This window comes from Cellulomonas citrea (genome assembly GCF_009829685.1).
GTDB lineage: Bacteria > Actinomycetota > Actinomycetes > Actinomycetales > Cellulomonadaceae > Cellulomonas > Cellulomonas citrea.
In genome coordinates, this window is the sequence record NZ_VWSD01000009.1 from 1 (window position 1) to 40689 (window position 40689).

33 protein-coding genes and 1 tRNA gene are annotated in these 40689 nt (G+C 73.0%); 8 read left to right on the top strand and 26 right to left on the bottom strand.

What is annotated here, in order from left to right; translation table 11 throughout:
* The 4 genes from F2B26_RS02320 to F2B26_RS02335 all read right to left on the bottom strand — a co-directional run.
* Nucleotides 1-1234: glycosyltransferase family 4 protein (locus F2B26_RS02320; RefSeq protein ID WP_159806008.1), on the bottom strand; the 1234-nt coding region annotated here is incomplete at its 3' end.
* 64 nt (nt 1235-1298) lie between these two features.
* Entirely contained in the window at nt 1299-2228 is a 930-nt protein-coding gene (locus tag F2B26_RS02325; RefSeq protein ID WP_159806010.1) for a glycosyltransferase family 2 protein, read from the bottom strand.
* Nucleotides 2225-2770 (bottom strand): acyltransferase, encoded by a 546-nt coding sequence (locus F2B26_RS17620; RefSeq protein WP_328698643.1) that lies wholly within the window; start codon nt 2768-2770, stop codon nt 2225-2227. The genes F2B26_RS02325 and F2B26_RS17620 overlap by 4 nt, the downstream gene beginning before the upstream one ends.
* A 154-nt stretch (nt 2771-2924) precedes the next feature.
* On the bottom strand, nt 2925-4079 hold the full coding sequence (locus tag F2B26_RS02335) for a glycosyltransferase family 4 protein (protein WP_159806012.1): 1155 nt from the start codon (nt 4077-4079) through the stop codon (nt 2925-2927).
* A gap of 99 nt (nt 4080-4178) precedes the next feature.
* Here F2B26_RS02335 and F2B26_RS02340 point away from each other — a divergent pair, with 99 nt between their 5' ends.
* A complete protein-coding gene (locus tag F2B26_RS02340) occupies nt 4179-4916 on the top strand; it encodes a polysaccharide deacetylase family protein (protein WP_159806014.1) in 738 nt (245 codons plus the stop codon).
* A gap of 52 nt (nt 4917-4968) precedes the next feature.
* On the opposite strand, the gene F2B26_RS02345 is transcribed toward F2B26_RS02340, so the two are convergent.
* The 3 genes from F2B26_RS02345 to F2B26_RS02355 form a co-directional block, all read right to left on the bottom strand.
* Entirely contained in the window at nt 4969-6669 is a 1701-nt protein-coding gene (locus F2B26_RS02345) for a right-handed parallel beta-helix repeat-containing protein (RefSeq protein ID WP_159806016.1), read from the bottom strand.
* 224 nt (nt 6670-6893) lie between these two features.
* Nucleotides 6894-8423, bottom strand: a complete 1530-nt coding sequence (locus tag F2B26_RS02350; RefSeq protein WP_159806018.1) for a DUF4082 domain-containing protein — start codon at nt 8421-8423, stop codon at nt 6894-6896.
* 140 nt (nt 8424-8563) lie between these two features.
* Nucleotides 8564-9220: a hypothetical protein gene (locus tag F2B26_RS02355; protein WP_159806020.1), complete on the bottom strand. Its 657-nt coding sequence runs from the start codon at nt 9218-9220 to the stop codon at nt 8564-8566.
* A gap of 105 nt (nt 9221-9325) precedes the next feature.
* Here F2B26_RS02355 and F2B26_RS02360 point away from each other — a divergent pair, with 105 nt between their 5' ends.
* Genes F2B26_RS02360 through F2B26_RS02375 form a run of 4 tightly spaced genes read left to right on the top strand, consistent with a single transcriptional unit; the run spans nt 9326 to nt 14152 of the window.
* The gene (locus tag F2B26_RS02360) at nt 9326-10219 is read left to right on the top strand and encodes a Wzz/FepE/Etk N-terminal domain-containing protein (RefSeq protein WP_159806022.1); all 894 of its coding nucleotides are present in this window, start codon (nt 9326-9328) and stop codon (nt 10217-10219) included.
* Nucleotides 10216-11607 carry an O-antigen ligase family protein gene (locus tag F2B26_RS02365; protein WP_159806024.1) on the top strand — a complete coding sequence of 464 codons (1392 nt, stop codon included), beginning with the start codon at nt 10216-10218 and terminating at the stop codon, nt 11605-11607. The genes F2B26_RS02360 and F2B26_RS02365 overlap by 4 nt, the downstream gene beginning before the upstream one ends.
* A complete protein-coding gene (locus F2B26_RS02370; RefSeq protein WP_159806026.1) occupies nt 11604-12779 on the top strand; it encodes a glycosyltransferase in 1176 nt (391 codons plus the stop codon). The genes F2B26_RS02365 and F2B26_RS02370 overlap by 4 nt, the downstream gene beginning before the upstream one ends.
* The gene (locus F2B26_RS02375) at nt 12776-14152 is read left to right on the top strand and encodes a glycosyltransferase (protein ID WP_159806028.1); all 1377 of its coding nucleotides are present in this window, start codon (nt 12776-12778) and stop codon (nt 14150-14152) included. The genes F2B26_RS02370 and F2B26_RS02375 overlap by 4 nt, the downstream gene beginning before the upstream one ends.
* Here the strand turns inward: F2B26_RS02375 and F2B26_RS02380 are convergent.
* The 8 genes from F2B26_RS02380 to F2B26_RS02415 form a co-directional block, all read right to left on the bottom strand.
* Nucleotides 14141-15757, bottom strand: coding sequence for an oligosaccharide flippase family protein (locus F2B26_RS02380; RefSeq protein WP_328698644.1), 1617 nt, complete (start codon nt 15755-15757; stop codon nt 14141-14143). The two genes, F2B26_RS02375 and F2B26_RS02380, sit on opposite strands and share 12 nt — an antisense overlap.
* The gene (locus F2B26_RS02385; RefSeq protein ID WP_328698645.1) at nt 15727-16782 is read right to left on the bottom strand and encodes a glycosyltransferase family 2 protein; all 1056 of its coding nucleotides are present in this window, start codon (nt 16780-16782) and stop codon (nt 15727-15729) included. Before F2B26_RS02385 ends, F2B26_RS02380 begins: the two co-directional genes overlap by 31 nt.
* Nucleotides 16783-16798: 16 nt before the next feature.
* Complete coding sequence (locus F2B26_RS02390; protein WP_201292573.1) at nt 16799-17905, bottom strand: DegT/DnrJ/EryC1/StrS family aminotransferase; 1107 nt, start codon at nt 17903-17905, stop codon at nt 16799-16801.
* A 47-nt stretch (nt 17906-17952) separates the two neighbouring features.
* On the bottom strand, nt 17953-18597 hold the full coding sequence (locus F2B26_RS02395; protein ID WP_159806034.1) for a NeuD/PglB/VioB family sugar acetyltransferase: 645 nt from the start codon (nt 18595-18597) through the stop codon (nt 17953-17955).
* A gap of 1 nt (nt 18598) precedes the next feature.
* Nucleotides 18599-19732, bottom strand: coding sequence for a DegT/DnrJ/EryC1/StrS family aminotransferase (locus F2B26_RS02400; protein WP_159806036.1), 1134 nt, complete (start codon nt 19730-19732; stop codon nt 18599-18601).
* Nucleotides 19729-20778 (bottom strand): dTDP-glucose 4,6-dehydratase, encoded by a 1050-nt coding sequence (locus F2B26_RS02405; protein WP_159806038.1) that lies wholly within the window; start codon nt 20776-20778, stop codon nt 19729-19731. Before F2B26_RS02405 ends, F2B26_RS02400 begins: the two co-directional genes overlap by 4 nt.
* Nucleotides 20775-21821, bottom strand: a complete 1047-nt coding sequence (locus F2B26_RS02410) for a Gfo/Idh/MocA family protein (RefSeq protein WP_159806040.1) — start codon at nt 21819-21821, stop codon at nt 20775-20777. The genes F2B26_RS02405 and F2B26_RS02410 overlap by 4 nt, the downstream gene beginning before the upstream one ends.
* A gap of 122 nt (nt 21822-21943) precedes the next feature.
* Nucleotides 21944-26653, bottom strand: coding sequence for a DUF4082 domain-containing protein (locus F2B26_RS02415; RefSeq protein ID WP_159806042.1), 4710 nt, complete (start codon nt 26651-26653; stop codon nt 21944-21946).
* A gap of 202 nt (nt 26654-26855) precedes the next feature.
* Between F2B26_RS02415 and F2B26_RS02420 the strand changes: the two genes are divergently transcribed.
* Nucleotides 26856-27455: an acyltransferase gene (locus F2B26_RS02420; RefSeq protein WP_159806044.1), complete on the top strand. Its 600-nt coding sequence runs from the start codon at nt 26856-26858 to the stop codon at nt 27453-27455.
* A 26-nt stretch (nt 27456-27481) separates the two neighbouring features.
* On the opposite strand, the gene F2B26_RS02425 is transcribed toward F2B26_RS02420, so the two are convergent.
* The 6 genes from F2B26_RS02425 to F2B26_RS02450 all read right to left on the bottom strand — a co-directional run bounded on the left by F2B26_RS02425 (nt 27482) and on the right by F2B26_RS02450 (nt 33365).
* Entirely contained in the window at nt 27482-29089 is a 1608-nt protein-coding gene (locus tag F2B26_RS02425; RefSeq protein ID WP_159806046.1) for a sugar transferase, read from the bottom strand.
* A 106-nt stretch (nt 29090-29195) separates the two neighbouring features.
* The gene (pth, locus tag F2B26_RS02430) at nt 29196-29813 is read right to left on the bottom strand and encodes an aminoacyl-tRNA hydrolase (RefSeq protein WP_159806048.1); all 618 of its coding nucleotides are present in this window, start codon (nt 29811-29813) and stop codon (nt 29196-29198) included.
* A gap of 67 nt (nt 29814-29880) precedes the next feature.
* Nucleotides 29881-30480, bottom strand: coding sequence for a 50S ribosomal protein L25/general stress protein Ctc (locus F2B26_RS02435; protein ID WP_159806050.1), 600 nt, complete (start codon nt 30478-30480; stop codon nt 29881-29883).
* Between the two features lie 237 nt (nt 30481-30717).
* Entirely contained in the window at nt 30718-31701 is a 984-nt protein-coding gene (locus F2B26_RS02440) for a ribose-phosphate diphosphokinase (RefSeq protein ID WP_159806052.1), read from the bottom strand.
* Complete coding sequence (gene glmU / locus F2B26_RS02445) at nt 31698-33182, bottom strand: bifunctional UDP-N-acetylglucosamine diphosphorylase/glucosamine-1-phosphate N-acetyltransferase GlmU (RefSeq protein WP_159806069.1); 1485 nt, start codon at nt 33180-33182, stop codon at nt 31698-31700. The genes F2B26_RS02440 and glmU overlap by 4 nt, the downstream gene beginning before the upstream one ends.
* A 111-nt stretch (nt 33183-33293) precedes the next feature.
* Nucleotides 33294-33365, bottom strand: a tRNA-Gln gene (locus tag F2B26_RS02450).
* A 98-nt stretch (nt 33366-33463) separates the two neighbouring features.
* Here F2B26_RS02450 and F2B26_RS02455 point away from each other — a divergent pair.
* Both F2B26_RS02455 and F2B26_RS02460 read left to right on the top strand, forming a co-directional pair.
* Complete coding sequence (locus F2B26_RS02455; RefSeq protein ID WP_159806053.1) at nt 33464-34078, top strand: TetR/AcrR family transcriptional regulator; 615 nt, start codon at nt 33464-33466, stop codon at nt 34076-34078.
* A gap of 29 nt (nt 34079-34107) precedes the next feature.
* On the top strand, nt 34108-34611 hold the full coding sequence (locus tag F2B26_RS02460) for a MarR family winged helix-turn-helix transcriptional regulator (RefSeq protein WP_159806055.1): 504 nt from the start codon (nt 34108-34110) through the stop codon (nt 34609-34611).
* Between the two features lie 64 nt (nt 34612-34675).
* Here the strand turns inward: F2B26_RS02460 and F2B26_RS02465 are convergent, their stop codons facing one another.
* The 5 genes from F2B26_RS02465 to F2B26_RS02485 form a co-directional block, all read right to left on the bottom strand.
* Nucleotides 34676-36445, bottom strand: a complete 1770-nt coding sequence (locus F2B26_RS02465) for an ABC-F family ATP-binding cassette domain-containing protein (RefSeq protein ID WP_159806057.1) — start codon at nt 36443-36445, stop codon at nt 34676-34678.
* Between the two features lie 40 nt (nt 36446-36485).
* Nucleotides 36486-37586: an ABC transporter permease gene (locus tag F2B26_RS02470; RefSeq protein ID WP_159806059.1), complete on the bottom strand. Its 1101-nt coding sequence runs from the start codon at nt 37584-37586 to the stop codon at nt 36486-36488.
* Nucleotides 37583-38512 (bottom strand): ABC transporter ATP-binding protein, encoded by a 930-nt coding sequence (locus tag F2B26_RS02475; RefSeq protein ID WP_159806061.1) that lies wholly within the window; start codon nt 38510-38512, stop codon nt 37583-37585. Before F2B26_RS02475 ends, F2B26_RS02470 begins: the two co-directional genes overlap by 4 nt.
* Before the next feature lie 77 nt (nt 38513-38589).
* Nucleotides 38590-39237, bottom strand: a complete 648-nt coding sequence (locus tag F2B26_RS02480; RefSeq protein WP_159806063.1) for a response regulator — start codon at nt 39235-39237, stop codon at nt 38590-38592.
* Nucleotides 39234-40689: sensor histidine kinase (locus F2B26_RS02485; protein ID WP_328698646.1), on the bottom strand; the 1456-nt coding region annotated here is incomplete at its 5' end. The genes F2B26_RS02485 and F2B26_RS02480, both read right to left, overlap by 4 nt.

Genomic DNA, 40689 nt, shown 5'->3' on the forward strand with positions numbered 1-40689 from the left:
GCGCGACCGGGGCCGCGGGGGTCGGGCGGGACGCCGGGCGCCGGGTCAGCTCGTCGTACACCCCGACGTAGACCCGGGCCTGCGCGCGCCAGTCGAGCTCCTCGGCCACCCGCCGCCGGGCGGCCAGCGAGCGACGCACCCGCTCGTCGGTGTCGTCGAGCAGGCGCTCCACCTCGTCCGCCATCGCCGCCACGTCACCCGACGGCACGTAGGCGCACGTGTCACCGCCCGAGACACGCGTCTCGACGAGGTCGAACGAGACGGCCGGCACGGCGTAGGCCATGTACTCCATCGTCTTGTTCATCGTCGACAGGTCGTTGAGCGGGGTCTTGCGGTCCGGGCACAGCCCGACCGAGGCGGCGCTCAGGTAGTCGGCGATGCGGTCCGGCCCGACCCGTCCGGTGAACTCCACGACATCGTCCAGACCCAGCCGGGTGCACTGGGCGCGCAGCTCGTCCAGGCAGTCGCCGAACCCGAGCAGGGCCGCGCGCACATCGGTCCGGCCGCGCACCTGCACCAGCTCGCGCACCACCTCGAGCACGACGTGCACGTCGTCCTGCGGTCCCATGATGCCCAGGTAGACCAGGAGGTGGTGTCCGCCCGTGTGGTCGGCGGCCGGCTGGACGGGCCGCATCCGGGCGGTGTCCGGTCCGGAGCGCACGACGGCGGCGTGCTGCGGCGGGACGTGCCCGCGCTCGAGCGCGATGCGCCGGTACGAGGTGTTCGTGGAGATCACCCGGTCGGCCGCGGCGAAGGTGCGGCGCTCCAGCCAGAGCAGACCGGAGTACTGGGCGCGGGCCGAGGCACCGGACGGCGCACCGAACCGGGACAGGAACAGCTCGGGGTTGAGGTCGTGGTGGTCGAACACGAACCGGGTGCGGGCCACGACCCGCCACAGCAGGGCGAGCAGCCAGTAGGTGTCCGGTGGGTTGCACGCCTGGATCACGTCGAAGCCCCGGGACCGGCGCACCCGCACGGACAGCGCGGCCGTGCGCAGCCACGAGTACACGAACTCCAGCGCATACCCCGCCAGACCGGTGGCCTGCGGGGCGGGCGCGTACCGGAAGATCTCGACGTCGTCGAGCACCTCGTGGTCGGCGTCGTCCGGTCCGCGCGGGCAGATGACGCTCACCGCGTAGCCCGCGGCGGTGAGCGCCTGGCACTCGAGCCAGACCCGCCGGTCGAGGGGCACCGACAGGTTCTGCACGATGATGAGGATGCGGGGGGCCCTCATCGCAGACCACCTGCCTGCTCGCGAACCGCCTGGTGCCGCCGCCGCACCACGCCCTGCCTCGTCGTCATCGGTCCTCCTTTGTCGGCCATCCACGCAGCCACGTCCAGTCGGCCGCGAGCGGCCCCCAGGGCTCGGTGCGACCGCGCAGCCGCTCCGCACCGGCCCGGACCACCACCCCGGCCGCGAGCAGCAGCAGACCCGCGCGCGCACGCACCGGACCCCAGGTCAGCCGCGCCAGGCTCGCCTTCCCGGTCATGAGGAGCCGGAGCTTGTGCGCCCGTCGCGGTGAGGAGGCCCCGTTCGCGTGCACGGCGACCGCGTCGGGCGTGATCCGCGGGGCGTACCCCCGACGCCGGGCCCGCAGGCTCAGATCGGCGTCCTCGCCGTACATGAAGTAGCGCTCGTCGAAGCCGCCGAGCTCCTCCCAGACCGGGCGGGGCACCGCCAGCAGGCAGCCCGTGACGATGTCGACCTCGCGCGGGGTGTCCCGCTGCCAGCCGCCCAACGACTCCGGGTCGAAGAGCCGGCTGCGCCGGAACAGTGCCGTGAGCCCCGTCGCGGCGCAGAACCAGCTCCACAGCGTCGGCCGTCCCCAGCAGGACGACGGGTCGAGCGAACCGTCCGGGCGAAGGGTCCTGCCGCCGACAAGGCCGGCCCGCGGGTGCTCCCGCAGGGCGCCCAGCAACGCGTCCACACAACCCGGCTGGACCACGGCGTCCGGGTTGAGCAGCACGACCACCGGCGCCGCCCCCTGGGCCACACCCCGGTTGACCGCACGGCCGAACCCCAGGTTGGTACCCGCCCGGTCCACGTCCACCCGCGAGGACCAGGCGTCGAGCACCCGCTGGGTCTCCTCCTGCGAGCCGTTGTCGACCACCACCACCCGGGTGGGCACCGCGGCCGGGGCCTCGTCGAGCAGCGCGCGCAGGCACCGGTCCAACCAGGCGGCACCGTTGTAGGAGACGATGACGACATCCACGTCGGGACCGCTCATGCGGGCGGGTCCTCGACCGGCCGGCCGTCGCGCCAGGCGACCACCCGGGCCGGTGCACCGACCGCGATGCACCCGGCCGGCAGCGACCGGGTGACGACCGAGCCGGCCCCGACGACGGCGCCGTCACCGATGGTCACACCGGCGACGACGGTCACCCGCGCACCGAGCCACACATCGGCCCCGATGCTCACGTCCTGCTCGATGCGCGGCTGGTCCATGATCGGCGTGCCCGGCCTCGTCGCGTAGTTGCTCGCGGTGATGAAGACCTCGGGCCCGAGCAGCGCGTTGTCCCCGAGGCTGATGCGCCCGGTCGCGTCGCCGGCCCACAGGCAGCAGCGCTCACCGACGTGCACGTCGCGGCCCAGCACGATCCGCGACCCGTTGCGCAGGCTCGCGGTGGGCGACATGCGCAGGCCCGGGCCCGCGGTGATCTCGCGACGCGGCAGCGCATGGCTGTAGACGTGGAACCGGGCGACCTTGACCAGGTGCAGCAGCGACGAGGGGCGCAGCAGGTCGAGAACCCCGGCCCGCGGGGCGCTCACCGTCCCCACCGAGGTGTCGCGCCGGTGGCCCGGAGCAGGACGAGCCCACGTCGTCGCAGCATGGTCGCCCCTTCCCCGCCGATGTGGTGCCCGCTCACGTCAGCCTCGCACGGTAGTGGCGCGGGCGACGGCGCGGCGAGCGCTGCGCCCAACATCACCCGCGCCGCGCGCGCACCTCGTCGGCGACGTCGACCACCTGGGTCGCGGCCCGGTGCCAGGTGTAGTGGCGACGGCGACGGTCGACGGCCTGGGCGCACGCCTCGTAGAGGCCGTCGTCCTGCAGCGCGCGGACGATCTCGTCGGCCAGGTCGACCGGGTCCTGCGAGCGCACCAGCCGTCCGCCGTCCGCACCGAGGATCTCCGGCATCGCGCAGGCGTCGCGCGCCACGCACGGCAGCCCGCGCAGCAGGGCCTCGACGAACGCGATGCCGAACCCCTCCATGAGCGAGGGCATGACGAACAGGTCGTGGCTGTCCATGAGCCGTCCGACCTGGTCGAACGGGACCCGGCCGAGGAACTCGACACCGTCCGGTGGCGCCGACCGCAGCGGCCAGGTCGAGGGTCCCGCCACGGTGAGCGTGACCGGCACGTCCCCGTGCGCCCGCAGGTGCTCGAAGGCCGCGACCACCTGCGGACCGGCCTTGGTGTCGAAGTCCCGTCCGACGAACAGCAGCCGCCGGACCGGCCCCTGGCGCCGCACCGGGACCGGCGCGTCGAGCGCGACGGGCACGTTGACCCCCGGGTTGACGACGCGCACCCGCTCGGCGCCCACCCCGTGGGCGACGAGGCTGTCGGCGAGCCAGCGGCTCATCGGCAGCAGCATCGCGGCGTGCTCGTAGACCTGGTCCTGCCGTCGGCGCAGGGCGTCGATCCGGTGACGGCCCAGAGCGCGGAAGTGCGGGACCCCGCCGGGTCCGTACAGGTCGAGCAGGAGCGCATAGCTGAGGTCCTGCAGCACGGCGAACGGGACGTCGGTCACGCCCAGGTCCTGGATCTGGAGCAGCACGTCGATGTCGGCGCGGTCGGCGGCGCGGCGCAGCCGGCGGGCCACCACGGCACGGGTGGTCGGGGCGTGCCGCCAGGGTGAGGTCCAGCCGGCGGCGGTCCGCCGGACGGACGCCAGCCGCGCCACCTGACGCTCGAGGTCGGACAGCCCGACCTCGACGTCCTGCACCTGGGCGACCTCGTCGAGCGCCAGGCGCAGGTTCCACGGGGTGCCCGACCAGCTCGTCTGGCGCGGGTCGGTCCAGTGGCAGGCGAACCCGAGCCGTGCGTGGCCCTCGGTCGTCGACGTCACGGTCGCGGTCACGATCCCTTCTCAGGCCCGGCCCGGACGGGGCGCCCGCGCGGGCTGGAGGCTTCGGGCAGGATAGGGCGCGCCACCGACCGACGGAAGGGACACCGCGCCGTGCGAGACCTGCCCGGCCCGCTCACGCTGCTCGGACCTGGGGCTCGACGACGGGCCCGACGCGTCGCGGACCTCGTGCTGGCCCCGGTCTCGTCCGTCGCGGGCGGGCACGACCTCAGCCAGGTCGCGGTCACCTTCGACGACGGGCCCGAACCGTCGGTGACCCCGCCGCTGCTCGAGCTGCTCGCCCGGCACGAGGTCCGGTGCACCTTCTTCCTCCTGGTGAAGCAGGCCGAGCAGCACCCCGACCTCGTGCGGGCCGTGGTCGAGGCGGGGCACGAGATCGCCCTGCACGGCCTCGACCACCGTCCGCTGCCGCCGATGGGGCACCGTGGGGCCTACCGCTACCTGCGCGAGGCCAAGGCCCGGCTGGAGGCCGTGGCGCAGGTCCCGGTGCACTGGTACCGCCCGCCCTACGGCAAGCAGTCGGTGAGGTCCTGGGCTGCCGCGCGCAGGGCCGGTCTGGACGTGGTCGTCTGGTCGGCCGATGCGGCCGACTGGGAGGACCTCGACGTGGCGGCGGTCGTCGAGCTGGCGCACGTGCGACTCGCCGGAGGCGGTGTGCTGCTGCTGCACGAGCGTCTCGAGCCGGGCCCGGCGGGCGAGCCGGTCGAGTCGCACCTGGACCGGGTCGAGATGGTCGAGCGCGTGCTCACGGACCTGGGCGGCCGGGGGCTGCGGCCGGTCACCGTGGGCGACCTCGCCCGCCGGGCGCGTCGGACCGCCTGGTTCCGCTGAACGCACGGGTGGGCGCGGTGACCTGAGGTCACCGCGCCCACCCGTGCTGCTGCTAGTAGCTGATCGCGGCGCCGCTCGTCGCCACGTTGCCCGACCAGGTCACGGGCACGTTCACCCGGGCCGAGCCGTACGACGAGTCACCGAACGTGTTGTCCCGCACCGTGATGTTCTGCACGATGTACTGGCCGTTGTTCCCGTCCACCACGAAGACGGTGAAGTTGCCGCCGGACAGGTAGTTCTTCTCGACCAGGACCGGTCCCACCGTGCTCGGCCCCAGGTCAGGGGCGAGGAACAGGGCGGAGTTCGTGCTCGCGCTGTTGGCCAGGTCGATCCGGTTGTGCCGCACGACGAGGTTGGTGACGCCGGACTGCATCTGCCCGCCGTCGGAGTGGGCACCGGCGGCCGGGGTCAGGTCGTGGATCCAGCTGTCCTGCAGGGTCGTGTTCGAACCGAGCTTGACCCCGTCACCCGTGGTCCCGTGGATGTTGACCCGCAGCGCGGTCCAGTTGGAGTACCCGATGCCGTTCTCGAAGCCGTAGATCTCGCTGTCCTGGACCGTCACGGAGCCCGAGACGACCCGCACGCCGTCACCTGAGCCCGAGCCGTGGATCCGCGAGTTCCTGATGACGACACCGGAGGCGTTGATCGTCACCGCACCGGAGATGTCGAGGCCGTCGATCACCTGGTTGGGCGTCGTCACCGTGAGCGGGCCGGAGGCCTTGAGCGAGGTCCCTGCGGGAACCCCGGTCGTCGAGGCGTCGGGGAAACCGGTGCTCGAGGTCGGGGTCGGGGTCGGCGTGGCCGTCGGGGTCGGCGTCGGGGTCGGGGTGACCGTCGGGGTCGGCGTCGGGGTCGGGGTGACCGTCGGCGTCGGGGTCGGGGTGACCGTCGGCGTCGGGGTCGGGGTGACCGTCGGCGTCGGCGTCGGCGTCGGCGTGGCCGTCGGCGTCGGGGTCGGGGTCGGCGTGGCCGTCGGCGTCGGGGTCGGGGTCGGCGTCGGGGCCGGCGTCGTGCCGGTGGGCCGCAGCGCGATCGCCACGTAGCTCCAGCGTGTCGGCTTCGGCGCGTTGGTCCCGATCAGGGTCGAGGTTCCCGCCGATGCCGGGGCCGACTGGAACCAGTAGGTGTCACCCGCCGGCACCAGGTACTGGGCCTGCAGGGTCTGACCGGACAGAACCGTCCGACCAGCCGCGGCCGACCAGTCGTTGCCGACACCCAGGACGATGTCGCCCGGCGCCGTGACCGTCGACACCCCGGCCGCTGCCGTCACCGTGGACGACGTGCCCGAGGACGAGGCCAGAGCCGCGTTGGTGACGGCGTAGAGCGTGCTCGAGCTGTAGTACCCGCCGAGCTTCAACGACGCCACCGGGGCGCACAGCGGCAGGGCGGACTTCGCGCTCGCGGTCCAGACCTCGGCCGTACCGCCGACCTTGTTGGCCCGCTTGGTCAGCGTCCACTTGAGGTTGCAGCCGCTCACCGAGGCGACGCTCTGGCTCCCACCAGCGGGCCCGTCCGCCGCAACAGCGAGCGCGAGGACAGCCGCCCCGGAGGTCGAGACCGTCGAGATCGGCACCGTCCGCGACGGCGCGCGCGAGACCGCCGACGCCGAGGTCACGGTCGTTCCCGTCGCGGCTGCCGCGCTCTGCGCCTGCGCCACCGGGATCGCTGCGAGCCCCACCGCGGCACCCACCATCGCGGCTGCCAGTCGAGGCACCCGCTGGATCCGTACCTTGTCGCTTCGCATGGCGTTCACGTCCTCTCGGTCATCGTCGAGAGTCAGATCGACGCGACCGAGGCCCTGCCATGATGGGACCTGGAGCAGTGTCACCCAGTTGGGTGAGCAAGCGCCCGGGCGCCCAGACGAGGTCGCCCCGAACAGGGACGACGCGATCCGCGACTGTCCACAGTCTCAGGGGTGCCCGGTGGCGACGGGTCGCCGGGGGTCGGCGGTGCCGACCCGAGGCGCAGTCGTGCAGGTCAGTCGCTGACCGGTGCCCCGGAGGCGTCGACGTTCCCCGAGAACGTCACCGGGACGGTGATCCGCACCGGTCCGTAGCGCGACTCGTCGCCGAAGCGGTTGTTGGTGATCGAGATGTTGCCCACGAGGTACCGACCGTCCGCACCGTCGACGCAGAAGAGCGCGTAGCCACCGCCGTCGAGCCAGTTGCCGTTGACGGAGACCGGGCCCGGGCTGCTCGGGCCGAGATCCGGGGCGAGGAAGATCGCCGAGTTGGCACCGGACCCGACGTCGATCGTGTTGCCGGTGACCACGAGGTTCGTCACACCGTTCTGCATCTGCGCACCGTCGGCGTGCGCACCCGGGGCCGGGTCGAGATCGTGGATCCAGCTCGCGTCCAGGGTCACGTCGCTGCCGAGCTTCACCCCGTCCCCGGTCACCCCGTGGATGTCGACCCGGTGCGCGGTCCAGCTGTTGCCGGCGATCGCGTTCTCGAACCCGGAGATCTCGGAGTCGGTGATCGTCACCGACCCCCAAACGACCTGGACCCCGTAGAAGCCGTCACCCGAGATCCGGGAGTTGCGGATCGTCACGCCCGGCGCGCTGATGACGACGGTGCCGCTGATGTCGAGCCCGTCGAGCACCGCCCCGGGCGTGCTCACCGTCATCCCGTCGGACGGGGTGAGCTGGGTGCCGGCGGGGACCCCGGTGTTGCCCGGCCCAGGCTTCGGGTTCGTCGGGGCAGGGACTGCAGGCGCCGGTGCCGGTGCGGTGGTCGGCCGGGCGGGCTTGCGGGTCGCTGTCGCGGTGGGGGTCGGCGCGGCGGTGGGCGTCGGGGTCGACGTCACCGCGGAGGTCGGCGTCGGCGTGGGGGTCGGCGTCGCCGTGGAGCGGGCGGTCGCCGACGAGGTCGAGGTCGCGCTCCCCGCGGCACCCGGGCAGAAGACCACGTCGACCCAGTACTGGTGGTGGGGCGCTCCCTGGTGCGGGAAGCGCCGTCCGTCGCCGACGGTCGTGACCGCCGCATCGTCGTTGTCGACCTGCAGGTCGGGCGTGACCGGACGGCCGACGAAGTCCGAGGTGGCCACGTACCGGCCGTCGGGCGAGGTGTAGGCGACGACGTAGGTCGCGCCCGCCGCCACCGCGACGGGACGGTCCAAGGACGCCGTCTGCCAGCCGCTCGCGGTCTCGTCCTCGAAGCTCACGCTGGCGAGCAGGGTCCCGTCCTCGGACCACAACGTGCCCTCGTGCGCAGCGCGGTCAGCGGTCTGCTTCCAGTAGCGCACCCCGACCACGGCGCCCGAGGTGCTCGGCACGAACCGGGTGCCCACGGTGAGCGGCGCGCCCGCGTCGACGACCGTCGTGCGCACCGGGGCCCCGTGGCCCCACATCGTCACACCGGCGTCCGAGGGCGTCGCGGTGAGCACCGTCGCACCGGAGACGAGCACGACGACGGCCACGGCCAGGGCGGCCCATCTGAGGGTGAAGGGCCCCTTGCCCGCGTACCTGGGGATGAGGTGCATGCGTCGTGCCGGACGGTGCTGGGCCATGTGCTGGTCCTCCTGACGGCGACCGGGGAAGCCACCCGGGCCTGCAGGGCGGCCATGGATGCGCGTGGCATCCGTGGTCGTTTATCGTTCCGTGACATTTGTATCATCCGAACGGAGCAACGTCGAGGCTCGGCCACGCCTCAGAGCGGCACGCCGATCCGCCGACGCCACCCGGTGAGCGCCGTCAGCGCCCCGGCCCCGACGGCACCCCCGAGCGCGGTCACCGCACCGAGGAGGCGGACCCGGCTGCCCTTCTGGGTCTCGTAGACCGGGAGCGAGGGGCTCAGGCTGATCCGCAGGCGCTGGTTGGCCTGGACCCCCCAGTCGTCCTCGAGACGGGTGATGTTCCGGCTGAGGTAGTCCAGCCCCGCCGACATCTGCTGGGCCGCCTCGACCTGGGTCCGCCCCACCGACTGCACGTCCAGTGCCGTGTCGTTGAACTCGTGCACCCACTGGCTCCCCTGGTCGGGCTGCCTGATCTGGTACCCGGCCAGCACCCCCTGGCTCGCCAGGGTGACGCCAGGGTCCGCCGTCGCCCACTCCGGGAACCCCGACACGGTCCTCGTGATGACACCGGCCGAGGCGAGCAGCGAGCTGGTCGACTCCACCAGCGCGTTCGGCGAGGCACCGAGCGGAGGCAGCAGAACCACCCGCACCCGGCCCACGACGAGCCGCTCCTGCCCGTGCAGCAGCACCAGCCCGGAGCCCGCGGTCAGGGCCGCGACCAGCACGAAGACGTGCCACGGCCGCACCAGCAGCAGGAGCCGGCGGCGGCGTTCACCGGATCGACCCGTCATTTCACCTGGATCTCCACGTCGGACCTGAGACCTACGAGCCTATGCTGAACGGGGCGCAGGGCGCCCGCCGGGTCCCGAGCTCGGCCGAGACACAGGAGCGCCCCGATGGATCTGCGGTACCTCCTCGCCCAGCTGCGACGTCGCGCCTGGGTGACGGCACTGTGCCTCGTCGCGACCGCCGCTGCGGCATACCTCGTGCAGGCCAGCATCCCCGCCCGCTACCAGGTCCAGGCCTCGCTCGTCCTCGTGCCGCCGAGCCTCACCCAGGACCCGGGCTCCAACCCGTTCCTGTCGATCGGCGGGCTCAACCCGGCGGCCGACGTGCTCGTGCGCGCCCTCAACTACTCCTCGTTCCACGAGCAGGTCGCCCCCGGTGGCGGGACCCGGACCTACGACGTGGCCCGCGACACCGACGCCTCGGGGCCGCTCCTGGTGGTCACGGCCAGCGACGTCACGGCGGCCGGGGCGAACGACGTGCTGGACACGGTCGTGGCCCAGGCGCCGGTCTCGATGAAGCAGCTCCAGGTCGACATCGGGGTCTCCAACGCCGCGATGATCGACGTGCTCGAGATCGCACGGGAGACCGAGCCCACCGTCGACACCAAGAGCCAGCAGCGGGCGCTGCTCCTCGTCGTGGGCGGCGGCCTCGGCGCCACCTTGCTCGGCGTCGGCCTGCTGGACCGCTGGTTGCTCAGCCGCACGCCACGCCGCCGCACGCCGGGCCGCTCCGCCGGCACGGGGTCCACGCCGGTCCCGGGCGCGGGGCCGGGCCCACGCCCCGAGCCGAGCCGCCCGAAGGGCACGGCCTCGGCACCCGCCGACCCCCGGTCCAAGCGGCGGCGGGTCCCGCCCCGCCCCGGCGGCTCGTCGGACGAGACGCCGGTGGGTGGCGTGGCCCAGCTCGAGGAGCTCATCAGCCAGCCGTCCTACGGCCCCGTCGTGCCACCGGCGGACGACTCCGACGCGACCCCCTTCCGGGGGGTGAAGGGCACGCAATGACCGGCCGGATCGCGTCCGACCTGCCGTCCGAGTCTCGCTCACAAGCTGCCCTCCTGCTCAGGGCGTGGGCCCTGCTCCTGCTCGTCCTGCCCGCCAAGCTCGTCGTGGGCGCCCTGGGCGCGGTCGGCAGCCCGGCGCAGATCCTCGGCATGCTCGCCGCGGTCGCCTGGTTCGTCACGGTCATGACCGTCCGGGCCGTCGAGCGCTCGGCGGCCGACCCGATCCGGTGGGCGTACCTCGCCTTCGCCGTCGCGTGCCTGGTCTCCTACCTCATGGCCGTGAGCAGGCCGATCGAGTCGATCGAGCTGTCCGCGGCCGATCGCGGCATGCTGCTCGTCATGTCCTGGGGCGGGGTGCTCCTCACGGCGTCGGACCTGCTGCGGACCCGGCGCGGCCTCACCCAGGTGCTGCGCACGATCTGCCTCGGCGGCGCCGTCGCGGCGGCGGTGGGCCTCGTGCAGTACTTCACCGGGGACCCGCTCGTCACCCGGCTGTCCATCCCGGGCCTGTCGATCAACGGGTCCTACAGCACGATCTACAGCCGCAACGGGTTCGAGCGGGTCGCAGGCACCTCCACCCACCCCATCGAGTTCGGCGTCCTCATGGCCATGGTGCTGCCGATCGCGCTGCACCTGGCGTTCCACGACACGGCGCGGTCGCGGGTCCGGCGCTGGACGCCCGTCGTGCTGCTGTCCGCCGCCGTGCCGATCGCCATGTCGCGGTCGGCACTCATCGGGCTCGGGCTGGTCCTGCTGCTCATCATGCCGACGTGGACGCGGTCGCGGCGGCGCGCCGGGTACGTCGCACTGATCGCCGGCATCGGTGCGGTCTATGTGACGGTCCCCGGCCTGATCGGCACCATGACCAGGCTGTTCACCGGGATCTCCGGTGACACGAGCGCCCAGTCCCGGGTCAACTCCTACGACATCGCACTGCACTTCGCCGGTCTCAGCCCGCTGTTCGGACGCGGCTTCGGCACCTTCCTGCCGCGGTACCGCATCCTCGACAACCAGTACCTCGGGATGCTCGTCGAGATCGGCGCCGTGGGGCTCTGCTCGTTCGTCGTGCTGCTCGTCACCGGTGTCGTCGTGACCCGGCGGGTCTTCCGCATGGTCCCGTCGGGCAGCCCCGACCGGAGCCTGGCGATGAGCCTGCTGGCCACCGTCGTCGCCGCGGCGGCGGCCTGCGCGACGTTCGACGCGTTCGGGTTCCCGCAGGTGGGCGGGCTCCTGTTCGCCGCGCTCGGGCTGCTCGGCGCGCTCGCCCGGATGATCGACGAGGAGAACCGTCCGCCGTGGATCCAGGCGGCGAACGAGCCCGATGCGGTCACCGCGCCGATCCGGATGGTGATCGCCGGCGCCCGGCGCCCCGGCCTGGGACGCCGATGAGCGCGCGACGACGTGACGGCGGCCTCGTCGTGCTCGCCTCCGGGGTGTCCTGGGACGACGCGGCCATGTCGGAGAAGCACATGGCCCAGGCGCTGAGCACCCGCACGCACGTGCTGTTCGTCGACCCACCGCTGTCGGTGCTCACGCCCCTGCGCAAACCGCACCTGCGCGACGCCGTCCGGCACCCCGGTCTGCGTGAGGTCGCGCCCGGGCTGAGCCGGGTCACACCGCTGGCCCCGCCCGGGGTCACCCGGCCAGGGCTGCGCCGACTGGCCCTCGCCGTGACACGCACCACCATCCGACGAGCCGTCCGCCGGCTCGGGCTGACCCCGTCCGCCCTGGTCGTGGCGTCGCTGGACGACGTGTTCGGCGCACTGCCGACAGCGCCGCACGTGCTGTGGGCGACCGACGACTGGGTGGCCGGCGCCGAGCTCATGGGCCTCGACCGGACCGTCGTCGAGCAGGACGAACGGCATCAGCTGGCGCGGTGCGACGTGGTCGCGGCCGTGTCGCCCGTGCTGGCCCGACGGCTGCAGGCGCACGGGGTGCCGACCCACGTGCTGCCGAACGGTGTCGACGCGCCGCTCCTGGCCACCTGCGACCAGGTGCCGGCCGCGCAGGACGTCCGGCTGCCACCCCCGGTCGCGACCTTCATCGGGCATGTCTCGGCCCGGATCGACCTGCAGGCGCTGCTCGCGGTGGCGCGGACCGGGGCCTCGCTGCTGCTGGTCGGCCCCCAGCCCGTCGTCTCCTCGCTCGAGGGCCTCGACGAGCTGCTCGCCCACGAGAACGTGCAGTGGACCGGTCCGCGCGCCGCGCACGAGCTGCCGGGCTACCTGCGGCTCACCACCGTCGGGCTCACCCCCTACGTGGACACGGCGTTCAACCGCGCGAGCCACCCGCTCAAGACCCTCGAGTACCTGGCGGCCGGCCGACCCGCGGTCGTCACCGACCTGCCGGCCGCGCGGACGATCCCCCCGGACCTCGTCGCCCTGTGCACGACGCCCACCGAGTTCGCCGACGCGACCCTCGCTGCGCTGCACCGACCTGCCGACCCGGCGGCGGCGGACCGTCGCCGCGCCTACGCGGCCGAACACTCCTGGCAGGTGCGGGCCGACCAGCTGCTGACCGTCATCGACGCGACCGCTCCGAGCCCCGGTGGTGGGCGGTGAGCGCCGCGGCGGCCCGGTTCGCGGCCGCGGCGTACCGGGGGGTGGTCGCGGCCGTCGACCTGCTGCCCGCCGGCTGGCGGTACGGCTACGTCACCCCGGTCGCCGCACGCGTCCTGGGCGGCGACCAACCCGCCGGGTTCCGCCCGGTGACCCCGGCCCCGGCCCCGGCCACGGCCACGCCCGCGTCCGGCCCCGAGCGGCCGGTTCCGGCTCCCCGGCTGCACGTCGGGCTCGTCACCGGCCGCCTCGACGTCGGCGGGGTCGAGGCGGTGGTCGCGATGCTCACCGAACGGCTGCCCCACGAGGCGGTCCGCTGCACGGTCGTCTGCACCCAGCTCGGCCGGACGGCGGCCACCCTGCGGACGTCCGGGGCCCAGGTCGAGGTGGTCACCACCGCTGAGCGGGCTGCCGCGACGTTCCAAGCGATCGGGGCGGACGTGCTCCAGCTGCACAATGCGCCGCCGTTCCTCGTCGCAGCCGCCCGGCGCAGCGGCCTGCCGCTCGTCCCGGTGGTGCACAACACCGAGGTCTACAACACGGGCGAGGACTGGCGCGCCGCCGCCGAGCTGCTCGACCACTCCCCCCAGGCGGTCGCGGTGAGCGCCGCGGTGCGTGACTACTACCGTGCGCACCTGCCGTGCGAGACCGCCACCGCCTGGTCCGTCGTGCCGAACGCGGCTCCCGTCGGGTCCGTGCGCACCTCGGCGGACCGGGACCAGGCGCGTGAGCTGCTCGGCAGGTTCTTGGGCGTCGAGCTCGCCACCGAGACGGTCCTGGTCTGCCCCGCCCGCTACGACGCGCAGAAGAACCTGCCGGGCACGGTCGCGGCGTTCCACTCCCTCGCCGCCACCCCGGGTCGGCACCGGCTGCGCCTCGTCATCGCGGGCGAGGTGACCGACTGGGTCGAGCACCGCCGTGCCGATGCGGTCCGCCGTGCCGGGCCGATGCGGGACCGGGTGCACCTGCTCGGCAACAGCGACACCTCGATGCTGCTGGCGGCCGCGGACGGTCTGCTGCTCGACTCCTTCTTCGAGGGCTGGCCGGTGGTGGGCTCCGAGGCGGTGACCGTCGGCCTGCCGCTCGTCATCGCCGATGTCGGGGGTGCCGTCGAGCTCGTCTCCGCCGGTCACGGCGTCGTCGTCCCCAACCCCGCGGGGCCGACGGCGGGTCTCGACCCGCGTGTGCTGGCCCGGGCCCGCCGCGCCACGTCGCAGGTCAACGTGCCCGCGCTGCGCGCCGCCCTGCTCAGGGTCGGCCCCCACGACCTGGACCGGCGCAGCCCCCTGCGCGACGAGCAGGTGTCGGCTGCGGTCGACGCGATGGCACGGGCGCACGCCGCTGTGCTGGCGGCAGCGGCCGGATCAGCCCTCTGAGGCTGCCGCGGTGGCCGGCAGCCTGGCCTCCACGCGCGCGACGAGGCCCGGCGCGATCCGCCCGACCCGCAGCCCGCGCAGCAGGTCCACGGCGACGGCGGGTTCGACGAGAATCGCGAGCACGACCTGGACCAGGGACATCGCCACTCCGACCAGCACGAGGCGGAGCAGGTCGTCGAAGCCCGATGTCAGCACCACCACCAGCAGCCCGACCGCGGTGCTGCCGATCATGATCGGCGCGGCGCGCACCAGCGGCGTCGCGATGTTCGTAGCCCTGGTCTCGAGCAGCCTCGCCACGAGGAACCAGCGCAGGACCGTCGCGCCGAACGCGACCAGAGCGAACCCGCATGCGACACCGAGCAGGCCCCACCGCACGGTGAGCGCCGTGACCGCCAGCGTGAGACCGTCGATCACGACCGAGTACCAGAGCCAATTGCCGGGCTTGCCCACACCGTAGAAGAGCCCGTGGTCGAGCGTGGCGCCCATGGTGAACACGGCGGCGAGGGCGAGCACCTGCGCGACACCTGCGCTTGTGCCCCACCCGCCGCCGAAGAGCACCGGGACGATGAGCGGGCCAGCGGCGACAACAAGCCCCAACGGAAGCGACACCGTCGTGTAGCACGCGGACAGGGCACGGTGATAAGCCGACCGAAGGTGCTCGACGTCCTCGCGCGTCTTGGCAAAGACCACCGTGGCGACCGGGAAGATCGCCGAGGCACTGAGGTCCTGGACCGTCTCGATGAGCTTCTTGGCGATGCTCAGGTATCCCAGCCCCGTCGCACCGAGAACCGACGCGATGATCGCGGTCTCGCCCCACGCACGTGCCACCGCCACGAGCTCGACGACGACGACCTGGCTTCCGAACCCCGCCATGACTCGGAGGTCGATCAGCGAGAAGCCCCATCGTGGCCACCAGCGCGCCCGCACGATCGCGAGGACGGAGCCCACGCCCATCGAGACGAGCAGCTGCCCGACCAGGGCACCGACACCCGCCCCATTGAGTGCGAGCACGACCGCGACCACCTGGGCGGCGAGACTCGCGACCGCGGTCTGCTGCGCCAGCTCACGGAACATCAGGCGGCGCCTCAGGAGCGCGATCGAGACCGACGACAGCGAGACCATGAGGATCGCAGGTGCCATCCAGCGCAGCGCCGTCGTCACCCCGGGGATGCCGAACGCGGCCGCGAACAACGGCGCACACAGGTAGAGCGCGGCGAAGAGGATGACCCCCATGCCCAGGCTGAACCAGAAGGCGGTTCTCAGGGCTCGTTCGCTGGGCGCGTCGACCTGGACGACATAGGTCGACAGACCGACATCGCTCAGCAGGTACACCATCGGCAGCACGGACATGGCCGCGGAGACGGTGCCGAAGTCCGCCGGATCGAGCACACGAGTCAGCAACGCGACAGTCGCGAGGCCACCGAGCCGAGTGATCCACTTCTGCACGGTCATCCACAGGACGCCGCGCGTGGCGGCCCCGCCTAGTCCACCAGACTCCACCGCCGCATCACGGACGTGCTCCGCATCGGGTGCCGCCGCGAGGCCCTCGCGCCGACGGCGCCGCCACACGCCGCTCACATGCCCCATCGATTCCATGTCCGCCATCGAAGACGGTCCCGCAGGTCAGCCGAGTGCCGCCACGTCCAAGCCGCACCGAGGTGCCACGGGGACCCCCCGTCGGCGATGGCACGAAAGGCACGCCAGCCGCCGCGGCGCTCGACCCTCGGGTCGAGCTCATGGACAAACTGCACGGCCGGCTCCACCTCGGCGAGCGGCGCCCCGTCTCGGACCCGGCCGATCACCCATGACAGGGCCTCCTCGACGGCGCGGTCGATCATGACCGCTTCGAGGTGGTCTCGAGCCGGCCCGGGATCCAGCCGCCCGAGGTGCGCTCGGTAGGCCTCGACCCGTTGCCCCACGTCACCGACCATGGTGGCGAAGTGGTTCTGCGACATGGCCGCCCCGTGAACCCGTCGGAAGGCGTGATCCGGTCCGTTGACGTGACCGACGTCGCTTACCGACGCGATCCTCAGCCACATGTCCACATCGCCAGCGTGCGGCTGCCTCGGGTCGTAGTAGCCCACCGCGTGCTGCACGCTCGTGCGGACCACCGCCTCGGGGCTGAAGAGCGCGCTGTTCCCTCTCTTGAACTGGAGCTCGATCCACCGGGAGCCCTGCCACAACGACCAGTCGACGGCGCGGGGGCGGAACCCCGGGGGTGCTCCCTGGAAGTCACGCGGGCGCCCGTAGGCCAGGCCGACCGAGGGGTGCGCCTCGAGCAGAGCACCCGCGCGGGCGAGAGCGCCCGGCGCGAGCAGGTCGTCGGCTGAGAGCAGAACCACGTAGTCGGAGTCCACCTGGGCGAGCCCGTCGTTGTACGTCGCGATGTGCCCGGCATTCGTCTCGTGACGGATCAGCCGAACCCGAGGATCCGCGTCGACGATTCGTCGTGCTACCTGCGCGGAGTCGTCGGTCGACGCGTCATCGACGACCGTCACCCGAACCTGGACACCAGACTGACCGAGCACGCTGTCGACGCAGTCAGGAAGGAAGCGCCCGTAGTTGTAGCAGGGGACCACCACCTCGACCAGCGGCGCACGAACCAACGAGACTGGTCGTCGCGCTCTCACGCCCCACCCCCGACCGTCATACCAGGGCCTGCACCAGGACCTCGACCACCCGTTCCTGCTGGGCAGACGTGAGGTGCGGGAACATCGGCAGCGACAGGATGTGGTCGGCGGCCGCCTCGGCCACCGGGAACGCGCCCCGGCCCAGCCCGAGACCCGCGTACGCCGCGGTGAGGTGCACGGGCGTCGGGTAGTGGATCCCCGCCCCGATCCCGGCGTCCCCCAGCGCGGCGAGCACCCGGTCCCGCTCCTCGACCTGGACGACGTAGAGGTGCCAGATGTCCTCGTTGCCCGGTGCCGTGGTCGGGACCCGCACCCCCGGCACGTCGGCGAGCAGCGCGGCGTAGCGGTCCGCCGCCACCCGGCGCGCGGCGTTCCAGTCCTCGAGCCGGCGCAGCTTCGCCTCCAGCACGACGGCCTGGACGGTGTCGAGCCGGGAGTTCACCCCGATGAGCTCGTGCTCGTACTTGCGCGGCGAGCCGTGGGCCGAGAGCACCCGCACCGTCCGGGCCAGGTCGTCGTCGTCGGTGAGCACCCCACCGCCGTCGCCGGCTGCCCCCAGGTTCTTGCCGGGGTAGAAGCTCGTCCCCGCGATCGCACCGAAGGTGCCCGCCGTCCGGCCGCCCTGCCTGGCACCCTGCGCCTGGGCCGCGTCCTCGACGACGGGCACACCCGCCGCCTGCGCGATCGCCAGGAGCGGGTCCATCGGCGCGACCTGGCCGAACAGGTGCACCGGCACGATCGCCTGGGTGCGCGGCCCGACCGCGGCGCGCACCGCCTCGGGGTCCATGAGCAGGTGCACCGGGTCGACGTCGACGGGCACCGGGACCGCCCCGATCCGCGAGACGGCCTCGGCGGTGGCGATGAACGTGTTCGCCGGAACGATCACCTCGCCCCCCGGCTGCACCCCCACGGCGCGGTAGGCCAGCTCCAGGGCGTCGGTGCCGTTGCCGACCCCGACGCAGTGCCGCACCCCGACGAACGCCGCGAACGCCTCCTCGAACCGACCGACCGCCGGACCGCCGATGAAGGCGGTCCGCGCGAACACCTCGGCCAGCCCGGAGTCGACCTCCCCGGCGATCTCGGCGTGCTGGGACAACAGGTCGACGAACGGGACGGACATCATGACCTCGGCTCTCTGGTGTGGATCGACGACTGGTGCAGCACGGACCGTCACCGGGCCCGGGTGGTGATCGGGCGCGCGGGCGTGCCCACCCACACCTGGCCCGCCGGCAGGTCCTCCAGCAGCGCGGACCCCATGCCCAGGGTCGCACCTGCCCCGACCGAGACGCGCTCGCGGACCGCGGAGCTCATCCCGAGGTAGGCGCCCGGCCCGACGCGCACCCAGCCACCGAGGGCGACGCCGGCGCACAGGGTCGCGTAGTCCTGCACGACGTCGTCGTGCGTGAGCGTCACGTGCGGCATGACCACGACGTGGTCACCGATCTCGACCGCCGTCGTGAGCACGACACCGGCCAGCAGGATCGTGCCGCGTCCGATCCGGGTCGCCCCGGCCGTGGAGACCCCGGGGTGCACGACCGTCGCATAGCGCTCCGGCGTGACCCCGGCCCGGGTGAGCCGCTCGACCACCGACCTGCGTGCGGAGCCGCGGCCCGCGCACACCACGAGCTCGGCGGCCGGCCACCGGGCCACGTCGTCGATGCCACCCAGCACGGGCAGACCGTCGACGTCGCGCCCCACGAGGCCCGGGTCGTCGTCCAGGAAGCCGAGCACCTCACGCTCGCCCTGCTCCCGCAGCAGGGCCAGCACCTCACGGGCGAGCCCGCTCGCGGCGACCAGCAGGAGCGGTGCGGCCACGTCAGAGCCCCGCCGCGTCCCGGATCGACCGGATGACCCGGTCCTGCTGCTCGTCGGTCATCACGTGGAAGACCGGGAGGATGAGCGTGGAGTCCGTGAGCCGCTCGGTCACCGGCAGCGGGCCGTGCTCGACACCCGCGTGCGCCGGCTGCCGGTGCGCCGCCATGATGCCGCGCCGGGCCGAGATCTCGTCACCGGCCAGGTGGGCCAGCAGCCCGTCACGGTCGACCGGGAACTGCTCCCCCACCTCGACCCAGTAGGACTGGAAGCTGCTCGTGCCCCACGCCGGGTCGGCCACCGGCCGCAGCCCGGGCACGGCCTCGAACGCGGCCGAGTAGCGGGCCGCGATCTGGCGGCGACGAGCGAGGATCTGGGGCAACCGGCCGAGCTGGACGAGCCCGACCGCGGCCTGCAGGTCGGTCATCCGGTAGTTGTAGCCGACCTCGAGGTACTCCTCGGCCGGGGCCAGGACGCTCGCGTGCCGGTCGGCCGCCGAGACGCTCATCGCGTGCTCGCGAAGCCGCCGGGCCCGCGCGGCCCAGTCCTCGTGGGGCGTCGTGAGCATGCCGCCCTCGCCCGTCGTGATGACCTTGCGGGGGTGGAACGACCAGGCCGTGATCTCGGCGCCCGCGCCGACCGGACGACCGCGGTAGGTCGCGCCGGCACCGCATGCGGCGTCCTCGATCACCACGATGCCCCGCGGGTCGGTGACGGCACGGATCGCGTCGAGGTCGACGGGCACACCGCCCTGGTCCACCGCGATGACGGCACGGGTCCGCGGCGTGAGCACGGCCTCCACGGTCGCGGCGGTGAGGTTCCCCGTCGCCGCATCGACATCGGCGAAGACCGGGTGCGCACCGACGTAGGTGGGCGCGTTCGTGGTGGCGACGAAGGAGAAGGACGGGACCACCACCTCGTCACCGGCGCCGACACCCGCCACGACGAGCGCCAGGTGCAGCGCGGTCGTGCACGAGCTCGTCGCCACGGCGTAGGGCACCTGCTGGGCCTGGGCGAACTCCGCCTCGAACCGTGCGACCCGAGGGCCCTGGGCGACCCAGCCCGAGGCCAGCACCTCGTTGACCGCGTCGGCCTCCTCCTGGCCGAGCCAGGGACGCATCACGTCGATGCGGCTCATGAGAGCTCCTCACCCGGTGCGGCGGACGTCGCGCTGGCGACCCAGTTGCGGTCCTCGATCCGGGCGAGCATCTCCTGCGGAGTCTGCGGCCGCGAGCTGAACCACCCGACGAGGTCGGCGACCCCGTCCTCGAAGACGACCTTGGTCTCGAAGCCGGTGAGCGACTTCATGTACCGGCCGTCGACGATGAGCCGCCGCACGTCGCCCGGACGGTCCTCGAGGTGGACCGGGACGAGGTCGGGACGTCCCACCCCGGCCACCACCGCGGCAGCCAGGTCGTTGATCGTGACCTCACGCCCCGAGCCGAGGTTGACCGTCTGGCCGACCGCCTCGTCGCAGACCGCCAGCGCGGCGAGCCCGCGTGCGGTGTCGTGCACGTGCATGAAGTCCCGGGTCTGCTCACCGTCGCCGTAGACCAGCGGCGGCAACCCGCACAGTGCCCGGACGATGGTGCGCGGCAGCACCTCACCGCTGTCACCCTCGAAGTGGCTGCGCGGGCCGTAGGTGTTGAACGGTCGAGCCACCACGGTCGCCATCCCGTGGGTGCGGAACGCCGCACGTGCGTAGGCCTCCCCGGCGAGCTTGCTGCCGCCGTACACCGTCTCCGGCCAGGTCGGGTGCCGCTCGTCCATCGGCGCGTACTGCGCGGTGCCGAAGACCTCGCTCGAGGAGACGTGGACGAACCGACGCACCTCGTGGCGCCGGGCCGCCTCCAGCAGCGTGAGCGTCGCGCCGGCGTTGACGTCATGGTTCTCGACGGGGTCGTGCAGCGAGTGCCGCACCCCCAGGCAGGCGAGATGCATGACGACGTCGACGCCCTGCAGCGCGCGCTCGACCGCATCACCGTCGCGCAGATCGGCCGCGTCGAACCGCAGCCTCGGATCGGTCCCGAGCCGGACGAGGTTCTCGATCCGGCCGTTGGCGAGGTTGTCGATGACCCGGACCTCGGCGGGGTCGTGGTGCTCGAGCAGCTCGTCCACGAGGTGCGAGCCGATGAAGCCGGCCCCTCCGGTGACCAGGACCCGCGCGCCCTCGAGCCCGCTCATGCCGCACCCGCCCCGACGTTGCCCGCGACGGGGACGAGCCGGCCGGCCTCGCCGAGGCTGCGGCCCGCAGCCTCGAGCACGTCGAGCACCCGAAGACCGGCGCTGCCGTCGGTCCGCGGCGGGCGTCCCTCCCGGATGGCGGCGGCGAACTCGGCGACCATGACGCCGAGCGCCTCCGCCTCCTTGAGCGCCGGCGACCACGCGTCACCGAGCCGGTAGGACACCTGGGCGGCGGTCCGGTCCGCCGTCGTGGCCCGCAGGTCGACGCCCCGGTCGAACACCGTGAGGCGTTGCTGGGGTGCCAGGTCGTCCCACACGAGGGTCTTCTTGCTGCCGCCGACGACGAACTGCCGGATCTTGGTCGGGCTGAGCCAGTTCACGTGGACGTGGGCCATGGCCCCGCCGGGGAGCGGCAGCGTGAGGTAGCCGACGCAGGACTGGCCGACGCCCAGCGGATCGGCACCCTGTGCGCCGACGGCGGTCGGGACGAGACCCCCGGGCAGGATGAAGTCGAGGATCGACAGGTCGTGCGGCGCCAGGTCCCAGAACACGTCGACATCGGGCTGCACGAGCCCGAGGTTGATGCGCACGGAGTCGACGAACTGGATCTCGCCGAGCGACCCGTCGGCGATGAGCTCACGGATCTTCAGGACCGGCGCCGTGTAGCAGAACGTGTGGTCGACCATGAGGGTGAGGCCACGTTCGGCCGCGAGCGCGACCATCGCCCGGCCGGCCTGACCGCCGTCGGCGATGGGCTTCTCGACGACAACGTGCTTGCCCGCCTCGAGCGCCGCCGTCACGATGGCGGCGTGCGTCGCCGCGGGGGTCGCGACCGCCACCGCGTCCACGTCGTCCCGAGCCAGCACCTCCGGCAACGAGGTGACGACCTCGACGGTCGACCGGGCGCCCACCACCTTGCGAGCCCGCGCCTCGTCGAGGTCGCACACCGCGACGAGGTCCCAGTCAGGGCTGTTCCGGAAGTTCCGCGCCAGGTTGGGCCCCCAGTAGCCGGCCCCGATCACTGCCACCTGCAGCTTGCTCATGTCGTCCTTGTCGCTCGGGTACGTCCAGTCTGTCCGCCAGGCGCGCGACGGTCACGCCGAGTCAGCCGAAATCGCCCGGCCTTCACCCGCGCCGAGCAGCCACGGTCCTCCGCCGCGACCGCTCAGCTCGAGGGCACGAAGACCAGGTCGACCCCGTACGAGGCGGACGAGCTGCTGCCGGGGAACCCCGTCCCGTAGACGTAGGCACCCCCCGGTGCGAGGCTCGTCAACGGACCGGCGGTCAGTGCCGTGGCCAACCCGTTGGGATCCACCGCGTAGTGCCCGGTGCTCGAGTGGTAGGCGACCGTGTAGGTCTGGCCGGGCGCCACGGACACCGGCGAGGCCAGCTGGACGGTCTGCCAGCCGGAGGCCGACTCCGCCGAGGATGCGGCCGAGGCCAGCAGGGTCTGCGACCCGTCCCAGAGCTTGACCGTGTGGACCCCGGTGTTCGCCGCGCCCTTGTAGAACCGGATGGCGGTCACCTGGCCCGGAACCGACGTGGTGAACCGGAGCCCCACCTGCACCGCTGCGGTGTCGTTCCAGGCGGCGTTGGCCGGCGTGTACGTGTCCGACCAGAACGACACCGCCGAGGCCTGCGGCGCGCTCGTGGTGAACGACCACGACCCGCTCCCCAGTGTGGCGCCGTTCAGGCTCGCTGCCGCGGTGTAGGAGGTACCGGTGGCCATCGGGGTCGACGGGACGAAGGTGACGGTCAGGCTCGCCGCGTCGTAGCTGCTGGTGCCCGCGACGGCGCCCGAGGCCGAGCTCACCGAGAGCTGGGGCGTGCCCGAGGCGGGCGCCTTCGACAGCGTCGCCGACAGGGACGCCGTGGTCGACACCCCCGTCGCTCCCGCCGGAGGTGAGGTGGACACGACGGTCGGCGGCGTGGGCGCCCCCCGCACGAACACCACGTCGACGAAGTAGTTCGACTGCTGCCAGGTCGACGTCGGGAACCCACCGGACGCCCCGTACCGGTAGCGACCGTTGCCGACGGCAGGCACCGTGAGCGGACCGACCGTCAGATCAGCGGTGAAGGCGTTCGCGGTCACCGCGTAGTGGCCCTGGGGCGCGAGGTAGGACACCACATAGGTCTGGCCGACGGTCACCTCGTAGGGGCTGCTGAACGTGGCCGTCTGCCAGCCCGAGGCCGACTCGTTGGCGAAGGTCACCGTGCGCAGCGCGGTCCCGTTCGAGCTCCACAGCGTGCCGACGTGGGTGCCGCCGTTCCCGGCGCCCTTGTAGAACCGCACCCCGGTGATCGAGCCGCTCTCGTTGGGTGTGAACGAGACGCCGAGCTCGACCGCGCCGGTGTCGTTCGCGGAGGCCGTGGCCGGGGTGCCGGTCGCGAAGAGCGAGCACGGGCAGCCGTCCGACCCCGTCGTGGTGAAGCTCCAGCTGACATCGGCTGCGGTGCTGCCGTCGGTGGCGGTCAGGTGGCTCGCGGTCGCGGTGTAGGACGTCGAGGCCGCCAGCGCCGAGGTCGGCGTGAAGGTCAGCGTCAGGCCGTCCGAGGACAGGCTCGTGGCACCGGCCACCGACGTCCCCGCGGCGGTCCGGAGCGCGAGCGAGGCCGCGCTCGTCACGGCCTTGGAGAAGGTGACGGAGACCGGGTTGCCTACCGGAGCGGCGGTCTCGCCAGACGCGGGCACCTGCGACGCCACGGTCAACGGGGTCGCCGCCCGCTTGAAGACCACGTCGACCAGGTAGCTCGTCGAGGTCGTCGTCGACGGGTACCCGTCGGCGTAGCTGTACATCCCGCTGTCGGTCGCGGTGCGCAGCGGGTCACGCTGCACACCGGCACCGGAGAACGCGCCCGCGGTCGCGGAGTACCGCCCGACCGTCGTGCGGTAGGACACCACGTACTCGGTGTTCTTCGTGATCTGCACCGGCTGGGAGAACGTGGCGGTCTGCCAGCCGGTCGTGGTCTCGTTCGTGAAGGTCACGGTCGCGAGCGCGGCGCCGGTCGCCACCGACCAGAGCGTCCCGACGTGGGTCCCGGTGTTGTTCGGGCCCTTGTAGAACCGGACGCCGGTCACGGTGCCGTCCACGGAGCTGGCGAACCTCGTCCCGAGGGTCACGGCGTCGTTGTCCGGGACGTCGAGGACGCCAGGAACCGCGGAGTCGTTGTAGAGCGACACCACCTGGGCGCCGGCCACCTGGTCGGGTGCCGCCGTGGTGAAGGTCCAGCTCGGGCTCCCGGTGATGGCACCGCCGCCGACAGCCGTCGCAGCCAGGGTCGCCGTGTACGACGTGGAGGTGGCGAGCGCGGCGGACGGCGTGAACGTCACCGTCCGGCTGGCGGCGTCGTAGGTCTTGGTCCCGGCCACCGACGCCCCGGCTGCCGTCTTGAGGGTGAACGTCACGGTCGAGGCGGTCACGTCCTTGGAGAACACCGCCGAGAGGCTCGACCCGGTGAGCACCGAGCCCGCACCCGCCAGCGGCGTCTTCGACGAGATGACCAGCGGCGTCGTGTCGACCGTGTTGAACACGACGTCGACGTAGTAGTTGGAGGAGCCGTAGGTGCTCGTCGGGAAGCCGCCCGGCGCACCGTAGACCCCGGATGCGGCCGAACCGAAACCACCCGGGACCGACAACGGCGCAGCGGTGTAGGCCCGATACCAGAACGCGTCGGCGCGGACGGCATACCCGCCCGCAGGTGCGGTGTACGAGACGACGTACGTCGTACCCGCCGTCACCGGGACGGCCTGCGCCAAGGTCGCCGTCTGCCAGCCCGTCGCGGTCTCGGCGCTGAACGTCACGGTCGCGAGCTTCGCGCCCGCCGCCGACCACAGCGTCCCGGTGTGGGTTCCCGTGTTGCCGGAACCCTTGTAGAAGCGCACCCCGGTGATGTAGCCCGACGTGGACGGCACGACCTTGAGCCCGAGCTCGACGGCCGAGGTGTCCGAGGCCGATGCGACGGGCGGCACGGTCGAGCCGAACAGCGTGCAGGGGCAGGACACGGTGAAGCTGCGGCTCACCACGGCGCCGATGTTGGCGCTGTCGTCCGTCGCCCGCACCTTGACGGCGGTGCTGCCGTTGCCGGTCTGGACGTAGGTGTAGCTCCAGCTCGTCGTGCCCGTGGCGGGGTGCCACGACGTGCCGCCGTCGGTCGAGACCTCGACGCCCGCGACGGTGCCGCCGAGGTCGTAGGCCGAGCCGGTGAGGGTGACCGAGGCTCCGTTCGACTGCGCCGAACCAGCCCCCGGGGTCAGGATCGTGACGGTCGGACCCGTCGTGTCCGCCGTCTTGGTCGCGGCGACCAGACCCGACATCAGCGTCGTCGGCTGGGCCGACATGTCCGCGAGCAGGTTGACGGTCGCCTGCTGCATCCGGGAGTCGGCCGGTGCGCCGGCGCCGTCGTGCTCCTGGTCGAGCCCCCAGGCCCACTGGATGGACCCGGCGGAGAAGACCCGCGCACCGCTCGCCGCCTTGTAGAGCGTGATGTGGTGCGACGTCGTGCCCGGCGCCGTCACGAGGCCGTAGTCCTGCAGGTACTGCGGCACGGCACCGTTGGTCGTGGACATCCGGATGAGGCCTGCCGGTCGGAACCCGTTGTCCACGTCCTCGTCGGACTCGTAGCCCACCGTGTGGGGCGCGAGGGCGGCGGAGGTCCCGGCGGCCATCGAGGCGAGCGGGGTGTTGCGCCACAGCCGGAGCTTGCCCTCGGCCGCCGAGACCGTGACCGGCAGATCGGAGTCGTTGGACATGTACATCGTGCCGGTCAGCGCGTTCTCCGGGGTCCCGCCGCCGTTCGCGGGCGAGGCGAAACGCGGGTCGCGGAAGGTGCCCGTCCACTGCGCCGACGGGTCGATCTTGGCGTTGCTCCAGGTCTCCTTGTACGAGACGAGCGTGCGGTAGGCGGTGGACGCCCCGTCGATCGAGGGCTCGTAGCGGGTGCGCCAGTAGACCTCGTTGCCGCTGAAGAAGGCAAGGTTCACGCCGGCGTCGCGGGCCGCCTCGACGTTCGCCCGCTGCGCACCGGACCAGTACTCGTCGTGCCCGACCGAGAGGAAGACCTTGTGGTTCTTCAGCAACGACCCGGCCCGGTCGGAGTCCACCCCGGCGATGTACGTCATGTCGTAGCCGTTGCGCTCGAGGAACCGCACCATCGCGAACTCGGAGCTGAAGTAGAAGTCCCGGCCTTCGATTCGGCCCCTGGTGACGACCGGCCGGTTGTAGCTGATCTTGTAGGCCCGCCCGTTGGCCGCCCCCTGGTAGAAGTCCGAGCCGCCGTAGGTGTTGTAGGCCTGCCAGGTCGGGTCGGACGTCTGGAACACCACCTGCGAGGTGCTGGCGTCGTTGCGGACGACGAAGACGATATGACTGGCCTCACCCGTCGACGGGACCGTCAGCTTGGCGACGTACACACCCGAGACCGCCGTGGACGGCACCGCCCAGGTCGCCGACAGGCCCCAGTTGCCGCAGTCGGTGAGCTCGTTGGTCTGGTCCCAGATGCACTGCGGCTGCGCCTGCGGCAGCGTGGCCGACGGCGTCACCGAGGTGATGTACCGGGCGCCGAGGCCCTGGTAGTAACCGGTCCGGTAGATGTCGATCGTGTAGGCGGCGGCCGCGGTGTCGATCTTGAAGCCGATGGAGCTGCCCGCGTTCACCGAGATGTCGGTCGAGAACCCCTGGATCGCGTCCGAACCGGCGCCGCTGATGTCCCAGACCGACGGGTCGGTCCCCGGCTTGGAGTTCTCGCACGCGATCGCGTTCCCACCGACGCAGGGGTCGGTGGCGGCGGACGCCGGCACGGCGGCGAGCGTCACGGGCAGTGCCAACGCGAGGCCGACCAGCGGGGCCACCCAGCGACGGCGCATCAGACGAGACATGGGATCCTCCAGCGCAGTGCCGACCCGGAGCGGCGCGCGGGCAGGCGCCGCTCGCACGAGTCGGTCGATATCGGACAATAGGGGAAGATCGGGCGCCGTCGAAGGTTGGTCCATCCCTTTCACCCGCCATGCCGCCCAGATGGCGGCATGGCGTGGCGAACGGGTGAATCATCGGCCCCGTCACCGATCTGAGGAGCCGTGCATGAGCCCCGCATCCGTCGCCCCCACCGCCGATGTCGACCCGGGCGCCCGGCTCGGTGACGGCACGAAGGTCTGGCACCTCGCTCAGGTCCGCGAGGACGCCACCGTCGGTGCCGAGTGCATCATCGGGCGCGGCGCGTACATCGGCCCCGGGGTGCGGGTCGGCGACCGGTGCAAGATCCAGAACTACGCCCTGGTCTACGAGCCGGCGGTGCTGGAGGACGGCGCCTTCGTCGGACCGGCCGTCGTGTTCACCAACGACTACTTCCCGCGGGCGGTGACCGTCGACGGGGCCCTCAAGTCGGCCGACGACTGGCACGCCGTCGGCGTCACGGTGCGCACCGGCGCCTCGATCGGGGCGCGCTCGGTCTGCGTCGCCCCCGTGACGATCGGGCGGTGGGCCCTCGTCGCCGCCGGGTCGGTGGTGACCCGCGACGTGCCCGACTTCGCCCTGGTGGCCGGGGTCCCGGCCCGTCGGGTGCGCTGGGTCGGGCGCGCGGGGGAACCCCTGGAGCAGGTCGACGCCGCGACCTGGCGCTGCCCGCGGACCGGCGAGACCTACCGCGAGACCGACGGCACGCTCGCGCTGCTCGACGCCTGACGGGGACGCCGCGCCGAGGACGAGGCTCAGTAGGCCCCTGAGCCGCCGATCACGGCACGCAGGGTCTTCCACACGATGAGCAGGTCGAGCGCGATCGACCAGTTGTCGACGTAGCGCAGGTCCAGCCGGATCGACTCGTCCCACGACAGGTCCGACCGTCCGGAGACCTGCCACAGACCGGTGAGCCCGGGGCGCACGTGCAGCCGGCGCCACGTGGCGTCGCGGTAGCCGTCGACCTCGTCCGGCAGCGGCGGCCGGGGCCCCACGAGGGACATGTCACCGCGCAGGACGTTCCACAGCTGGGGAAGCTCGTCGAGCGACAGACGCCGCAGCACCCGTCCGACCGGGGTCACCCGCGGGTCGGCGCGCATCTTGAAGAGCACACCGTTGCCCTCGTCCTGGGCCGCGAGCGCGGCCTTGCGGGCCTCGGCGTCGACGTACATGCTGCGCAGCTTGAACATCCTGAACGGCACGCCGTCGATGCCCACCCGCTGCTGGACGAAGAACGGCGAGCCCTTGCTGGTGAGGGCCACCGCCACCGCGCAGACGGCGATGACCGGACCGGCGACCAGCAGCATCATCGCGGCGGTCAGCCGGTCGAACCACCACTTGGCCCACTGCCGACGACGCGGCGTCGCGACCTCGACCTCGAGCAGCGACAGCCCGGCCGTGGGACGCATGCGCACCCGTGACCCCATGACCTCCACGAGCCCGGGGGCGACGACGAGACGGGTGCCCGTCTGCTCGAGCGCCCACGAGAGCCGGCGAAGACCGTCACCGGTGAGCGCGCCGCCGGTGACCACGACGACGTCGATCGACCAGTCGTGCACCACCTGCGGGATGTCGGCGATCGCACCGAGCGTGGGAACGTCGCGCACCGTCGGAGCGGTGTCGAGGGAGGGGACGCACGTGCCGACCACCCGGTAGCCGTGGTAGCTCGCGGTCTGCAGGTCATCGACCACCCGGCGCAGACCCGCACCGTCGCCGACGATGAGGGTGCGTGCCATCGCCTGCCCCTGCGCGCGCGCCCGGTGCAGGCCACGCCGGACCCCGTAGCGCCCGACCCCCACCCCGAGGGTGAGCAGGACGGCCGTCGTCGCGACGACGGACCTGGACATCGGCAGGCCGGCCCACTCGCTGACGACCGCAGGGACCACCACGGCGGCCAGACCACCGCGCAGGACGGCCTGGAACTCGCCGGGGCCTGTCCCCAGGAAGTTGGTGTCGTAGCCACGGAACAGCGCCATGCTGGCCAGGAAGGTGACGACCACACCGAGGGTCCACAGCATCCCGATCGCCGAGCCCGGTCGGGTCAGCCAGGCGATGGCGCCGACGACGACACCGGCGACCATGAGGTCGACGGCCACGACGCGGAGCACGTAGGCGCTCGCCTCGACCTGCCACCCTGCGTCGGGACGCTCGACGGCGCGCGGCGGCCGGTCCTCGAAGGGGCGGCTGCGGGCCCAGGACATCCGCGGGCCGGCGGAGGTGCCACGCCGGTCGAACCCGGTCGGCTCCGACGGCGTCTCCACCGGCTCGAGCACAGGCAGCTCGCCGGTGTCCGTGCGCGGCACCGAGGCGGACGCGCGGTCGACGGCGTCGACACCTCGGTCTGCATCGTCAAGGATCGTCATGGTCCCGTTCCGTCTCGGTCGGCTCGCCTGGCGAGGCTAGGCGAACCTGTGAACCATTTCGCCCCCACATGCCCGAATTCACCCATTCGTCACCGAGGTGGCGCAGTCACGACGGCGCGTGGAACTCCTGCTGGGCCGGCTCCAGCCCCTGGGTGACGATCGCCTCGACGGCGTCGGCCGCCCGGTCGAGCAGCCAGCCGAGGTCCGCGCGCTCGGCCGAGGTGAAGTCCTTGAGCACGAAGTCGGCCGGGTCCTGGCGCCCCGGCGGGCGTCCGATGCCGACCCGGACCCGCAGGTAGTCCTTGGTGCCGAGCGCGCGCGTGATGTCGCGCAGACCGTTGTGGCCACCCTCGCCCCCACCGCGCTTGAGCCGCACCGTGGCGAACGGCAGGTCCAGCTCGTCGTGCACGACGAGCACCTGCGCGACGTCGACCCCGTGGTAGCGGGCGAGCGCACCGACCGGACCGCCGGAGACGTTCATGTAGGTGGTCGGCCGCACGAGCAGCGCGCGAGGTCCGGGGGCGCCGCCCGGGAGAACCCCGAGCCGCACGTCGGCCGTGAGCGCCTGCGGCCGCCGGCCCAGCGGGCCCGAGGCGCCGGCGAACGACTGCCCGCACCGGCGCGCCAGCTCGTCGAGCACCATCGCCCCGACGTTGTGCCGGTTGCCGGCGTACTGCGGACCGGGGTTGCCCAGGCCCACGACGAGCCACGGACCCTGCGCCACGAGACCTCCTTCAGACGCCGACACCCGGCCACGTGGGCCGGGTGTCGGGTCGGACGAGCAGAGCCGATCAGGCCTCGGTGGCAGCGGCCGCGGCGGCCTCGGCCTCGTCGGCGGCCCGGTCGGCGGCCGAGACGGTCGGGACCGAGACGGTGAGCACGACGTGCTCGGCCTCGGTGATGAGGGTCGCACCGGCCGGCAGCGTGACGTCGCCGGCGTGGATGACGGCGCCCTCCTCGAGGCCCTCGATCGAGATCTCGACGTGCGACGGCAGGTTGGTCGCCTCGGCCTCGAGCTGCAGCTGCTGGGTCTCGACGACGTGGATGGTGCCGGGGGCCGACTCGCCGATGATGTGCACCGGGACGTCGACCTGGATCTTCTCGCCGCGCTTCACGATGAGCAGGTCGATGTGCTCGATGATCTGGCGGACCGGCTCGATCTGCACGTCCTTGGCGACGGCCAGGATCTTCTTGCCGTCGAGCGCGACCTCGAACAGGGCGTTGGTCTGCTTGAGCGCGAGCATCGTCTCGTGGCCCGGCAGCGAGACGTGCAGCGGGTCGCTGCCGTGGCCGTACAGCACGGCGGGGATCTGGTCCGCGCGGCGCAGCCGACGGGCGGCGCCCTTGCCGAACTCGGAACGGGCGGTGGCGGTCAGGACGGTCTCGGCCATGACGACTCCTTGTGGGGGCGAGTGTGATCGGTCCGGCCTCGACGCGGGACGCGAGACGGCGCACGCGGAGGCACCGCCCAGTCGATCACGGAGGGTTCGGGCCGTCAGGCCCGTCCCGCCTCCCTCGCCGAGGCAACCTGACGATCCTACCGGACGAGCGCACCGCTCCCCACCTGCGAGTCCCCGCCTGCGGGGTCGAGCACGGGACCTGACCGGTGCGCCAGGCTGCCGCTGGGGTCAGGCGTTGCCCTCGAACAGCGAGGTCACCGAGCCGTCGTCGAAGACCTCGCGGATGGCCCGGGCGATGATCGGGGCGATCGACAGCACGGTGAGACCGTCGAAACGGTGCTCCTCCGGGATCGGCAGCGTGTCGGTGATGACGATCTCGCGGGCACCGGACTGCTGCAGCCGCTCGCACGCCGGGTCGGACAGCACCCCGTGCGTCGCGGCGACGATGACGTCCTTGGCGCCCGCGGCCAGGACCACCCGCACCGCCTCGCTGATGGTGCCGGCTGTGTCGATGAGGTCGTCGACCAGCACGCAGGTCTTGCCCTCGACGTCACCGACGACGCGGTTCGCGACGGCCTTGTTCGGGGTGCGGATGTCCCGGGTCTTGTGCACGAAGGCCAGCGGGCCCCCGCCGAGCTTGGCGGCCCACTGCTCGGCCACCCGGATGCGACCGGCGTCGGGCGAGACCACCGTGACGTTCTGCGTGTCGACGCGGGTGCGCACGTACTCCACGAGGACCGGCTGGGCCCACAGGTGGTCGACCGGCCCGTCGAAGAAGCCCTGGATCTGGGCGGCGTGCAGGTCCACGCTCATGATCCGGTCCGCACCGGCGGTCTTGAACAGGTCGCACATGAGGCGGGCCGAGATCGGCTCCCGGCCACGGTGCTTCTTGTCCTGCCGGGCGTAGCCGAAGAACGGGGCGACCACCGTGATCGTCTTGACCGAGGCCCGCTTGAGGGCGTCGACCATGAGCAGCTGCTCCATGATCCACTGGTTGATCGGCGAGGCGTGCGACTGCAGCACGAAGGCGTCCGACCCGCGCACCGACTCGGCGAACCGGGTGTAGATCTCGCCGTTGGCGAAGTCGTAGGCCGTCGTCGGGACCAGCTGGATGCCCAGGTGGTCGGCGACGTCCTCGGCCAGCTCGGGGTGCGCGCGCCCCGAGACCAGCACCAGCCGCTTCTCGCTGTCGACCGTGACAAGACCGGTCATCGGTCGTTCTCCGTTTCGTGGGTGGTGCCGGGGTCGGACGACCCTGCCGAACGTGCCCGCGCCGAGGCCTCGGCCGCGGGGGTACCAGGACGGGACCGCTCGACCCAGCCCTCGACGTTGCGCTGACTGCCCTGGCTCACGGCGAGCGCACCGGCCGGGACGTCGCGGCGGATCACGCTGCCGGCCCCGGTGTAGGCGCCGTCGCCGACCTGGACGGGTGCGACGAACATGTTGTCCGCACCGGTGCGGGCATAGGAGCCGATCACCGTGCGGTGCTTGTGCACGCCGTCGTAGTTCACCGTGACCGACGCCGCGCCGATGTTGGTCTCGACACCGATCTCGGCGTCGCCGACGTACGACAGGTGCGGCACCTTGGACCCGCGCCCGATCGTGGCGTTCTTGGTCTCGACGAAGGTGCCGATCTTGCCGCGCTCGCCCAGGATCGTGCCCGGCCGCAGGTAGGCGAACGGGCCCACGCTCGCCCCGGCCCCGATCACCGCGTCCGAGCCGTGCGTGCGCACGATCGTGGCGCCCTCGCCGACCTCGACGTTGGTGAGCGTCGTGTCCGGGCCGATCCGCGCACCGGTCGCCACGCTCGTCGCACCGTGCAGCTGGGTGCCGGGCAGCAGCGTCACATCGGCGGCCAGGTCCACGTCCACGTCGACCCAGGTGGTCGCCGGGTCGACGACCGTCACCCCGGCGCGCATCCAGTCCTCGACCGTGCGGCGGTTGAGCTCGGCGCCGAGCCGGGCCAGCTGCACCCGGTCGTTGACACCCTCGACCGACAGCACGTCCTCGGTGCGCAGCGCGCGCACGTGCCCGCCGTCGGCCCGGGCCAGGGCCAGCACATCGGTGAGGTAGAGCTCGCCCTGGGCGTTGCTGCGGTCCAGCCGGGTCAGCGCACGGCGCAGCACGTCGGCGTCGAACACGTAGACCGAGGTGTTGATCTCGTCGACCGCGCGCTGCACGTGGTCGGCGTCCCGCTCCTCGACGACCGCGAGCACGTCACCGGTGCCCGCCTCGCGCAGCACCCGCCCGTACCCCGTCGGGTCCGCCACGACGGTGGTGAGCACCGTCACGGCGTTGACGTCGGCGTGGTGGGCGACCAGCAGCTGGCTGATCGTGCCAACGTCGAGCAGCGGCACGTCGCCGGCCAGCACGACGACCGACCCGGTGAGCTCGCCGGCGCCGTCGAGCGCCTCGAGGGCCACCTGCACCGCGCGGCCCGTGCCCGGCACGTCGTCCTGGTCGACGATCAGCACCTCGGGGTCGAGGGTGAGCACATGGTCGGTCACGGCGGCCCGTTCGTGGCGCACGACCACCGCGAGCCGCTGCGGGCTCAGCGCCCGCGCCGTGGTGAGCACATGACCCACGAGGCTGCGCCCGCCGATCTCGTGCAGCACCTTCGGGGTGGCCGACCGCATCCGGGTGCCTTCGCCAGCAGCGAGGACGACGACTGCAGCCGGACGGGGGATGGTCACCGTGTTGCGCTCCTCGCGGTCGTCCCCGCGCAGGTGCGGAGGGCTGGCTGGCACCCGCACTCTACCGCCGCGACCACGGGGCCCGGCCCGCGGTGGGTGCCCGCGACGGGGCTCCGCCCCCAGGACTCGAACCTGGACCGCAAGGCTCCAAAGGCCTGCGTGCTGCCATTACACCAGGGCGGACCGCAGCCACCCAGTGTGCCAGTCGGCGGCGTGGCCCCGCGGGCACGCGGCATGATGACCCCGTGACCAGCGACTCCAGACGGACCGCACGGTCCCGCATGACAGGGGCCCAGCGCCGTGCCCAGCTGCTCGACGTGGCCCGCCGGCTGTTCGCCGAGAAGGGCTACGAGACCACGAGCATCGAGGAGATCGCGGCCCGGGCCGAGGTCTCCAAACCGGTGGTCTACGAGCACTTCGGCGGCAAGGAGGGCATCTACGCGGTCGTCGTCGACCGTGAGGTGCAGGCGCTCACCGATGCGCTCTCCGGGGCCCTCGAGGGCGGCGGGCACCCCAAGGTGCTGCTCGAGCGCACGGCCCTCGTGCTGCTCGGCTACATCGAGGACAGCGAGGACGGGTTCCGCATCCTGGTGCGCGACTCCCCCGTCGCGCAGGCCACCGGCACGTTCTCCAGCCTCATCGGCGACGTGGCCACCCAGGTGGAGCACCTGCTCGCCGAGCAGTTCGCGCGCCAGGGCCTGGACCCGAGCACCGCACCCATGTACTCCCAGATGCTCGTCGGGATGGTGGCGCTCACCGGCCAGTGGTGGCTCGACGCCCGCAGCCCCGGCAAGTCGGAGGTGGCCGCGCACCTGGTCAACCTCGCCTGGAACGGCCTGTCCGGGCTGGAGAGCCAGCCGATGCTCACCGGACATTCCCGAGGTATCACGACATGAAGAATCTCGACGACGCGTAAACTCCGGGCATGACGACGGAGCCGGTCGACGAGGTCGCACGGATCGTCGAGGCCTGGCACCGTGAGCGCCCCGACCTGGACGTGCGCCCCATGGAGGTGCTGTCGCGGGTGAGCCGGCTCGCGCGGCACCTCGACCTGGCGCGGCGCGCCACCTTCGCCGAGCACGGTCTGGAGACCTGGGAGTTCGACGTGCTCTCCGCGCTGCGCCGCCAGGGTGAGCCCTACCGCATGTCGCCGGGGGCGCTGCTCACCGAGACGCTCGTCACCAGCGGCACCATGACCAACCGGATCGACCGGCTGGCCGAGCACGGGCTCGTGCAGCGGATGCCCTCCCCCGACGACCGCCGCGGTGTGCTCGTCGAGCTCACCGACGAGGGCCTGGCCCGCGTCGACGCCGCCCTGGCCAGCCTGCTGCGGGCCGAGCAGGGGCTGCTCGCCGGGCTGAGCGGGGCCGATGTGCGTCACCTCGCCGACCTGCTGCGCGACGTGCTCGCCCCGTTCGACGCCGGCTGAGGCCCCGGCTGCGGAACGCCCGACCGGCGAGGAGTCAGCCGGCGAGGAGTCGGCCGACGAGGGCTCAGCCGGCGACCTCGGCGGCGGCCAGCCACTGCTCCTCGAGCTCGTCGCGCTCGGCGGCCAGGGCACGCAACCGGGTGTCCAGCGCGAGCACCGCGGCGTGGTCGGTCGCCTGCTCCGCCATCTCGGCGTGCAGCCGCGCCTCCTGCTCGGCCAGCCGCTCGAGGCGTCGCTCCAGCCGGGCGACCTCCTTGCGCGCGGTGCGCAGGTCGGCGGCGCTCGGCGCGACCTCGGCCGCCGGTGCGGCCGGCGCCGGGGCCGGTGCGTCCACGACCGCGGCGCGCAGCCGCAGGTACTCCTCGACCCCGCCGGGCAGGTCACGCAGCGTCGCGTCGCCCAGCACCGCGACCTGGCGGTCGGTCACCCGCTCGAGCAGGTACCGGTCGTGGCTGACGACGACGAGCGTGCCCGGCCAGCCGTCGAGCAGGTCCTCGACCGCGGCCAGGGTGTCGGTGTCCAGGTCGTTCGTCGGCTCGTCGAGCAGCAGCACGTTCGGCTCCCCCACGAGCAGCCGCAGCAGCTGCAGCCGCCGCCGCTCACCGCCTGACAGGTCCTTGACCAGGGTGCGCGCCCGGTCCCGGGTGAAGCCGAGACGTTCGACGAGCTGACCCGCCGTGAGCTCCTTGCCGCCGACGACCACCTGGCGGCGCTCGCGCTCGACGGCCTCGAGCACCCGCAGGTCGGCGACGTCGTCCAGGTCCTCGACGTCCTGCTTGAGCTGGGCCAGCACCACGGTCTTGCCGCGGCGCACCCGGCCCGAGGTCGGGGCGACCTCGCCGGCGAGCAGCCGCAGCAGGCTCGTCTTGCCCGCACCGTTGACCCCCACGATGCCGATCCGGTCCCCGGGCCCGAGCCGCCACGTGAGGTCGTCGAGCAGCACCCGGTCCCCGTAGGCCAGGCGCACACCCTCGACGTCGAGCACGTCCTTGCCCAGCCGCGCGGTCGCCATCCGGGTGAGCTCGAGCGGGTCGCGCGGCGCCGGCTCGTCGGCGATGAGCTCGGCGGCGGCGTCCAGCCGGAACTTGGGCTTGGAGGTGCGAGCCGGGGCGCCCCGGCGCAACCAGGCCAGCTCCTTGCGCAGCAGGTTCTGCCGCTTGGCCTCGACCGTCGCCGCCTGCGTCGACCGTTCGGCCCGGGCGAGCACGTACGCGGCGTAGCCGCCGTCGTACTGGTCGACCACACCGTCGTGCACCTCCCAGGTGCGCAGCCCGACGGCGTCGAGGAACCACCGGTCGTGGGTCACGACGACGAGCGCACCGCGGCCACGGAACCGTTCGACGAGGTGCTGGGCGAGCCAGGCCACGCCCTCGACGTCGAGGTGGTTGGTCGGCTCGTCGAGCAGCAGCACCTCGTCGTCGCGGGTGAGCAGCGCGGCGAGCGCGACCCGGCGGCGCTGACCACCGGACAGCGTGCCCACGTCGGCGGCCAGGTCGACATCGGACAGCAGCCCCGCGTGCACCGCGCGGACCTGGGGGTCTGCGGCCCACACGTGCTCGGCGGCACCGCCGTGGATCGCCGCCAGCACCGTGCCCTGCGCCAGCCCGTCACGCTGGTCGAGCATCGCCACCCGGGTGCCGGCCAGCCGGGTCACCCGGCCGGAGTCGGGGTCGGCGCGGCCGGCGAGCACCCGCAGCAGCGTGGACTTGCCGGCCCCGTTGGGACCCACCACACCGATCCGGGCACCGTCGTCGAGTCCCAGGCTGACGTCGTCGAGCACCGCACGGGTGCCGAGGGTCAGGGCGACGCGGTCGGCGCCGAGCAGATGTGCCACACCCCCAGTGTCCCAGCCCGCCCGGTGCGGGCCGACCGGCTCAGCCCGCCGAGCGGCGCAGCGCCTCGGCCAGCCGCACCCGCGGACCCGTGCGCAGCACCGAACGCTCGTAGATCCGGGCGGCCAGCAGCACCACCGCCACCGTCGCGACCACGAGCAGCACGAGCGAGATGAGCGGCTCGGCCCAGCCGACGCCGCCGACGAACATCCGCACCGGCATCGCGACCGGCGCACTGAACGGCACGTAGGAGGCGACCGCGAGCACCACGGGGTTGTCGTTGAAGAACACGACGACGAAGTACGGCGCGATCGTCAGCCAGGTGACCGGCTGGATCACGGCACCCAGGTCCTCCATCCGGGAGACCAGCGCGGCCGATGCGGCGTAGATCGACGCGAGCAGCACGAAGCCGACCGCGAAGAAGATGACGAACCAGGCCAGCGGGGCGCCCACGAGGGTGAGCACGTCGTCACGCCCGGTGGCCGCCAGTCCGATGACCGCGACCGAGACCAGCGCGGTGATCTGACCGAGGGCCAGCACGCTGTTGCCCACCACCTTGCCCGCCAGCAGCGCCCGCACCGGGACCGCCGACAGCAGGATCTCGACGATCCGGGTCTGCTTCTCGGTCACCGTGTTCTGCGCGATGGTCGAGCCGAAGGTGATCGCCGCCATCATGAACACCAGGCCGAAGGCCAGGCTCACGACGTAGCGCACCACCCCGTCACCGGCCCGGTCGGGTTCGAGCACGTCGACCTTCGGGGTGACGGTGAGCGCGTCGACGACGGCCTGCGGGGTGCTGGTGAGCACGACGACCCGCGGCACCGACCCGGTCCCGGGCAGCAGCGCCGCCTTGACCGAGCCGTCACGCACCTTGGCCAGGGCAGCGTCCTCGTCGGGCACCTGCTGGACGTCGACGCCCTTGAGCTCGCCGACCTGGGCGGCCACCGCCGTCGGTGCGGCGACCGGGACCGCCGCCGAGTCGCGTCCGGCCAGCAACGAGCTGACGACGATCCCGGCGAGCACCGCGAGCAGCAGCAGCGCCGAGGAGATGAGGAACGCCTTGCTGCGCAGCTGGGTGGTGATCTCACGGCCGGCGACCAGCAGCGTGGCCGCACCCAGCGACGGCGGCGTGGGGGCGCTCATGCCGCCACCTGCGCACCGTCGTGGGCCGCACCGTCGTGGACGGCGCCGTCGGCCATGAGCTCGCGGAAGATCTCGGCCAGGGTCGGCACCACCGGGCCGAAGCGGCGTACCGGCCCGCGCACCAGCGCCGCACGCAGCACCTCCTGGGCGGTCGCCTCGTCGGCGTCGAACACCGCCTCGTCGGCCGCGAACTCCACCACCTGAACCCCGGGGACCTCGCGCAGCCAGCCGGTGTCGGAGGCCACCAGCTCGAACCGGGAGCCGGCGTGCGCCGCCCGCAGCTCCTCCCGCGACCCGGCGGCCACCACCCGGCCGCCGGCGATGATGACGAGGTCGTCGCACAGCCGCTCGACCACGTCGAGCTGGTGGGAGCTGAACAGCACCGGCGCACCCGCCCGCGCGTGCGCCACCAGCACCGACGCCACGGCGTCCACCGCGATCGGGTCCAGACCGGAGAACGGCTCGTCGAGCACGAGCACGTCGGGGTCGTGCACGAGAGCCGCCGCGACCTGCGCGCGCTGCTGGTTGCCCAGCGACAGGCTGTCCACCGGGTCACCGGCCCGGGCCGCCAGGTCGAGGCGTTCGAGCAGGTCCATGGCCCGCGCCCGCGCCGTCGAGGCGTCGTACCCGTGCAGCCGGGCGAGGAAGGCGAGCTGGTCGACCACCTTCATCTTGGGGTAGAGGCCGCGTTCCTCGGGCATGTAGCCGAACCCGCGCCGGGTCGCCGGGTCGAGCACCCGCCCGTCAAGCCGGACCTGCCCCGCATCGGGGGTGAGCACCCCCATGACGATCCGCATCGCGGTCGTCTTGCCCGCCCCGTTGCCTCCGACGAACCCCGTGGTGCGGCCCCGCCGGACGACGAAGGACACGTCGTCCAACGCCCGGCGCTCACCGAACGTCCTGGTCACATGCTCCAGCTCGATCACACCGCCACGGTAGGGCTGGGCAGACAGCGGGCGCCTCGGCCGCGGGGCCGATCTTCGGCTCGGCCGCCAGACGGAGCTCAGCCCACGAGACCGTGCTCGTAGGCGTAGACGACCGCCTGCACCCGGTCGCGCAGCCCCAGCTTGGCCAGCAGGTTCGACACGTGCGTCTTCACCGTGGCCCGCGACAGCACGAGCCGGCCGGCGATCTCCTCGTTCGACAGGCCGTGGGCCATCAGCACGAGGACCTCACGCTCACGTTCGGTGAGCAGACCGTCGTCCGGCTCGTCCACCCGGCGCCGGCTGCCGACGACCGCCTGGGCGATGACCGCCCGGGTCACCTCCGGCGAGAGCAACCCGTCGCCGGCCGCGGCCGCCAGCACCGCGTCGGTGAGCTGGGCGGGCCGGGACGTCTTGAGCAGGAACCCGCACGCCCCGGCCTGCAGCGCCGCGAGCAGGTAGTCCTCGCGGTGGAACGTGGTGAGGATGACGACCGCGGCGCGCACCGTCGGGTCGCCGACCAGCTCGCGCGTCGCCGCCAACCCGTCCAGACGCGGCATCTGCACGTCCAGGCACACGACGTCCGGGTCCAGCGCCCGGGTGAGCTCGACGGCCTCGCGACCGTCCGCGGCCTGCCCGACCACCTCGATCGACGGGTGCGCGTCCAGGATGGTCGACAGCCCGGCGCGCACCAGGGCCTCGTCGTCGGCCACCACGACCCGGGTCATGCCGCGCCCACCGGGACGGTGGCCCGCACCACGAAGCCGCCGCGTGAGCGCGGGCCGACGTGCAACGTGCCGCCGTCGGCGTTCACGCGCTCCTGCATCCCCAGCAGCCCGAGCCCGGAGGACGGCAGCCGGGTGAGCGGCCGCCCGCCCCCGCCGTCGTCAGCGACCTCGAGCTCGACCGCACCGGGCAGGTAGCGCAGCCGCACACTGGCCCGCGCCGTCGGCCCGGCGTGCCGACGGGAGTTGGTGAGCGCCTCCTGGGCGATCCGGTACAGGTTGAGCGAGACCAGCGGCGGCAGCGGCTGCGGGGTGCCGACCACCTCGAGCTGCACCGGCATCCCGGCACCGGTCGCGTGCTCGACGAGCTCGGGCAGCCGGGCGACGCCGAGCCGGCCCAGCGGCTCGTCGACGGCCTCGGCCCGCTCCTCGCGCAGCGTGCCCAGGATCGCGGCGAGCTCGTGCACCGCGTCCCGCGCCGACTGCTGGACCTGCTCGACCGCGACGCCGGCCTGCGTGTCGTCACCCGCGTCGAGCAGGGTCGAGGCGACCGCCGCCTGCACCCCCATCGCCGCGACGTGGTGGGCGACCGCGTCGTGCAGCTCACGGGCGATCCGCAGCCGTTCGAGGGCGACCGCCTGCTCCTCGGCGCGCCGCTGGGCGGCCGCGAGCTGCCAGGTGCGCCAGGCCGTCCGGGCGCGTTCGCGTGCGGCCGACCACGCGTGGTCGCCGAACGCCCACGCGCCGGCGAAGTAGACGACGTTGGTGAGCACCTGGATGAGCAGGTAGGCGGCCAGCGGGGAGAACGCCCCGGACCGGGAGAACCCCGGGACCGCCTCCGGGTCGGCCACCGCCTGGAAGATCGCGACGAGCAGCCAGACGAACATCCCGACGACGACGAGCGCCCGCACCCACACCGCGCGGCGGCGGTCGGTCTCCCAGGCGCCGACCGTGTACAGCGCGATGAACAGCGCCACGTTGACGACGAGCGTCTCCGGCACGGCGAGCACCTGGGCGACGACGAACGCCACCGCCACCACTCCCAGCACGGCCGACGGGTACCGCCGCCGCCAGGCGAGCGGTGCGGTGACGGCCAGCAGCAGCGGGACCGAGACGGCCCCCGATGCCGGGTCGGGCCGCACCCCCGTGACGCGCCACAGCACCATCGACAGCACCGCACCGACGAACAGCGCCGCGGCCAGACCGGCGTCGGCACGCTGAGCGGAGCGGTCCACCGGAGGTCGCCGCCACGAGGCCGCGTCCGGGTCGCTCACAGCGGTGACGAGCGTCCGCCCGGCGCCGATCTGCGCGGCCTCGTCGCCGTCAGTCACCGCCGGCAACGGGTCTGCGGGCACCAGGTTGGTGAGCACGAACGTCACCACGGTGATGCCCCACAGCAGCAGCACCGAGATGCCCAGCCGGGTCAGGACGTACCGCACCAGCGGGTGGGCACGC

Bases quoted from the DNA above. Each gene is read 5' to 3' on its own strand.
- F2B26_RS02325 (WP_159806010.1), bottom strand. From the start codon at position 2,228: ATGAGCGGTCCCGACGTGGATGTCGTCATCGTCTCCTACAACGGTGCC.
- F2B26_RS02350 (WP_159806018.1), bottom strand. From the start codon at position 8,423: ATGGCCCAGCACCGTCCGGCACGACGCATGCACCTCATCCCCAGGTAC.
- F2B26_RS02355 (WP_159806020.1), bottom strand. From the start codon at position 9,220: ATGACGGGTCGATCCGGTGAACGCCGCCGCCGGCTCCTGCTGCTGGTG.
- F2B26_RS02360 (WP_159806022.1), top strand. From the start codon at position 9,326: ATGGATCTGCGGTACCTCCTCGCCCAGCTGCGACGTCGCGCCTGGGTG.
- F2B26_RS02365 (WP_159806024.1), top strand. From the start codon at position 10,216: ATGACCGGCCGGATCGCGTCCGACCTGCCGTCCGAGTCTCGCTCACAA.
- F2B26_RS02370 (WP_159806026.1), top strand. From the start codon at position 11,604: ATGAGCGCGCGACGACGTGACGGCGGCCTCGTCGTGCTCGCCTCCGGG.
- F2B26_RS02380 (WP_328698644.1), bottom strand. From the start codon at position 15,757: ATGGCGGACATGGAATCGATGGGGCATGTGAGCGGCGTGTGGCGGCGC.
- F2B26_RS02390 (WP_201292573.1), bottom strand. From the start codon at position 17,905: ATGATGTCCGTCCCGTTCGTCGACCTGTTGTCCCAGCACGCCGAGATC.
- F2B26_RS02400 (WP_159806036.1), bottom strand. From the start codon at position 19,732: ATGAGCCGCATCGACGTGATGCGTCCCTGGCTCGGCCAGGAGGAGGCC.
- F2B26_RS02405 (WP_159806038.1), bottom strand. From the start codon at position 20,778: ATGAGCGGGCTCGAGGGCGCGCGGGTCCTGGTCACCGGAGGGGCCGGC.
- F2B26_RS02410 (WP_159806040.1), bottom strand. From the start codon at position 21,821: ATGAGCAAGCTGCAGGTGGCAGTGATCGGGGCCGGCTACTGGGGGCCC.
- F2B26_RS02415 (WP_159806042.1), bottom strand. From the start codon at position 26,653: ATGTCTCGTCTGATGCGCCGTCGCTGGGTGGCCCCGCTGGTCGGCCTC.
- F2B26_RS02420 (WP_159806044.1), top strand. From the start codon at position 26,856: ATGAGCCCCGCATCCGTCGCCCCCACCGCCGATGTCGACCCGGGCGCC.
- F2B26_RS02425 (WP_159806046.1), bottom strand. From the start codon at position 29,089: ATGACGATCCTTGACGATGCAGACCGAGGTGTCGACGCCGTCGACCGC.
- F2B26_RS02435 (WP_159806050.1), bottom strand. From the start codon at position 30,480: ATGGCCGAGACCGTCCTGACCGCCACCGCCCGTTCCGAGTTCGGCAAG.
- F2B26_RS02440 (WP_159806052.1), bottom strand. From the start codon at position 31,701: ATGACCGGTCTTGTCACGGTCGACAGCGAGAAGCGGCTGGTGCTGGTC.
- F2B26_RS02455 (WP_159806053.1), top strand. From the start codon at position 33,464: ATGACAGGGGCCCAGCGCCGTGCCCAGCTGCTCGACGTGGCCCGCCGG.
- F2B26_RS02460 (WP_159806055.1), top strand. From the start codon at position 34,108: ATGACGACGGAGCCGGTCGACGAGGTCGCACGGATCGTCGAGGCCTGG.
- F2B26_RS02470 (WP_159806059.1), bottom strand. From the start codon at position 37,586: ATGAGCGCCCCCACGCCGCCGTCGCTGGGTGCGGCCACGCTGCTGGTC.
- F2B26_RS02480 (WP_159806063.1), bottom strand. From the start codon at position 39,237: ATGACCCGGGTCGTGGTGGCCGACGACGAGGCCCTGGTGCGCGCCGGG.